The organism is Colwellia sp. KS18-150 (genome assembly GCF_057551365.1).
Genome location: NZ_BAAJMC010000023.1, coordinates 1 through 57,671, shown reverse-complemented (window position 1 = coordinate 57,671; position 57,671 = coordinate 1). Strand labels below are relative to the sequence as shown.

Genomic DNA, 57,671 nt, shown 5'->3' with positions numbered 1-57,671 from the left:
AAGTAACAGATTACGCTGAACTGTTAACGGCTTATGCCGACAAATACTTTTCTGTAGTCGATGCAGCTGTTGCTAAACATTTACCTAACCATATGTACATGGGAGCTCGTTTTCCTGATTGGGGTATGCCAATAGAAGTGGTTAAAGCATCAGCTAAATATGTCGACGTGGTAAGTTACAATGCCTATAAAGAAGGCTTACACAAAAAGAAATGGGGCTTCCTTGAAGAGATAGATATGCCAGCTATTATTGGTGAGTATCATGTGGGTGCTAAAGACAGTGGCCTATTTCACCCTGGTCTAATCCACGCATCAGACCAACAAGACAGAGCGAATATGTTTGAAGATTATATGAACTCAGTAATCGATAACCCGTATTTTGTTGGCGCTCACTGGTTCCAATATATAGATTCACCAATTACTGGCCGTGCCTACGATGGTGAAAACTATAATGTAGGTTTTGTTTCTGTTACCGATAGTCCATATCAGCCACTGATTGAGTCTTCCCGTAAGATCAACACTATGCTTTATGAACGACGTTATAAGTAACTCCTGCTAAGTACTTTAAATCATTAATCAGAAAGCCAAAGATTGTTAACAATCTTTGGCTTTCTTTGCTTATTTCCCCTTAACAATCATTATTTATCGCGATAAAAACACTAAGACCAAGAAAAGTAAGGAAGTTATTTTTTTCACCTTGTTTTTTGTAGACAATAATCTAATTGCAATCTTTGTCAAACCCGTTATTATTAGGCTAACATATTTAAAAGAGGAATCATTATGGTTGGAGCTAAAACTAAAATCCTTACCATAAAAGATCAAATCGCAAATGAATTGCGCTCTGATATTATTTCAGGTGCTTTACCCCCAGAGAGTAAGTTAAAAGAACAAGAATTGGCTGCGCGTTTTGGTTTATCACGGGGTCCTATTCGTGACGTTATCTTACAATTAACCAAAGAAGGCTTATTGGTTTCAAAAAATAATTGTGGGGCATCAGTCAACAGCGTTTTAGAGCCTAAAATGCAAAAGCTGATGATTAATTTGCGCCGTAACATTGAAGCATTCGCCATTGAGCAGCTTAAAGGTAGTTTAACAGAGCGTGACTTTGCTGAGCTAGAAGCTATTCTTGATGATTTGCAAGCAGCCTTTGAAGCTGAAGATTTTACCGAAGTGACTAATATAGATATTTCATTTCACAATTATCTAGTTCACAAAGCTGGTGGTGATGAGTTAACTAATATTTGGTATCCATACGTTATGCGAATGCGCTTGAATTACAAACGCATTCAATCAAGTGAAGCCTGTGTAGATGAACACAGAGAAATATTAATGGCGCTAAGAAATGGCGAAACAGCTAAAGCAATAAAAGCAGTAAAAGCTAATATTAAATAATACCGTTATTCAATATATTCTCTAAAACGCAATATATACCCTATATTGCGTTTTTTTATTCCAAACCACAAATTGTTAACAATTTAATATTTACAATTAAACTGGAGTTAGATAGATTAGGCATACAGTAAAAAAATAAAGTCATTATAATGCTAAAAAATAATACCAATAAAAAACTATTAGTTCCTCTTATCATACTAAGTCATATACTCACTGCTTGTGGTGGCAGTGACGGCGGTGAAGATAAAACGCCCCCTCCAGTTTTACAACCAGATACCACACCAGACAGTTTTAATTTTACCCATATAGACAACAGCGAAATCAATTCACTGATTGAATCAAACAGTATCACAGTCAAAGGTATAGATAGCCGCAGTACAATATCTATATCAAATGGTGAATATGCGATTAATAATGGCGTATTTACGTCAAACAGTGGTGAAATAAGTAATAACGATACAGTGATAGTTCGACTTTCTTCTTCACCTGATTATGAAGCCATCGTAGAGACAACTTTAACTATTGGTGGCGTAAGTGCTAGTTATTCTATTACCACCATGAAAGCACCTGAAGTTGGCGTAAACTTAGACTTTAATCTTAATATTAAACATCAAGTAGCTGGCTTAAGTGAGTTTGATCGACAAAAGTTCATCACTATTCATGCCTCCCATACTGAAAACGATTGGTATACCGTTGGCACTAACGAAAATGATAATTTAGTCACTGAATTTATTGAAGATAATGATGTATATTTCGGTCGAAGTACTGGAGGTATGGCTTGGCAATTAAGTCAATTGCCTGAGTCAGCCGGAAAAGTTGGCTGGGCTGATCCCATATCGGCAACAACTAACGGTAATGGCGCTCGCTGGAACTATTCCAATGATAATAGTCTTAATGGCGTAACTAAACGTCAACTTGAATACCGAAACACCCAAATGATTGTAGGAGCGCAACAAAGACCTTATTGGCCTGACGGAACATTAACAGGATTGGGGTGGGCTTTCTCACAGACAGATACCGCTATAGAGCCATTTGGTACCGCAACCGGTGACTATATGGGGCAATATATCCATAAATACTTTAATCAAAGTGAAAGCGATACACTTGGCCAGCCTAAACCTAAGTATGTAGAAGTCATGAATGAGCCTATTTGGGAGTTAGTCGAGCATGCAGAGAGCCCAACAAGCGTTGAACAAGTGTTTCACTTTCATAACGCCGTGGCTGATGCAATTCGCAATATAGAGATTGATGGAGTCAAACCTAATTCAGAGGTACTCATTGGTGGTTATACTGTCGCCTTTCCTGATTTCGATAAATATAATTTTCAGCAATGGTTGGATAGAGATAAAGCTTTTATTGATATTGCTGGCGATAACATGGACTTTATTTCTATTCATTTATATGACTTTCCAATTATCGGTGGTAAAAAGCAATTGCGATCTGGTAGTAACATGGAGGCAACACTTGATTTATTGATGTCTTATTCTCAAGATAAACTAGCCGAGCCACTACCACTTATAATCTCTGAATATGGTGGGCAAATTCATGATATGTTCAACCAAGCTTGGACACCAAAACGTGATTGGCATATTCTCACCGGCTTAAATAGTCAATTAACGGCATTTTTAGAACGCCCTGATCAAATAGAAATGGTAATCCCTTTCATTACGGTAAAAGCTGAATGGGGTCGCATCAGTGATACTGTACCTTATTATCATCGACTTATGCGTCAGAAAAAAGAAGGGGCTGGCGAAACGGGAGAGGAATGGGTATATACCGAACTTGTTAAATTTTATCAGTTATGGGCAAATGTCAATGGTACACGTGTTGAAAGCTATACCAGTGAGCAAGACATTCAAATTGATGCTTATGTTGATGATAATAAAGCCTACTTAATAGTAAACAACCTTGAATCACAAGCAACTGAAGTCAATCTTAATTTATTTGATATTAATGCAACCAATATTACTAGCGTCCTAACAAAGCATTTATATTTAAACGATGACCAACCTGTGCTCTCGGAATCAACAACCAACCTACTTCCTGAATTATTCGAGCTGGCTGCTGATAGCACAGCTATTTTTGAATTAACTTTTTCAAGTAATATCAAGGTAGACCAAACAGCAACAGAAACTAAATACTTTAATCAAAGTGACTTAATTGAAATAAGTGCTAATAACGCTATTAGTTTCGATATCAATAATGTTGAAACAACCGAACACGGTATGGCAATGCTTAGATTGGGAATCAGCCGAGCACATGGTTTATCACTCACCCCTGAAGTGACCATTAATGATCAAGTGATTATAGTACCAGAAGATTATCGTGGTTATGATCAATACCATAATGGTAAAGGTCGAGACAATTTCTATGGCGTTATTGAAATACCTATTGAGTTTAGTCATTTACAAGAGAACAACCAAATCAGTATTACTTTCCCTGACGATAGTGGCCACATTGCTAGTAAAGGTTTGCAGGTAATAACAAGTACAGCTGAGCTTAAGAGAAGTTTATAATGCAACGACGTCAATTCATAAAAGTCCTCAGTGGTGCCATTGGCTGTACATCACTTTCACCACTTTCTGTTTTAGCTGCGAGCAAACGCCAAAGCATAGTAAAAGTTAGTCAAATATCATCATTGCCAACTGACCAAACACGACACTGGTTAGGAAAAGACTATTGGGGAAATAGACTGCAAGACTGGCGGCTGCACCAAGGAGCACTAGAGTGTTTACAAGGTGACAAGTCATTTGAAATACGAACAGTTTCTCTTTTAACACGCTCATTAGTTGAAAACCACTTGCCTGGGCGCATACAAGCGACATTTCAAAACCTCACGCCAAATAAATCAGGTTACTGTGGTTTTTTATTAGGTGTTGGTCAAGGAAAGCTTGATTATCGAGGGGCTGCATTAGCACAACGGGCAGCGGGTGAAAATGGTGGCTTTATGGCCGTTATGAATCATCAAGGTGAATTAAGCTTTCGTGATTTTTCAAATCAATCTAAGCCACTTGGCTTTGATACGTTAATTTCAAAAAACAAAACAAATTTACAGAAACTACATTCAACCCCAATCCTACTTGATTGTCACTTTGATCCAACGGGAAAAGACACCTATGAAATAAGGTTATTTGCTGTTAATGCAGAAACAGGAAAACAACTAGGTTTTGCTGTGAGAACAGGCGTTAAAATCAGTGAATTACTGGGCAGTATTTCATTAATTTCCAGTCCAGATACAGGTAAGAATGGTGCAAAATGGCGCGTTAGTAAAGTAGCCACAGGCGGAGGTAAAATAGCTGAGCATCCAGAACGCCAACTTGGTCCAATTATGGGCTGTTTACATAGCGTTAATCAAACGGTATTAAAACTCACCGCTCAGTTTATGCCGATAGATACGTCACTATATCAAAACGCCAGGCTAGAGGTTAAAGCTGACAAAGAGACGAAGTGGCAACAAGTACAAACTAAACCAATTGATGATGGTTATGTCACACTATTTAGGATCACAAATTGGCAATCAAACAAGTCATTTGATTATCGAATAATATGCCCTGAAGTAAGCGAAGAAGTCTTGTATAGCGGCAGTATTTTAAAAGATCCAGGCAAGGCTAAACCTCTTAATATAGCGCTCTATTCTTGTATTATTCCTACAGCAAAAAGTTTAGATGTACTTAACTACAAAAAATTTATTCCACAAGAGCGTCATATAAACCGTTATGGAAAAGAGAATATTCTTTTTCCTCATAATCAATTGGTAAATCACTGCGACTCACACTTACCTGATTTATATGTTTTTTGTGGCGATCAATATTATGAAGCGCTACCAACTCGATTTGGCCGAGAAACTAAACACGCCAAACTAGACACTTTATACCGTTGGTATTTATGGTACTGGACCTTTAAAGAATCAGTTCGAAATAAACCCACAATAATTTTAGCTGACGATCATGATGTGCTACAAGGAAACTTGTGGGGTTATGAAGGTAAAAACTCAAGCAAGCCAAAAGAAGAAGATGGTGGATTTAAGTACGATAAAGACTTGGTTCGTATGGTTTATCGACTACAACATGGTCATAATCCCGACGCTTATGATCCAACACCAATAAAATATAATATTCCTGTTGCTTATGGTGAGTTTATTTACGGCGGAGTAAGCTTTGCTTTGGTTGAAGACCGTAAATTTAAATCACCGCCAAATAACAAAACCTCCCCTTCAAAAGCCAGAGGTGAATTATTAGGTAAGCGTCAAGAAGATTTCTTAAAAGCTTGGAGAGATTCAAATAAACACTTGCCTAAAGTTTGTTTAACCGCTTCAATCTGGGGATCTCCACAAACTTCCGCTGACTTTTCCCCCCTACTTGATTATGATTCAAATGGCTATCCAGCGGATGGCCGTGCTAGAGCAGTTAAAATAGTGAGTGAAGCCAAAGCCCTAGTGTTAGCAGGAGACCAACATCTTGGTTTGGTCGCTCAACAAGGGATTAATGACTATGACGATGGCGCAATATTTTTTGCTGGTCCAGCAGCAGCCGCTTTTTGGCAACGTTGGTTTGAAGGTAACAATCAACTCTCAAATCAATTCAAAGGCGATAAAAATACCGGTAACTTTGTTGATACTTTTGGCAACAAGATGCGAGTACTCGCGGTAGCAAACCCTAAGGTCTCTCACGCTGAATTCGAGCAAGGTAATAAGAGTTGGGGTAAGTTCTTATCAGACAACCAAATCAAAAGCGAAGGCTATGGTATTGTCAAAATTGATCATAATACAAGTCAATATACACTTGAATGTTGGCCTTGGGATGTAAACCCTAAAACTGGCGAGCAATTTAACGGCTGGCCAATCCATGTTAGCTTTTCAGGTAAAGCGAGTGAATAAAATGGTTTTGTGCTAAATTTTATTACTCGCAAAGGTACCCTATTACAATTTATTAGCTTTCAGTTGTTTATCGGCAAAATCTACCGCTCTTGCGGTAAATGCCATAAAAGTGATTGATGGATTAACGCATGATACCGATGAAAATGCTGCACCATCCGTTACAAATAAATTTGCCACTTTGTGACATTGATTCCACTTATTTAAATAGGATGTTGTTGGGTCTTCCCCCATACATGCTCCACCCATTTCATGAATAGCGCCCCCCGGTGGGGCTTCACCTTCAAAGCCTTTAATATTAGTTAAACCTGCCACCTCTAACATTTCAACAGCCGTTTCAGTCATATCTTTTATCATAACTTTCTCATTGGCTTTGATTTCGACATCTGTCACAAGTATGGGCATTCCCCATTGATCTTTTTTACTGTCATGTAAATAAACACGATTATCGTAATAAGGTAACGACTCACCAAACCCCCACAAGGTAAAATACCAATTCCCCGGCTTATTGACACGGTTTTTGAATGACTCACCAATGCCTTTGCCATTTTTTGCCCAATGCCACCCTGCTCTATTAGCACCACACTGAAAACCATATCCTCGTTCAAAGTCTTTTTCTTTAGTGTCGATATTCCTAAAACGCGGAATATACACGCCTCCAGGTCGGCGTCCTTTATAGTAATCCTCAAGGTAACCGGGAACCATACCCGATGCACCGCCACCACCACAATGGTCCATAATATAACGTCCTAAAATATCATTATCATTACCAATACCATGTGGGAATGAACGAGAGGTAGAGTTTAGCAATATTTGCACTGTGGCTAATGTTGACGCGCACATAAAGACAACCTTTGCAAAAACTTCTATCACTTCCCCTGTAGGCATATCTATATATCTTACACCTGTTGCTTTAGCTGTTTTGTCGTCGTATAGCACTTGCTGTACTTGAGCATTCGCCGTTAAGGTTAGATTTCCCGTTCGCTCTGCTGCAGGTAGTGCGGCAGAATTTGATGAATAATATCCACCAAAAGAACATCCCCTTGGACACTCACTTCGAGCCTGGCATTGTACTCGTCCCAACTCAAGGTGCTGCTTTTGTGGCTGTGTAAGGTGAGCTACGCGAGCCGGAATGAAATGGCGCTCTGGAAAAGCGGCTTCGATCTTTTTCTTCATGTCTCGCTCCACAACATTCATCGGTTGTGCAGGTAAAAACTTTCCATCAGGCAATTGTGGTAAATTTTCATAACTACCTGAAATACCAATAAAGGGTTCAACATGATCGTACCAAGGCTCAATATCATCATATCTAACAGGCCAATCAATGCCGTAACCATCTTTTTGATTTGATTCAAAGTCAAGAGGGCTCCAACGATAACTCTGCCTTCCCCATATTAATGACTTACCTCCAACAGTCGAACTTCTATACCAAATAAATGTTTTTTTCTGCTCGTACGGGTGTTCTTTATCATTAATTAAATGGTGGCGAGTATAATCATTATAAATATAAATATTTTTTTGAATTGATTGTGTTTCTTTAAATTCTTCTTTTACCTCACCACGAAAAGGCATTTGCCAAGGAGCTTTCCCCTCGGTTTTATACTCTTTATGTTTAACCATTTCACCGCGATCAAGCACAAGTGTTTTATAACCTTTCTCACAAAACTCTTTAGCGGCATAGCCACCAGACATACCTGAGCCTACGACAATAACATCAAATTTTTTAGTACTCTTCATAATATGTCCTTTACGCCCAAACTCGGCCAACATCTTTGAGTTTCATTTCTTTATATGGTCCAGGTATTGGGTCGTACTGAAGTGCTTGCGTAGTGCCAATTTCTGAGGTGTAGTAACCGATAACTACCAACTGTTTTAATTGCCTGTAAGTTGCATTTTCTTGTTCTGTGGCCAATTGATTATCTAGGCCCTTTATTAAATCTACCTGCTGCTTATCTGTTAAATTGAGCAAGTTTGCAGGTGATTGAAATAAAAGCGCGACCCCTTTTAGAAACTTCTCTTTGCTAGCAAGAGGTAAAAACTCATGTAAATAAAAATCAATATAGTTAACCACTCCCGCTTGACTAGCCGAAGGGGTTTCTGTTTCAGGAATAATAATATCTGCAACAACAGCAATCACTTGTTGCTGCGCCTTTGTTAGTTTACTTGTCACTTTACCTGAGTATGCAAGTGCGCTATCGACAGCTAAACTATCTAACGACAACAAATTCACGCCAAGTAATGTTGATATGTTGACTAAAAATTTTCTTCTATTCATAATTCAACTTGGTTAACAATAAACAGTCAACATAACAAATTTATTTATGTGATTCAAAAGTCTTTTTTCACAGGAAACTGACACTCAGGTGACAACAAAGGCATATATTTGATATTTTAATCATGAATCTTAGTATTCTATCAATATTTAGTGCAATAAAATGCTGTTATTGACTTTTTGTATGAGTAATTAAGATGAATAAAAGCACACTTGCCGACCCATTTAAATGTCCCAGAGAAAATGAAGGGGTTAGCCAAATTAACGATATCGACGAGCCTGTTACTATGGTGCTTGGTTTGAAAGATGTTAGAAAGTGCGCCCACAACTGGAAGACATATCAATCGGGTGCAACACCTGGTCGAATTGTTATTCCTTCAGAGGTTAACATTCGTACTACAAGACAAATCCCTTTTGAAGTTGATCCTCCTGAGCACAAGAGTTACCGCGACCTAATTGACCCTTGGTTTAAACGTCCACTGCAAGCAGACTATCAGGAAAAACTTAATGCTATTATTCAAGAGCTGATTGAAGAAGTCATAACCTTACCAACGGTGGAAGTTGTTGAAGAGTTTGCCCTGAAATTACAATCTCGTGCCTTAACATTACTACTTAACACCCCTTATGACGAATCAGATGTCTGGATTAACTGGGGTACTCATGTATTTAGAAGTGATGAGTCTGCGTTAGATGCTGATAAAGCCAATATTTTATATGACTACATTGACGCTGAAATTGACCGGGCAATAGCAAACCCCAGTGGTGATTTGTATTCAGTGTTATTAGCATCTGAAGTTAATGGCAAACTGATGACTAAAGAAGAAGTTAAAGGGGTCATGATTTTAACTTTTGCTGGTGGTCGAGATACTGTAATCAATGCCGTAACAAATACTATCGCTTATTTATCTGAGCACCCAGAATCGTTAGCACGCCTAAAAAACGAGCCTGAAATTAGAACCAAAGCCGTTGAGGAATTTGTTCGTTACTTCTCGCCATTAACACATATGGGGCGAGTAGCCACACAAGATAGCTCTGTGTGTGAGCATGCAGTTAAAGCCGACAGCAAAATTTCATTATGTTGGGCCTCTGCCAATCGAGATGCCAAGGTATTTGAAAACCCAGACGAAATAGTACTGGATAGAAAATTAAATCCACACGTAGGTTTTGGATTCAGTCATCACAACTGCATGGGCGCTACTCACGCCAGACAAGTATTAAACAGCTTAATCACAATATTGTCTGAAAAGGTCTCGTCTATTGAGATCACAGCAAGTGAAGATAACATTGAAGATTTACAACAATTCCAGCGAAAAATTGGTTATCACCAGTTACAAGTAACGTTTAACGGTTTTTCACAGGCGTAATAACAACATAATAACCGAATATCAACAAAGAGAGAGGAGCCATCATGGCCAAAATTACTTTTATTACTATAGATGATGAAAAAGTGACTTTAGAAGCAGACTCAGGTTCATTAATGGAGTTAGCGGTTGAAAATGGCATTAGCGGTATTGACGGCGATTGTGGTGGCGTATGTTCATGTGCCACCTGTCATGTACAAGTAGCCGCAGAGAATATGGCACAAGTAGGTCAAGCCAGCGAAATAGAACAAGATATGTTAGAGCTAGATGACAATGCCAACGAATTTAGTCGTCTATGTTGTCAAATTGACGTCTCTGATAATCTTGATGGTGTCACATTACACGTTGTTGGCTCATAAGGTAATTATTACTCATGTCACTAGCTACAGAGCAAAGATGTATTATTATTGGTGCCAGTCACGGCGGAGTAAATGCGGCTTTTTCACTACGAAAAGAAGGCTGGCTTGGTGAAATTATTCTAATTGATAGTGATCCTGCCCTTCCCTATCACAGGCCGCCACTTTCAAAAGCTTATTTAACAGCCGACAACGACACTCAGCCAGCCATGCTTAAATCACAAGCGAGTTATCAAAAAGCTAACATTGAGCTCAAACTGGGCGTTAAGGTTTGTAAAATTAATAACGATGGTCAAACTATTGGGCTAGAAAATAATGAGTCATATCACTATGACAAATTAATAATGGCAACAGGGGCTAGCGCATTTATTCCACCAATTTCAGGGGTTAATAACTGCGAAAAAGTATTTACATTACGTAACAGTGCTGATGTGACTGCGATAAAATTAGCTTTTTCACAAGCAAAAAACAAACGTGTTGTCATTATAGGCGGCGGTTATATTGGTTTAGAAACTGCTGCTTCCATTAGAAAGCTTGGTGGTGATGTCACCGTAATTGAACGAGAAGAAAGGTTATTAGCCAGAGTAACCACTGAGTCAATGTCTACCTTTTTCCAACAACTCCATACAGACAATGGCATCACAATTAAAACCGGTGAAACAGTACAAGCCATTACGGAAGAAGCTGGCGAAATTACCGTCATCTGTGATGATAAAAACCATTATCCTGCTGATATTGTCATTGTCGGTGTTGGCGTAAAAGTCAATCAAGCGCTAGCAGAACAAGCTAAACTAACAATCACCAATGGCATTGAAGTTAATGAGCAATGCTTAACCAGTGATAAAAACATATATGCTCTGGGTGACTGCGCTTATCACCATAATAAATATTATGATCGTTGGATTCGCCTTGAGTCAGTTCAAAACGCCGTTGATCAAGCTAAAGTTGCTGCCGCTTCAATTTGTGGTAAAACAGCTAAATATGATTCATTACCTTGGTTTTGGTCTGATCAATTTAATGTGAAACTGCAAATGATAGGGTTAAATACTGGTTTTGATAATGTGGTTGTACGTGAAGAGCAAGGAGAGGATATTAAGTTCTCTGTTTGGTATTTCCTACAAGATAAACTGCTTTGTGTAGATACGGTCAATCATGCTAAAGCATATGTATTGGCAACGAAAATGCTTAAACAACGCAGTTTAATCAATAAAGAAAAGCTTGCCGATAGTGATCACGACTTATCACTTGATATTCAAATAAACTGATACATTTACTTTAAAGCTATATTTAGATTATAGCTTTACAGTATAACCATCCCCAAAACTAACCTTTTCTCGCGCTATCACTTTTACTAAACAACGACTTTTGAAATTGTAATGGCGTATTACCGAACTGCCTTTTAAATTGAGAGATAAAGTGAGAAGGACTGGAAAAATGTAAATTATAGCTAATCTGTGTAATCGACTCTTTTCCTCTGCTAAGTAATCGCGCTGCTTGGTATAATTTATGACGCAACAGATATTCAGAAAAACTAACCCTAAACACTCTTTTAAATTGTCTTGAAAAATGTGACGGCGACATATGACAAAGCACAGCAGCTTCAACCATAGTCAACTCAACTTCTTCATTTTGTCTAAAGTAATCGATCACAGGCAATAACCTTTCATAACCTGCAGCCTGGTTTATTGTATTAATTTCAGATTTTTGTACTGCTTTAGCATGTTCTGATATCCAGAGTACTAATAACTTCAAAATAGTTAAACTTTTCTGACTATTGGGATTGTCTTTATAGCTTTCTAATAACCATTTAATCAATTGGTCAACATTTGATTTTTCTTCTGAAGGTATACGTAAATGCATGCCTTGTTTAAAAAAGTTCTCACAACATGCTAAGCCTGCACTATCGAAAAACTCTGGCAATATTTGAACTATGTGCCAAGACTTAGCGTGTGCACTTAACTTAAAATCATGTGCTTCAAGGGCTGGCGTAAAAACAATATCATTACTTTGTAGCTGTGTTTGACCTAGGTTATAAAAATAACTGCCATCTATTTCATCAAAAAATATAAATTCATGCACTTCGTGAAAGTGCATAAAGCAACTGTACTGTTCATTTTTCTGATAACTGACCTGATGAATTTCGAACTGATAGCCTCGTTCAATATTAAAAGGCTCACAATATACGTCTCTCATGGCATTCCTACAATATTCCACACATCAACATAATGATATTTATTTTACCAAATGTCTATATACACCAACAAATCGAGCATATATTTTATATTTATAACCTTAATTTTGACAGAAGTAGAAACACGCCCATGATTGAATTAGCCTAACTAAATTTGTAAAGAGTAAACTATGAAAAACGTAAAAGCTGTCATATCAAATGGTCAAGGAAGCTATCATTTATCATCCATTGAAGTTGGAGATCCACAAGAAAATGAGGTTAGAGTCAAAATTAAAGCCGCTGGTATTTGCCATACCGACTGGGATTCAATTAATAATTGGCATAAAAATTTCGTCGTTGGCCATGAAGGCGCCGGGATCATTGACGCTATTGGTAGTAATGTAAAAGGATTATCTATCGGCGATAAAGTAATTTTAAATTGGGCTATTCCTTGTGGAGAATGTCCTCAATGCCACGAAGGTAATCTACATATATGTGAAAGTAATTCGCCTGTTTGTGGTTGTGATTTAGCAGGTCATGCACACCTAGAAAGCAGTCTACATAATAACACACCCATTGAGCGTTCATTTCATTTAGGTACTATGTCTGAGTATGCGGTAGTTAAAAACCAAGCGGTAGTAAAAATTGATAGTGATATACCATTTACAGCTGCAGCGATTGTTGGTTGTGGTGTGATGACTGGCTGGGGATCTGTTGTGAATGCTGCCAAAGTCGATGTAGGAAGCAGTGTTTGCGTAATTGGTTGTGGTGGTGTTGGGTTAAATGCAATTCAAGCCGCTAAACAATCAGGTGCTACTAAAATTATCGCTATTGATATTAATCAACAACGTTTAGAGCAAGCAAAATCTTTTGGTGCAACTCACGGTATAGTAGTAGAAAAATCAGATAAAGACTTTGTGAAAGTACGCGCTGACGTAAAAGCACTAACTCATGGCCGAGGTGCAGACTATGCATTTGAGTGTACAGCTATTCCCGCACTAGGCTCAGCCCCTTTAGCACTAATAAGAAACGCTGGTACTGCAGTTCAAGTGAGTGGTATTGAACAACGCATAGATTTTGATTGTGAATTATTCGAATGGGATAAAATTTACATAAACCCGCTATATGGTATGTGTAATCCTGAACGTGACTTCAATAAGATTTTAAGTTTATATAACAACAAACAAATGAAGTTAGAAGAGCTCGTGACTAAAACATATACTTTAGAGACAATTGCTGAAGGGTTTGATGATATGCTAAATGGTCGAATCGCTAAAGGTGTTGTTATAATCGACAGTACTGAGTAAGAAAAGATGACTATCCTACGCGTTGAAAAATCAAACCCTAAATATAGTCAGGCTAATACAACCACATTAACGCTTCACAGTAGCTATATTAACGGCAGGCAAGATATCAATGTTTATAGTTACCCATCCAATAAACAGAATATTCCTATCGTTATTTTACTGCACGGTGTTTATGGCTCAAGTAACGTCTGGATGGATTTAGGGGGAGCACATCTTGTTTATGACAAGTTAAGAAAACAAGGTTTATCGGAATTTATTCTTGTTATGCCCTCTGATGGTGGGCTTTGGGATGGCTCTGGATATCTCCCCTTAGCGCAACACGGAAACTATGAAAAGTGGATCGTTGAAGATGTGGTTAATGGGGTACTGGATAATATTGACGGCGCAGGAAAACTAAGCAATGTCTACATTTCAGGCTTATCAATGGGGGGATACGGTGCGTTAAGATTAGGTGCAAAATATCCCGAAATATTTTCGGGGATCAGTGCTCATTCATCAGTAACATCCTTAGCCGATTTACAACAGTTTATTGATAACCCCATTAGTGATTATTATTGTGAAAACCAGCATGAATCTAATATCAGATACTGGTTTGAGAAAAACCGCTCAATAATCCCGCCACTGCGATTAGATTGCGGAAAAGATGATTCGCTATATGAGAGTAATTTAAGCTTGTGTAAAGCCTTAAATAATTTATCGATTGATTACCAATTTGACTCTTTTTCGGGTGGACATGAATGGGAATATTGGCACAAACATCTAGCAACTACGTTAACATTCTTTAATGAAATAGAGTCAGGGCTTTTATAATAAACCTGGCAGATAAAGTTAATATAGTTAGAAACTTGACGTTATCTTTTCAATATCAAGCCCTAATAACTGTTTTGAAATTTTATTCAATGCCGGTATTATTAACAACTATATTTCTGAAATAAATGAAAATGAGATAAGATTTGTTGTGCTCATAAACTTAGATAATTCGATTAACTTGTTTTTGCTTTTCAATAATAACGGCTATTGATTTAGAGGCTGGCGTATCACTTAAGTCACCTCTATTTGCTAAAGCGACTAATGGATTGGCTTCTGGAAAATAAGCGGCTATATTTCCTTTAGGAATATCGTAAGGTATGAGTTTAAAACCAAAGATTTTTCTTTCTATTTCATCTGGCCACAAACTTGTTACATCGACTGGTTGATGATCTTTAAAACCTAAATCAGCAATATCTTCAGGATGTATAAGGATAATATTTCGTTCTCCGCTAATCCCTCGATACCTGTCTTCAAAGCCATAAACTGTCGTATTATATTGATCATGAGAGCGTAATGTCTGTAGAACGAAAACTCTATTATTACTAAGTGCTCTAATGGAAGCCGGGACAATATCCTCAGGTAAAAGATTATTACTAATATTAGCTTTGTTGTTAGAAGTGTTCCATTGATGGTTTGCGGCGCTATTTCCTAAATAAAAACCACCGGGCTTATCTAATTTTTCATTCATATTCGAAAATTCAGGCAAGGTTTTAGCAATATAATTTCTTATTAAGTCGTAATCATTTGACAATGCTAACCAATCGACAGGGTTGTTTCCGAGTGTAGCCAGCGCTATTCCAGCGATAATGGCAGGCTCAGAGCGCATATCTTTAGTATCCGATGATACAGCCCCTTGAGAGCGATGAACCATTGAAAAAGAATCTTCAACCGTAACTGACTGTACTCCTGAATCCTGAATATCAATATCTGTACGCCCCAAACAAGGTAGTATTAAAGAGACTTCACCTGGAAATAAGTGCGTTTTATTAAGCTTCGTAGCTATATTTACCGTCAGTCGGCAAGTCGAGAGTGCTTGTTTCGTTATATTGGTATCAGGGCTTGCTGACAGAAAATTTCCTCCAAGAGCAATAAACACCTTACTTTTACCAGTTAACATAGCTTCAATGGCTTCGACCACATTGTGACCATGTGTTGAAGGGGGAGTAAACGAAAATACTTGCTCGAGTGATGATAAAAACTCTGTACTAGGTTTTTCGTTTATTCCCATAGTGCGATCGCCTTGCACATTAGAATGTCCCCTAATCGGACATAAACCAGCACCTGGTTTGCCTATTTGACCAAAGAGTAACTGCAAATTAATGATTTCTTGGATGGTAGCAACAGAATGTTTATGTTGGGTTATTCCCATTGCCCAAGTAACAATTACATTATTGGCTTGTTGGTATAATGTTGCTGCTTGGCTAATTTCTGCTTTTGATAGGCCAGATTGAGTTAGTATAAGATCCCATTCAGTCTCTTCAACGGTTTGTATATACTCCTCTAAACCGTGCGTATGTGCTTCGATGAAGGATAAATTAAAAACACTATTGCCTTGAAGCAGCGCGACTTTATGGCGTTCTATCAAAACTTTCACCATACCTCGAACACAAGCCATATCCCCGCCTAACTTAGGTGTAAAATATGTATGTGTTATTTTTGTGGCACTTCCGGTGAGCATCTCTACTGGCGATTGAGGGTTAGCAAACCGCTCCAGTCCCCGCTCTTTTAAAGTATTAAAGGTGACAATACAAGCTCCACCTTTTGCAGCATGGCTAAGTGAGTCAAGCATTCTTGGATGATTAGTTCCAGGATTTTGACCAAAGACAAAAATAGCATCTGATTTTTCAAAATCTTCTATTCTTATGGTACCTTTACCAATACCAATAGCTTGCTTTAACGCAATACCACTCGCTTCATGACACATATTAGAACAATCAGGAAAATTATTTGTGCCGTACGCCCGAACAAATAATTGATACAGAAACGCTGCTTCATTGCTCGCTCGTCCTGACGTATAAAACTCTGCTTGATTAGGATCTCCAAGAGCGTTTAATTCGTTAGCGATAAGAGTAAAAGCTTTTTCCCATGATATTGGTTCGTAATGACCACTTTCTTGATTATAAAATAAAGGTTCAGCCAAACGTCCTTGTTCCTCAAGAAAATAGCCAGTTTGCTTTTGTAACCAGCTCACACTGTATTTTTTAAAGAACTCACCGCCTATTCGTCGAGATGTAGCTTCCCAGTTAACTGCTTTTGCACCGTTTTCACAAAAGCGAAAACGACCAGCTTCTTCCTTTTCTCCCCAAGCACAGCCAGGACAGTCAAAGCCTTGGTCTTGGTTGGTATTCATCAAATTTTTAATGTTTCTTGCAATATTTTTACTTTTGATTAAATGCTTGGTGGTGCTTTTTAGAGCACCCCAGCCACCAGCGTGACCATTATATTTATTTGCTGTCATAATTAACCTTTCAGGGGGCGTTCACACAGAATTTATTCGTTATTCAAACGTATACGATCTTGTGCACTGTATACGTTAAATCGAGAGGGTTGAGTAAAACCAATGAGCGTAATATTAAACTGCTGAGCAGCTGAAATAGCGAGACTTGATGGAGCTCCCATTGCAATAACAACGGGTATTCCCGCCACAATTGCTTTTTGCATAAGCTCAAAACTTACGCGGCCACTTAGTATAAGGATTGACCTTGCTACAAAAGTGCTTTGCTTTAGTAGACTACCTAGAACCTTGTCTACAGCATTATGTCGCCCTACATCTTCATATACACACTGCCAATTATTATCTGAAATATAACCAGCCCCATGGACTCCTCCTGTTTGTTTAAATAAGGGTTGCATCGATGTTAATTCATCACCATATTTTGTAATGTCACTCTGATTTAGCCAATTGACACTATTGTCTATCGAAAAATTTGTCCTTAATGCCAGAGCTCGCAAAGAGTTTTTTCCGCAAATGCCACAACTCGATTGACTTGAAAAGTTTCGCGTCGCTTTTTTCTTATCAATCTTTACATGCTTAGCGAGTATTACTTCTATATGATTTTCAGAGCTCCCTTCCTTGCAATCAGTGTCTTCAAAGTAGGTAATTGAAGTAATATCGGCAGTGCTTCTAATAATTCTTTCACTGAATAACAGTCCATAAACTAATTCCTCGTCATGATCTGGTGTTCTCATCATTAAAGTTAAATCAAACGTTTGCCATAAATTTGAGTGAGAGGAATAATAAGTGAGACTTACCAATAAAGGCGCTTCTGTGATAACTACATCCTGAACGGCTTTGAGAATATTGTTATTTACAGTACTTTGTAATTTATTGATTTTTGCGACTGAGTGGTGGTTTAATATATTAATTGGGGCAGTATTTTTCATGATGAGATTATATAGTGTCCCCTTCGACAATTATCCCAAATAGAAATCATAAAATAACAAATTTTTGATATTAATTTACCCCAAAGTAGCCCCTAAAATGACTACTGATTTCAACTATGATTTTTTATAATAATTATTGAATACTGGTGACTTCAGGGCGATAAGCATCCATTCTAGTCATCGTCGCCAACTCACGTCATTTCCTGTTAAGCCGGTAATTTGGCTTAGAACAACTGGGTGCGCTTTCACCGGTATTTGAACCGCATTAAAAGAGGCAAAAGCAAATTAAACTATAATACAAACGATGAAAGTGATTACCGAATGTCATAAGTACCTCGTTCATTTGCCGCTTTTACTTGCTCTTTGTATAAATTATCAAAAAACTTTTTCTTAACAGCGTCATATTCATATTTTTGTAAATGTATACTATTTACATTTTTCTTATTCCACTCATTCCATAACTTAGCTAACTGAGCTTGTTTTTGTGGATATTGATCAATCAAGTTATTTTTCTCTGTTGGATCAACCGTCATGTCAAAAAAGCTTCTACCCACATTAGGTAAGGTTTGATTCATATATTTTAATTCAGGCGTTCGAACTGCCCAAAGGTGATCCGCTTCTTCTAGTCGCCAAAATAATGCTTGATGCGGGCTTCCTTGTTTTTTCTTAGTAATAAAGGGAATAAGGTTAACACCTTCAAGCTTGCCATCTGAGTCATCTGCAAGAGACAAAGCAACCGATGTGGCGGCAATATCAAGAGAAGACACTAAACCATCAAACTTTAAGCCTTTTGGAATTTGATTCGGCCAATGAGCAATAAAAGGTACATGAACACCGCCTTCTAATAAGGCAACTTTACCACGCCTAAAGGGTGAGTTATCTGCCCAATCGAAGGTTGGTAACCATGACTCAGGATATACGCCACCATTATCAGAAAGGAAGAATATCAAGGTATTATCAAGCTTTCCCCGTTGTTTTAATGCGTTAATAACTCGACCAATACCCTCATCCATGGCGTCAACCATCGCCGCATATATTCGACGTTCCTGATCTTTAATATGTGCATACTTTTCAATAAAATGTTGAGGCGCTTGTAAAGGGGCATGTGGCGCGTTATAGGCTAAATACATTAGAAACGGCGTGTCATTACTATCTGCTATATAATTTACCGCATCGTTACTTAGAGCGGTGGTTAAATATTCAGTAAATTCAGCGACACCGGTATTTCTCATGATAGGTAACGAGTAACCGTCGCCCCCTACTTCGACTTCTCCTGGCATATAATTATGCCCGCCATCTAAAAAACCATAGAAATAATCAAAGCCTCGGTTATTCGGCTGATATTTAGGTGCGCCGCCTAAATGCCATTTCCCAAACATAGCCGTTTTATAACCAGCTTTTTGTAATCGTGTAGGAAAAGTTACCTCTGTTAAAGGTAGGCCCATATGTGGGTCATCTGGCATATATGAAACATTATTTTCCATACCAAATCGAGCCTGCGCTCGTCCGGTTAATAACCCAGCTCGGGAGGGACCACAGTATGGATGTGTGACATATCCATTAGTAAAAACCACACCATTATTGGCTAAATCATCAAGATTAGGGGTTTGAATTTCAGTTTTACCGGTAAAACCAACATCGTTATAACCTAAATCATCCGCTAGGATAACCACTATATTAGGACGCTGATCTTTAGCACTTACTAACATAGGTACTAATGATACAACCAAGCTTAACAAGAGAGTACAGTGAATCACAACACGCATTACGGCTCAGCCTTTTTCGTTGTTGGAACAATATTAATGGGGTAGATTTCATGCTTTAACACTTCACCGTTACTATTGGAAAATGAAGCATTAAGATAATAAAAATGTCCTTTAGGGAGTTCAGCTGACGGGGTAAAATCAGCCAAAGAAAATGTCGCCGTTGCGCTTCCTGATTCACTATAAAGAGCGTCTGGTTCAATTAATATGGTATCTTTTGCTGGTATCCATTTATTTTTAAATTCACGTAACCAAAAGCGAATACCACCTTCATCTGAAGATATGACTTTATAACCTGATCCTGCATGATAATTAACTTTCACCGTTAAGCTATCACCGACAACAAAGTCATTGTGGCGATATTTTTCTTCGTCGATTATGTTGATATACGCATCAGTACAGTCTTTAGTACAAGGCGTATTCATAAACTGATAGTTTTTAGTGTGCTTTTTACTTTTGCTATCTAGCGTAGGCATTACTTCGCCAGCAAACAATAATTGGTTAGTTGCGGGGGCCTTTAATACAACCGTTTCACCATTGCGCCACTTCACGTCTATACGTTTAATGGAATCTTCTTTCCCAAGACCAAAATGAACGATATTAAGCAAACTTTGTGAAAACACTGCTCCTGCAGAGCCAACGCTTTGTTGGTACGTTTTTGAGGCTGTAGTGATGGTTACTTTTGCAGAAATAGCGTCAATATTATCTTTAGGTGAATAACCAACGCGAACTAACACATAGTTATTATTGTCATTAGGCTTTAAGATATTCTCATATAAATACCACTCGCCATCTTCACTACCATTTAATAGGTCTAAGTCGCCATCTAAATCAAAATCAAATGCTTGCCCCATATCACCATTACCCGGTCCGCCAACGTCATTAGCGCCATGCATCGTGGTTCGTTCAAAACTTTTATTACCAGTATTTAGCAACATAGTGTCTGATATTCTGCTTGCTATTTGTCCCCATCGATATACAAATAAATCTTGGTGGCTATCATTATTAAAGTCACCGACTGTCACTCCGAGTGAATTCCCACCTGCTGGCACATTCCACTTTCTGCTTACATCAGTGAATTTACCTTCATCATTACGAAGTAATACATCATTAATATTCCTATTTTCAGGCTCAAAACCAAGCGATACATCTTTCACACCAGAGAGGCTAAACCTAAATGACCAGAAGATATTGTCATTACGTACTAGCGCTGATTTCCAACGTCCTTTACCAAAATAACCAAAATATACGCCATTTTCGGAAATATCTTCAGGCCAACCTTGTGATGCATTTTGTGTTATTTCTAATTCTTCCCCTGATTTAAGAACCGTTACAGTTTTATTATTTCCTAAGAATATCGGGTAATCTTTGCCTCTAAAAGCGCCTTGCGTTAAGAAGTTATAGGTATGAAACTTTACTGAGCCATCAGCAATAAAATCGAACTCATCGACACCTTTATAGCCTCTAGGTTTGATAGAAAATTCTTGGCTAATGGGATCATGATCAACCGAAGGAGACTCACCAAATCCGTGCTCAAACGGTTTTCCTCTCGCAAGATATAAATCTTGGTCGCCATCATTATCGATATCAATACTAGACAACGCCATAACATCATTAAGCTGTGTTATGTTATCGGGAATTTGTGAACTAATATCGGTGAAAGTAAAATCACCATTCCCCTGCCATACAGATAATGGGCTATATAAAATAATGTCATCAATGTGGTCATTATTAATATCCACAATCAATGCTCTAGATGGCTCTTGATCTTCTATGCCTTTAACCGATTTATATGAAAACATGCCATTTCCTAAGTTTTCATAAAAAAAGTGTTGGGGCTTTGTTTGCGTTAAACTCGCTTCATTAATGAGCATTAAATCTAAATCGCCATCTAGATCCATATCAATAAATTTAGCACCTCGCCCTCTACCACCTCTATCTATGCCAACATCTCCCGTGCTAAGTACAAAAGTGCCATTATTGTTTTGATAAAAGTTAGCTTTCGATGGATTTTTCCCATTCCCGCCGCCCATAGTGACGACAAGATCTAAATCTCCATCATTATCATAATCTCCTGCAGCGGTGCCGTGTAAATCATGCATAAACCAACGGGAAAGATCTTTATGATGCTTTGATACTGTACTGTCGCCATTATTCCAATACAGTTTACTAGGCTCTTCATTATGATTATTAACAATAAAATCATAATCGCCATCGTTGTCAATATCCGCAATAGTCGGACCGCCATATTTAATAGAGCTAGCTTTATCTAAGCCAGCCTTGACAGAAATATCTTTATATTGAGCTAAGGTAATGTCCGAAATATCTTCAAAGACAAAGTCATTTATTACCAGTGAAGCTCCCTTAACCACAAACGTTAATGTTATTTGTTCAAGAGTATCAAACCTTACTACTGCATTAACGGTCTGAGCGCCCGAGGTGGGAATATTCAAATGATCAACCAATAACTTCCCATCGGCGAATACACTTAAACTCGCGTATTTTTCAGGGTTAGTTAGTTCGATAATCATTTTTTTCAACAAGCTACCTTTTACTTGGTAGTCAAATTTCATCGGATTAGCCGGCGTTATATTTATTGGTAAATCTATGGTGTTATTTTTATCACAACCAGCTAATTGCCAAGTCAATAAACCAAGCACTAGTGTTTTAACTAACACTCTACTTAATATATTTATCATATGAACCTTTAATAATGTTAATTGTCTACAATTTACATTAGTGGTAAATTGATTGTCCAGTAGTTTATTGAAATATGCATGTTTAAACGGCTGTATGGGTATTTCTATTGAGCAATACACCGTTTCGTATTGTGCATTTATAAAATAAATGATTTAAAACTATTGAATTGTGTGCAATTTGATATATATTAAGTGCAAATATGAGATTGAGTTTAACAAGCAATCAAGAAATAAACATGTTTATTGATTACGTTCAGACGATTGCAAAGGAAATACATGAAAATTACAGATATAAAGGCCTATGGTTTTTGGGCAGGTTTTAGGAATGTTTGTTTAGTCAAAGTGGAAACTGATGAGGGAGTTTACGGCTGGGGTGAATCAGGTTTATCTGGTCGTGAAAAAGCAGTTATTGGCGCTATTGAACACTTTAGAGAATTCTTAATTGGTAAGGATCCCGTTAACATAGGCGCACTTTGGCAAGAAATGTATCGTAGTCAGTACTTTGAAGGCGGACGTGTACTTTCAGCAGCAATAGCCGCCGTTGATATTGCATTACATGATTTAGTGGCAAAGAGTCTAAATATTCCCGTCCATCAATTACTTGGTGGCAAGCAACGTGACAAAATATCACTCTTTGCGACAACTACCGCTTCTATGGGACCTGAGCTTATTGAAGATGTTTTGCGTTTAAAAAATGAAGGTTGGAACGTAATAAGAACAACCACAGGACAGGTTGGTAATGCGAATAAACCCGAGATATTTGAACCTAGAAAATCTATTGCTAGTACATCAAAATGGTTAACCAAAGCACGTGAAGCATTAGGCCCCGATATCACTTTTGGCATTGATTACCATCACAGATTATCTGTACCTGAGGTGGTTTCATTTTTACAAAGAATGCCCGCGGGAACACTAGATTTTATTGAAGAGCCAATAAGAAACGAGTCAATTACCGCTTATCAAACGTTACGAACCATGTGTGATACCCCACTTGCTATTGGTGAAGAGCTAACCAGCAAATGGGACTTTGCGCCTTATACAGAAAGTGGCTTAACTAGCTTTGGACGTGTGGATATCTGTAATGCTGGCGGTTTTACTGAATCAATGAAAATAGCCGCGTTGTGTGAATTACATTACATCGATATGATGCCTCATAACCCGCTTAGCCCTATCTGTGCTGCTGCTTCTATTCATTATTGCGCAGCGATACCTAACTTTTCTTGGTTAGAGTTACCTCCGTACGATGGCGATATGGAGGACTATGATCGTTTCTTCGTTAATCGACCAGAGGTTAACGACAATTGCTTTGATGTCCTTAATTTACCTGGATTAGGTATCGACGTTAATGAAGCGCTAATAAAAGATTTACCTTTCAAATATTGGGAAGCACCACGATTACACAAAGAAGATGGCTCATACACAAACTGGTGATTCATTTTCGAATAAATAATGGGAGTAACTATGGAAAACATTCAACAGGCGATAATAGAAAAGCCGACCAGAAAGCGGTTTCACGTATTAACGTTAATTTTTCTCAGTGTCGTCATCAATTACATGGACAGAACTAACATTTCTGTCGCTGCCGCGGCATTAACTGAAGAGCTTAGCTTAACCTCTGTGCAAATGGGGTTGATATTCTCAGCCTTTGGTTGGACTTATTCAATATTACAAATACCTGGCGGCATCACTGTCGATTTAGTCAAAGCACGCATTTTATACCCGTTTATTCTTGTTGCGTGGTCAGTTGCAACACTCGTACAAGGCATGATCAGTTCATTTGCTGCCCTGATTGGCTGTCGAATGGCTATCGGGGCCTTTGAAGCGCCTTCTTACCCGTGTAATAACAAAATAATTACCACTTGGTTTCCTGAAAATGAACGGGCCTCAGCTATTGCAGTATACACTTCAGGACAATTCATTGGTTTGGCTTTTTTAATGCCGTTTTTAGCCATTATTCAAAACTACTTTGGCTGGCGCGGTTTATTTATCATCTCAGGGCTAATAGGCATTGTCTGGGCTGCTATCTGGTATATATTTTATCGTGATCCTCAAGACCACCCAAGTATCAATAAACAAGAGCTTGATTTAATTACTGATGAAACCACGCAAGAAACTAACAAAAAGAAAAAGTTTACTCGTGCAGAGTTCTTGCTCGCTTTTTCCAGTAAAAAATTATGGGGGATATATATTGGCCAATTTTGTTTAGGCGGCACATTAATATTCTTCTTAACTTGGTTCCCAACCTACTTAGTAGAATATAGAGGCTTAGATTTTATAAAATCAGGCTTTCTGGCCTCAGTGCCGTTTTTAGCTGCATTTTGTGGGGTTTTAGTCTCAGGGTTTAGCTCTGATTATTTAGTGAGAAAAGGCGTATCAAAAGAGTTTGCTCGTAAAGCCCCTATTATTACTGGTTTGATCTTAACCACCTTTATTATTGGTGCTAACTACACTGACGACACGTTTTGGGTCATCACTTTCCTGTCTATCGCTTTTTTTGGTAACGGCCTTTCATCCATTGCATGGGTTTTTGTGTCTTTACTTGCCCCTAAGCATTTAGTGGGCTTAATCGGCGGTTGTTTTAACTCAATTGGCGGTCTTTCAGCTGTCATTGTGCCTATTATCATTGGCTTTCTTGTTAAAGATGGCGACTTTAAACCTGCATTATTGTTTATCGCCGCATTGGCGGTGATTGGCTGTCTTTCCTATTTATTTCTCGTTGGAAAAATCCAGCGCATTGATGAGAAAACAGCTAATTAAAACTAATTTTCATATAAAACTAGGCTAAAAATAATGGAAGAAAATTTACAAACTCAACGTACACATAGCGTAAAAAAGATTGTCGAAAGTCAATTAGTGGCAATTATTCGACTTAATTTACAATCAGAAGTTGCATCCGTGGTTAGCTGTTTAGTTGAAGGAGGAGTAACAGCACTTGAAATCACTGCTAACACACCAGGATTTTGTGAAGAAATACATAATGCTAGATTAAAATACCCTACCGTATTAATCGGTGCTGGTACTATCATTAATACCAAAAGAGCTATGCTAGCCATAGAAGCAGGTGCTCAATTTCTTGTCACACCAAACACTGATAAATCAGTAGTAGAATTAGCTCATTCATATGGAATTCCCGTGCTAATGGGGGCATTAACACCAACAGATATTGCCAAAGCATTGGATTACGAGGCTGATTTGATTAAAGTATTCCCCGCTGGCTCTTTAGGGGTAAAATATTTCAAAGATCTGCAAGGGCCTTTTTCTGACGTTCCACTAATGCCTGTTGGTGGCGTTAATGTGGGCAATATTGAGGATTGGTTTGCTGCTGGAGCAATTGGGGTAGGTGTCGGCAATGATCTTACCAGCGCAGCATCAACACTAGAACAACAACAAAACCTTACCAAATTGGTTCGAAGTTATGTTTCTAAACTCCCGAAAAACAAGGCTTAAACAATGAATAAACTCACGTTAATACTCCTTAGCCTATTGGCTATCACCTCTTGCGCTCAAAGCAAAGAAAAGTCAGTTGCAAATCAGCATTCCGCAAATAATACAGTCACGCCATCAATTGAAATATTGTCCGATGACGCTTTAAACTTCTTGGATAAAGACACCAGCATTAATGCTTTAGCCACTGGTTTTAAATGGACTGAAGGTCCTTTATGGCTAAAAGAGGAAGGCTATCTAATTTTTTCAGATATCCCTAACAACAAGATCATGAAGTATCATCCAAAACAGGGCTTAAGTGTTTACCTTACAAATTCTGGTGCGACAGGATTACATCAAGACGACTACGGTCAAGGCTCTAATGGCCTATTGCTTGACCAACAAGGTAACTTAATATTGTTACAGCAAGGCGATAGACGCGTGGCAGTAATGAATGCTCCATTGGCAAATCCTAAAGCTAATTTTAAAACCTTAGCGGGTTATTATAAGCATGAACGTCTAAATAGTCCGAACGACGCAGTGATGCATTCTGACGGTAGTTTATACTTTACTGATCCACCATACGGTTTAAAGGCTATCATGAAAGACGAACGCAAAGAACTCGCGTTTCAAGGGATATACCGATTAACACCAGATGGGCATTTACAGCTACTTGATAAAGAAATTAGTTTTCCCAATGGCATTGCCATTTCTGCTGATGAGCAAACATTACTGGTTGCTGTTTCAGATGAAGCATTCCCACATTGGTTAGCATACGACTTATCTACAGAAGGAGTAGTGACGAATAAACGAGTTCTGATTGATGCCAGTGAATACGTTGGCGTAAAAGGTGAAGAAGGCATGCCTGATGGTATGGCTGTCCATTCTAATGGTAATATCTTTGCAACAGGTCCCGGTGGTGTTTGGTTACTTAACCCCGAAGGTAAAGTACTTGCTAAGATAAGAACGGGAAAATTCACTGCAAATTGCACCCTATCCGCTGATGAGAAAACACTATACATGACAGCTCATGACACACTAATGAGTGTGGCGTTAAATTAGCATATAACCACTTAGATAAATCCCCCTTAACAGACTTAAGAAAAGTCTGTTAAGGGTATAAATACTGTGTATTTATGAAATAAAAACTCTTCCTGCCAATAAATCCTTTAGTTCAAGTTCCGATTGCCTTCATATAGTAATTCACTAAACTCCTCCTCAGCAACATGAGGATAAAACACTGATAAAGATTCAGACCTAACATATTGATAAAAAGGTGAGTTTATTTAAAAGCGATAAACATATTTGCCGTTAACCGACCGCTGGCAGGACTTGGATCAATATCTGTATTTAGGTTAACTAAGGATGAATGTAATAGCTGTCCAGGGAAAATAATTAACCGGTTAGGTTTATAAGCAATTTTTTTGTAGCAGGTAAATTCAGTGTGATGCTCAGTGCAATAACCTGTTGATTTTTCCTTTAAAGTCATAAAATACTCATCAGCACATTGATAAAAGTACTCTTTGTTTTTCTTCTCAATACGTTCTAAAGCACTTTTTTTATGCCTAAAAAAACCAGTACCGCCAAACTCACCTTTACCTAGATAATGAATTACCGCTAACAAATTACTGTTAGGAGTATCAAAATGGGGCCAAGATTGAATTGCTGATAACTTATCGGGCTGAGTTGTAATTAGCGAAAAGTAGTTATCTTTGGGAAAAGGTTGCCATGTATCTGGAAAGTCATATATCCCATAAAGTCCATTTATCAAAGGCTTTAAGTAATTTACTACGATGTCTTTAGGTATAGGTGAGCGAATACCTGGATAGCTGGTGATTTCATCTGGTTTAAAGGCACTGTATTCAGCTACTTGCTCAATAACTTCTTGATGATTATCAATATAATCATCAATAATAATAATTGGCGTTTTTTCTTTACCAATCAATTCTACTTTTGGTACTGATTGACGGTTAATCTTAATCACAATCGTTAAACTACCGTAGATTCACAATAATTTTTGATGAATTCATTATGCTCAGGAAAGCTATTAACTCGTCGCTCTATTGTCACCTTAATATTATCCAAGAACCTTTTAAGCTCCGCATCAGACATCATATCCACAATAGCATGATAACGCTTAGGCATTAATCCTTGTCCCATCATCACTTGAATCCAAGACGTTTCACCAAATAATTCTCGCTCTGTTTTATAAGCATTGCCATTATCTAGAAATAAGTTAATGCGTTCCTGTAACGTTTCTGGTATTTCCATATCCTTACAATATCGCCAAAAGGGGCTATCAGTTCGTTGTGTAACATGGTAATGAAGAATAATAAAATCTCTTATATTATCAATCTCATAGCGCATTTTGTTATTAAAATCATCTTGGGTTTCTTGCTCCATTTTCATAGAAGGAAAATTCTGCAATAAGCGAATAATACTTTGTTGAATTAAATGAATACTTGTTGATTCGAGCGGCTCTATAAAACCACTTGATAAGCCAATAGCAACACAGTTTTTATGCCAATGTTTTCGGCGTGTTCCTGTTCTATATTTGATCACTCTAGGCTCATTGACTAAGTCCCCATCAATATTATTCAGTAGCGTTGTTTTAGCTTCTTCATCTGACATATGCTTGGAACAAAAGACTATGCCATTCCCCATTCTATTTTGTAATGGAATTTGCCACTGCCAACCAGCCGTATGCGCGATAGATCGCGTATACGGTACTGTAGCTTTTGTATGTTTAGTTTGTACTGCAATTGCACTATCGCAAGGTAGCCAGTGGCTCCAGTCTTCAAAACCAGTATGGAGTGTTTCTTCAATGAGCATACCTTTAAATCCGGTACAGTCGATAAATAGGTCACCTGCAACAATCTTACCGTTTTCTAAGCTAATTGATTCTATAAAGCCATTATCTTTATTTTGAGTGACCTTTGAAATTGTTCCCTCTACTCGCTTAACACCATTATTTTCAGCAATATTTCTTAAAAACTTTGCATATAAACCAGCATCTAAATGAAAAGCATGGTTTCGCTCTTGATTTGGTATTACGGCGAATTTACCTCGTCGGCTAGCAACATGTTCAGGACAATAATCACCAATTTCACTTACCAAACCTTTTTGTTGGCCTTTTAACCAAAAATGTTGAAAACCTGCAGCCCAACACCCCTGACCTAAGTAACCAAAAGAGTGAATATAGCTTTCATTCACCTCTTTCCAATTTTCAAACGAAATACCTAACTTAAATGTGGCATTTGTCGCTTTCATTACCTCAGATTCTTTAATTTTTAATAGATCATGAAAAATGTGTAACGTAGGTATTGTTGCTTCTCCAACCCCTACCGTAGGAATAAGATCTGACTCAACCAAGGTGATATTAAGATTTTTCCCTAGCAACTTACCAAAGGCTGCCGCAGCCATCCACCCTGCTGTTCCGCCGCCGGCAATCACGACATTTTTAATTGCTGAAACACTCATGACTTTATTCCTACTTGGTGGTTAATTGTATCGGTATTCATTAGCATTAACGCCTCAGTTTATTTTGTAAATTAGCTCTAAGCTTGCGAGCTTGTAACTCTGTTAAAGGCTTTTCCAGAATACCTTGAGCTTCACTGTTAATATGATTGAAATTTTCATCTTTATATTCAAATACATAATGATCAAATAAATTTTTCCACGCATTACGCTGATTTTTAGGTAAATCTCTAATACTTAGCATGGCGTGGTTCAGAGCATCATTTGGATTGCCCATATAAGCTGGTGTATTTCTCCACCAATGATTAAGCAAAACATTGACATCTTCAATGCCTTCGACATGATGCCACCACATACTCGGTAAAAAAATTGCATCGCCAGCATCTAATTCAGCTACTATCGCTGACGCTATCGCTGTTTTGAACTTAGGGTATTTGTTATAATCTGGCTGTTCAAAATCCACCATACTAATAACTTGACCACCAGGTGCTTTATCTAAAGGGCCACAGTACAAATTTTTAACTTGCTCTGGTGGAAATAATGTAAACCGCCTTTTACCAACTACACAACAAGCTAAGTTTTGTAAAAAATCAAAATGCGCGGCGACTTTTGTTCGATTTCCTACCCACATGTTATAGATAGTATTGACTAGTAAAGGTGAGGTTTCTGTTTCTTGGATAAGATCGGGTAACACCTGTTTAATACTCGTTGAACCAAGATAAATGGTTTCAGGGTTATCACAAACAGATTGCGCTAATATTTCAGAGAGAACCGTGCTGAGCGTTTGTTGTTTTGTTTGGAAATTAAAACCTGTCATATCTTCATTGTAGAAAATACGTCCTGCTTGTTCCTGTTTAAGGTAACAGGCATTAACGGTAATACCGTTATCCATTTCTTTTAGGTATTCAACCGCCTTTAAAGGTGATTGTTTACTTGCTTGAACAATCGGCCAATCATCAGCAAAGCCCTTTAATAAAAGAGGAATCTCAGATGACAATATTTCCTCATTAAGGTTTTTTGAGGTGACATTCAACAAGGTCTTTATTTTATTTTTAATATCCAACATTTGCTGACATCATTTATTTAGGCACTATCATGGCGTTTTTTCTAACGACTAAATCGTGGATATGTACTTGAGAAGCAATAACCATATATATTGGCTCTATAAAACCAGCTTGATGTAATCCTATAATTTTTTCATGAGGTAAACTATTTAGCCGGTCTTCGTTTAAAGTATAAAAACCAATCAGCTGGTTTTTACTACCATCATTTAGTTCAATATCTATCGTAACAGCTTCTAATAGCTCTAAACTAACTAGTGCGTCAATAAAGGTTTCATTTTGCGATAATCCGTTATGAAGACTCTCTAATATATTGGCAATATTTTCCAAGTAATCACTATTGCCACCATATTCTAAAAATAGCTCCGCGCCTTTGTCTTCATTAACCTTTGGAGAATCAAGATCAAGGGTTATAACACGTTGTTTCTCTGTTACACCATTATTTTCTTGCTCTTGATAGCCAATATAAAAAGGCATCCGTTGCACAGAAAAAGGAATGTAAGTTGCGTCCCAAAGACCGTCTTTCAAAAACAAATTTTCATCTTTATTAAAACCAAACAGAGTAATTGGCATTAGTTGCCCTGTATTACTATCTTTTTGAAATAAAATAGGATAATGCGCTTGCACGCTTCTAAATTCCATGAAAAATGTTTGTGCAAACCATATATTATCTCCCATTTCTTTAGTTCTTTCGGTATTAATTTTTAACGATTTATGTTCGATATTATTAAGTAGGACATGGTTTGCCATATAGCACCTCGTTCATTTATTATTAGCTTAAATTTTGGGTAAGCCGTATTGTTTTATTTTGTTTATAAGTGTTCTATTTGGCTCTAACACTTGGCTAAGTTTTTGTCGTTTATTTTGCACATCATTTAACAAGTGCTGCATTAATTTTTCTTTACTTCCACAGCCCCCTTGAAACTCAGTGATAAAATTCATACCGTACAAAATGTATTGATAACTCGCAGCAGGAAATAAGGGGTTAGCCTGAGTAACATCATACTTTGACGGAGCTTGATATTGCCATAGTGTCAGCATTTCTTGTAAAGAGTCAGGGACAGTTTTACTGTCTCTATTGTCAAGCCAATATTGAGAATCATCACGTTTAGATAAAACATAATGCAGCTTCAAAAATTCTATTATTTGCTGCCAATGGCTCTTGAGTTTTTTATTAAACCGCTTAGCAGTGATGGCCATTGCGTGCTTTGTTTTTGGTAACTGATCGCTTATCATCTGTGCGGATTGTTCTATCATCGCTAAAGCAGAGGCTTCAAGGGGCTCAATAAAGCCCGCAGACATTCCGACAGCTACGCAGTTTTGATGCCAAAACTTTTCATAAAATCCCGGATTAAACGAAAGTTTTTTAATTGATAATTCATTATTGCTCTTCAAATCAATTTGTTTAATATACTGTGTTAATGCTCTCTCGGCTGCCTCATCGGTTGTATATTCACTTGAGTATACATGCCCAATCCCACGACGTGATTGCAAACCTATATCCCAAATCCAACCACAAGTTTGAGCTGTCGAGTGAGTACATGATGCGATTTCCGCATTATCGTTAAGATACGGAGCTTGTACGGCTAGTGCAGTGTCATTGAACAAAATATCTTTTTTGCTACAAAATGGTATTTGATAATGCTTACCTAGCAATAGTGATTTAGCGCCTGAGCAATCTACAAATAAGTCTCCGTAAATGTCACCTTGGTTGTCTGTAGTAACATAGGCAATATCATTCAGTTCATTGTTTTTTATTGAAGTAATATGGGAGACAATATGCTTAACATTAAGTTTATTTATACAATGTTTTTTCAATAATGCGGAAAATTTATTCGCATCTAAGTGATAACCATAATTAGCGATATAATCATAAGCCTTATGGGTAATTTGTTTAGGTGCCAAGTTTTTTTCACACAAAACAGATTGATAACAAACTTGCTGGGCAAAGGAGCTTGAGTTATCAAATTGTGAAAAGTGATTACCAATGTAGCTGCCTAAATTTTCACTATTAATACTCAACGGCATGGAAAAAGGATGAAAATAAGCCCGGTTCTCTTCATTGCTTACCTTAGCTGGAACCTCCCAGTCAATAAACTTAGATGCTTGTTTAAAACTCGCATCACAATCTAAAAACAATTCGGTTTCATCTATCCCTATTTCTCTTAATGTTTCCCGCATTGAAGGCCATGTCCCCTCCCCAACACCAATAGAAGAAACATGAGGAGACTCGATTACTGTAACAGTGATTTCAGGAAAGTTATTTCTCTCTGAATCATTTTTATTGGTATGCTTAGCTGCGATTAATCCCGCGGTAATCCACCCCGCAGTACCGCCACCTACAATAACAATATTATTTATTTCTGACTGCATATTACCACTTAACGACTTGGAAATTTAGATGAACTTTCCTTTGATTTATCTTAACGCACAGCTTAATGTTAATTTGACTATAACAAGTAATTTTGCAAATTGCTATAGCCATAAAGAATAGTTTCCATGAAAATGTAAACAAAAAAGCCACTATAAAAGTGGCTTTATTCTATTTGATAAATTTAGTGTCAAAACACCTTAAAACTTATATCTTGCTCCTAATCCATATCGTGCACCGCCTTGAGTTATTCTGTACACAAGTCGATCATCTCGTCCAAATTCAGTAGAATATTCATCCGTAATATTTATACCTTCTAAGAACACAGTCAGGCCTTCAACAGCAGAAATTTCGTAGCTGATATTGAAATCAATTTGGTAGTACTCATCAGTATAAATTGGCGCAGTTAAATCACCATTTGTGCGTCGTTCATTCAAAAATTTATCACGCCAGTTATAAGCAATACGTGCTTGTAAACCATGCTTGTCATAGAATGCAACAAAGTTAGCAGTATCACTTAAACCGACTAATGCCGCGGTATCGTCAAGTGAATCATCATCATAGGCTAAATCAGTGTCTACCATGGTGTAATTGAATATGCCGCCAAAACCAGATTCACCAAATAAATGTTGAATGTTAAACTCTAAACCATCAATCGTGTACTCTTCTTCACCATTGACCGGCACATTTAAACGAAAGTTAACGGTATTATCGGTAGCAGAGTCACCCAAAATTGTACCGCCATCTAAATCGCCATTTTCATCAAAGTTAGGCTGAACATTTGGATCATCGGCGAAGTTTTCAAAGATATAAGTTCTAATATCTTGATTTGAAGCATTGGCACCTAATGCCGCAACAGCTGCATCAAATTTTTGACCATCCAACGGGTTAGGTAGATTAAATATTTGTGAATCGACCGTGCCTGTTGTTATCCAGTTGGTAACATCTTTTTTGAATAAACCTAATGAAACATAACTCCCTTCATCGTAATACCATTCTGCCGAGATGTCATAGTTAATAGATTCTAACGGCTCTAAACCTGGATTACCTGAGTTACCTGAGTAACCACTTAAGCTACCACTAGTATTAATCGTTGTGCCACCTTGCAAGCTGCCATAATCTGCTCTAGAAATTGTTTTACTAAATGCTGCTCTTAATACCACATCATCAGTCACTTCTAGGTTAAGGTTTAAGTTTGGTAAGAATTGGTCATAATCTGCTGACTGGCTAAGTGTTTCTATACCGGTCACACCCGTGACTGCAGTTGAAGTATCTTCAGTCCATTCTACGACACTATACCCTGGAGCAGAAGCTCTTGAATGTACGTCTGTAGTTTCATACCTAAGACCTAGGTATGCACTAAAGGGCATATCACCTAGCTCTGTTTCATAGTTAATTTGGAAGAAATATGCGGTGGTCTTTTCTTCTGTGTAGCGATTGGTATCAGCGTCCCAATTAGTAGAGGCACAGAAATGCCCTTCACCATTAGGGCCAGAAGGAGCTCCTTCTGGCGCTTTACAGTCACCCCATACACCATCTACATTCGCGACTGGGTCGGCAAACTCTGCTGCTCGTACTATTTCATCAAAATCAGCAAAATAGATAGTGTTGAACAAATCATAGTCAGCCTGTGTTGCCGTACCTTCAAAGTTCCCCGCTGTCGCTTCAAACTTATCTAAAATGGTATCTTCACGCCAATTAATATCAGCAAAATCTCCCTCTTCGCCTACACCACCCCAATCCGATCGTTGAACTTGAGTATGACGATAATGGTTATTGACTTTATTAACAGAAACACCAAAATCAATACTTAGCTCGTCATTAAGATAATATTCACCAGATACTTGAGTTTGATCAATATCTGAAGAATATTTGTCGTTCGCAAACCAACTTCCTGATAGTCGCATTGTTTGAGGAGTGAACGCTTCTATATTACCTAACGCTATTCCCGGTAAACTACCCGTTAAATCTAGACCGGTACGATCACGTGTATAAGAAGGTAATTGAACATTATTACGAGTACCGTGACGTGGGTCTGAAGCTTGCATTCCAGCAGAAGAGCTATGGTGATCAAATGTTAGATTAAAACTATCATTTACTTGCCAATCGATATTTAAACCGATGGAATCAGTTTTTTGTTCGTTCCCCCAAGAGCCAACAGTCAATGAAGTATCTTTATAATCTCCAGGGCTATTAATATCATAGATTTCAGAATAAATAAGTGGTACTGCATTAGGCTCACCTGCCCACACTGATTCACTACGATCACCGGCATAGTTGAACCAAACTGAAGCATCAGTATGTTGCTCTTCTATTTCATTACGTACCAAGGTGTAGTCTAAAGTCGCGGTAACGTTTTCAATCGGTTTGTATTGAAGAACCAACTGGCCATTCATACGTGTACGTTGACGCTCTTCAAAAACATAACGTGGTTGTTGTGGGTTTGAATAAATACCACTTGTTGGTCTATTTGTTCCGCCCTCTGCACCAGCAGGCACGCCACCCCAGCCTGTATTAGTATAGTCACTTGCTCGATAACCTTGGTCTTGTAAAAATTGCTGCATACCGCTTTCACGATCTTGATAACTACCGGCAATTGAAATACCAAACATTTCATCTGCAAAGGTTTGGGAATATAAACCACTAAGCTCAGGTGTCGTACTTCCCTCTTCAGTCGAGGTATCATTAATTAATTTTGCACCAAATGTTGCAACAGTACCTGGTGACTGCAAAGGTTTATGCGTTTGTAAGTCAATAGTTGCACCGATACCACCTGAGGCAACACTAGCATTAGAAGTTTTATAAACATTTACACTAGATACACTTTCAGAAGCAATATTAGCGAAATCAAATGTTCTATCCCCTGTTGTTGTAGGTAATTGACGACCATTTAAAGTAATCAAATTATTTGCAGGTCCGAAACCACGAACAGTGACTTTACTTCCTTCACCGCTTGCACGATCGATCGATACACCAGTAATGCGTTGTAACGACTCAGCTAGGTTGGTGTCTGGAAACTTCCCCATATCTTCTGCTGAAATAGCATCAACAATACCTTCTGAGCTACGCTTTACATCCATAGCACGCGCTAAACTACCACGTATCCCCGTTACGGTGATAACCTCTACATCCTTTGCTTCATTCTCTTCTGCGTAGGCTATTGTAGAAACAGCCATCGAGCTTAAAGCTGCGATTATAGAAGTTGATAAAATATTTTTATTGAACATTAAAATCCCCTGATTATTATATTTATGTTTTATTTCACTTAATTGTTCTTGTCAAAATGACAATAACATTTCTACCACATTATATTCATTATGACAATAAGTATTTTTTTTAAATTGATAACAAGAATTATATTTTTATAGTAATAATAGTTGATGTTATCGAAGTTATAGTGCAAAAATTTTGTTGCTGGAATTAATTGTCTTGCACCTTTTCACCCTTTCTGCTTATTGTGAAAAAGACCAAAACAAACAAAAAGAAAATTTTTACTTGTTTTCGTAAGCATCTATCGTTTCAATGTCGCCATTTTCATCATGAATTAATTCTGTCATTTTGACACAACGTAAATGGGTTTGGCCTCGAGATAGACTACTATCGTGATAAAACAAATACCATCTACCTTCAAACTGAGTAATAGAATGATGATTAGTCCACCCCAACACCGGATTTAAAATAACACCACGATAGGTAAAAGGCCCATAAGGTGAATGACTCGTAGCGTAGGCTATTTTATGAGTATCCCCTGTAGAATAAGAAAAATAATAGACGCCATTATGTTTATGTATCCATGGCCCCTCAAAGAAACGACGATGATTGTCCTCGACAGTTATTGAGTTTCCATGCTCATCAATGATAACAACATCTTTGACTTCCTCAGCTAGCTCTAACATATTGCTTGATAGCTTAGCGACTTTAGCTGGCAAAGATGCCTTACCTTTTGCAGGGTACCTATCCTCTACATTAAATTGACCATCATACCAATTTTGTAATTGCCCTCCCCATAAGCCACCAAAATAGAGGTAATAACTTCCGTCATCATCTTCAAAAACTGCGGGATCTATACTGTATGTACCTTGAATATAGTCAGGCTCAGCTGAAAATGGCCCTACAGGAGAAGTACCTGTTGCGACACCTATACGAAAAATCCCTTCTCTATCTCTTGCTGGAAAATAAAAATAATAGCTGCCATCTTTATGTGCGGCATCAGGTGCCCACATTTGTTTACTTGCCCATGGAACATCTTCAAGTGATAATGCGACACCATGATCGGTTGCAGTAAAGTTATCATTATCCAGTGACAATACGTGGTAGTCACTCATTGCAAAATGATCTCCATTGTCATTTATACTGTTATCTGTTTCTATATCATGAGAAGGATAAACATAAATTTTACCTTCAAATACATGAGCTGATGGGTCTGCTGTATAGATATGCTTAACAAGAGGCTCACTTTTCTCTTTTAATAAATTTGCACGTGCTAAATCTTTTTGCTGTATTTTTTCCGCATGACTTAATGATTCAACTGGCTCTAATTCAGCTATTTGTTTACTGGTCATATATTTTCCTATGCTCTACTACAAAGTAATTATCAGTCACTTAAGTAACTAATTAATTGTTAATTTAATATTTTGCTTATTTTTCAAGAGAATGCTGAATTCTAATGACTTCAACCTCTGTTAACTTATATTTTTTAACGAGTAGCAAACTCAACAACATACAAATTACGGGTATACCTGCAAATGCCAATAATATGCCCGTTAATGTTTCGGCTGACTGTGCTTGATTTGGTACATAACTGTAAGCCGCTAAAATCCAACCAGCTAAAGCGCCACCTATTGCAAAACCAAATTTAATCGCTAACAAATGGCCAGAGAATGTAATTGCCGTTAATCTTTTTCCTATTTTTAACACGCCATAATCTACAGTATCGGCTACCATTGAAAACATAATTGGTGTGATCATCATATGAGCAAAATTCGCTATGAAATAGAGAATAAATATCAGAGTAATATCTTCTGAATCAACAACATAAAATAGGCTATGAGAAATAATAACAATGACAATTGCAAGTTGAAAAAGCACCTTTTTCTCAACGTATTTTGTAAAGAAGTTCGTGGATATAGCACCCAATACCGAACCTATGGCTGCTGTTGTTAAAAAAGCAGAGATTAATGATTCTTCACCCACATAATATTTAATATAGTGAGGTGCGACTGCTGCTCGTATTCCTATTAGTGTCAGGGTTGCTAAACTAATAGCAGCTATAATCAACCACTGGTCATTTTTAAATAGTAGAAAGAATTCTGAAAAAACATTTTTTCGTTTATTTTCAACCGCAGGCAAAGGCTCTTCTTTAGTCATTTTAAAACAAAAGACAAAACAAATAGCAGCTAGCGTCCCCATAAATGCCATTGCTAAGGGGTAACCTAATTGCTCGTCCCCTTCGCCAAAAAGCGCTATTAATTTAGGTAGTGCCCACACAATAATAACTAAGGCTGCCATAGCCATTGCAAATCTATAAGATTGTAAAGATGCTCGCTCTTTAGGTGAACTCACCATCACCCCTCCTAACGCACCATAAGGAATATTAATAGCGGTATAACAAGTCATTAATAAGCCATAAGTAACGTAGGCATAGATAAGTTTTCCTGTGTAATCAAAATCTGGTGTAATAAAGGCCAAACAAGCTAATACCCCATATGGCACTGCTAAAAAGAGTAAATATGGGCGATATGCCCCCCACCTAGTTCTTGTTCTATCAGCAATGCTTCCCATAATAGGATCGGTGAAACCATCAAATAGTCTTACACTAAGTAATAAGGTACCGGCGGCTGCGGCACTCAAACCATAGACATCGGTATAGAAAATAAGCATGAAATTAGCAACCATCTGAAAAACGATGTTACTTGCGGTATCACCTAATCCATAGCCAAACTTTTCTTTAATAGTTAACTTACTTTGTTCGTTTTGCATTAAAACTCCACATACAAGAATAATATTTCTCACAAGATATAGTCCAAAATACTATATCTAAAATTATCAGAAGTAAAGGAGGTATTAAATAAACTATCGGTTAGGCATAAAAAAAGGCAACGAATGTTGCCTTTTAGGTAAGTCTCATAAGGTTAATTAAAATTCAAAAGTAAAACCAAACTCTCTCAGTTTTTCATACACATTTATGTCAAATCGATATAAGGTCGCTGCACGATGCGCTACTTTCTTTTGTTTTTCCTTGCAATTAATCAATAAATTCATTTTCTGAATTTTGCGACGAAAATTAGGTTTATCTAATGTTTTATTAAGTATTGCTTCATATATTTCTTGTAACTCTAGTAACGTGAATTTTTCAGGTAATAAATTAAAACCGATAGGCTCATGACGTACTTTATATTTTAAGAAATCTAAACCGGCACTTAAGATATCTGAATGGTCAAACATTAACTCAGGAAGATCATAAACATCAAACCATTCACATTCAATGGCATTTTCACCACTAATTAAATTAGTTTCTTCATGTCTTACTAAGGAATAATATACAATGGTAATAATTCTGCCGCCTGGATAACGATCTACATCACCAAATGCTCCCAGTTGGTCTAAATAGAGGTTATCAACGTTAGTAGTTTTTTTCACTACCCGTAATGCAGCATCTTGTAAATTTTCATCATCTCGTACCCAATGTCCAATTAAGCCCCATTTATTGGTTGCTAATCCTCTATTGTATTTAACTAAGAGTACTTTAAGCTTGCTCTCATGTAAGGTAAAAATCAGATTATCTACCGTTAGGTTACGAATACAGTTTTTTGGAATATTTTCTTCATCAAGCTCGATACTTGACGTATTAGTGTAACTGTTCGGCATAAATTTACTCTTAAAAGGTATAATAATTAAAGCTTGTTCGTTAACTATTCATATAGTTAATAAGACTATTTTATATGATAAAAGATAATACAATCTCCCTGAAAACAAAGCAAATTTTGCTAACTAAAATTTCTTGTTTTTATCAAAAAAATTTAAATAATTCATAAGTCTATTTAAAAAAACAATATATTTAATAAAAAATAGTTGAAACTAACTCTGATAAAAGACATAGTAATAGTCATAATTACAATTAGGTATTTCATAATGTTTAAAAACAATACAATTAGAGTTTGGTTACATATTCCTTTCATTACCATAGCATTATCAGCATGTATGGGTTCAAACCAAAGCACTAAAGATGCCCCCCCTATTGAAAATAGTCAAACAAGGCTTAACTCATCAGATTTTCTAGTGTTGAAAGATATGTTTTTAGATAAATATAAAATAGGTACAGCGCTAAGTCGCGATCAAATTATTGGCAGCGAAACCAATATCTTACCTTTTGTAAATACTCACTTTAATGCGATAACACCAGAAAATTCAATGAAATGGGAAAGAATCAACCCAAAGCCGGGTGTATACGATTTTGAAGCCGCTGATGCATTAGTGAATTTTGCAAATAATAATCAACAATTTATAACGGGCCACACACTTGTATGGCACTCCCAGGTTCCTGACTGGGTGTTTGAACACAAAGACGGAAGTACTTTAAACCGTAAAGAACTATTACAACGCATGGAAGCTCATATCAATGCTGTTGCAGGAAGATATAAAGGTAAAATAAACGCTTGGGATGTCGTTAATGAAGCATTCAATGAGGATGGCACACTTAGAGAGTCTAAATGGCTCGAAATAATTGGCGAAGACTTTATTGAACAAGCCTTTATGATGGCAGCTAAAGCCGCTCCTCATGCAAAACTCTATTACAACGATTACAATTTGTATAAGCCTGAAAAGCGTAATGGCGTTATCAAATTAGTAAAACGATTACAGAGTAAAGGTATAAAAATTGATGGCGTAGGCATGCAGGCGCATTACTCTTTAACAACGCCTCAATTGAGTGAAGTAGAAGACTCGATAAAAGCATATAGTGATTTAAATATTGATGTACTCATTACTGAATTAGATATTTCTGTCATACCATTTCCAGATGAGGAAAACATGGGGGCAGATGTTTCTCTTAATATTGAATTACAAGAATCATTTAACCCTTATCCTAATGGTTTACCCCAAAGCGTAATGGAAGAATTAGCAAGTCGATACCAAGCAATCTTTGCTATTTTTAATAAACACCATAAGGTCATTGAAAGAGTCACTTTTTGGGGTGTCAATGATGCTCAAACATGGCGAAATGATTGGCCGATGAAGGGACGTACCGATTACCCTTTGCTATTTGATCGCCAACTTAAAGCTAAACCTTTTGTCCATACACTTAACACTCAATAACATCACTTAGCTTCTCCCCCTAGGTAACCATAAGCTTTTTCAGTTGTGGTTACCTTTTTTCCAATAATAGCTTAATGAATGAAGCAAATAACTCATGATAAAAATTGTTAACCCTATTTTAAAAGGTTTTAATCCCGACCCTAGCATTATTAGAGTTGATGATGATTACTATATCGCTACATCCACTTTTGAATGGTTTCCTGGTGTGCAACTCCACCACTCTAAAGATTTAGTTAATTGGACACTATTACCTCCCCCCTTAAATAGCACTACACAACTAGAAATGAAAGGAGTCGCGGATTCATGCGGAGTATGGGCCCCCTGTTTAAGTTATAAGCACGGCACGTATTATTTAGTGTATACCAATGTTAAAAATTTTAATGGCGACTGGAAGGATACGCCTAACTATATAGTCACCGCTTCTAATATAAATGGCCCATGGTCTGAACCTAATTTTATCAACTCCAGTGGTTTTGACCCTTCACTCTTTCATGACAATGACGGTAAGTCATATATCATTAACATGATGGTTGACCATCGTAATAATAAATTTTTTGGTGGCATTATCATCCAAGAATTTGATGTAAAATTGAAACAACTTGTTGGTGATATACATCATATATTTTCAGGTACCGAGCATGGTTTTACAGAGGGCCCTCACCTGTATAAAAAAAATGGCTATTATTACTTATTAACAGCTGAAGGTGGAACAAGTTATGGGCACTGTGTATCCCTAGCACGGTCAAAATCATTATTTGGCCCGTACGAAATACACCCTAGAAACCCAATATTAACGGCTAAATACTCTCCTCAACACTACTTACAAAAAGCTGGACACGCAGATCTTGTAGAAACACAAGATGGTCAATGGTACATGGTATTCCTAACAAGCCGACCGCTGACGACACAAGGTCGGTGCATAACAGGTAGGGAGACAGCGATAGAAAAAATGAAATGGCATCAAGATAATTGGCTTTATCTCGATAAAGAGTCCTCAACGGAAAATGATGTAGCGCATCCCTCTTACAACCTGCCTCGCCAGTACGTGCCTTCACCAGGTTTACCCGAACATAAATTCAAAGGTGAACACGGTTTAATTACCTTTAATTCAGAAAACATTGATATTAATTTGCAAAGTTTACGTGTTCCCGTTGATAGCAACTGGGCAAATCAAACAGATAGACAAGGGTATTTACGTTTATACGGCAGAGAGTCACTAAGCTCATGCTTTGAACAAAGTATGCTGGCCAGAAGAGTACAATGCCAACATGCTATCGCCTCCACCTGTGTAGAATTTTCACCTGAAAACTTCCAACAAATGGCCGGATTAACTTGTTACTACAACACAACACACTATCACTATGTATTTATTTCTGGAGATGATATTGGCGCATATACAGGCAAAAAATTCATCAACATATTAACCTGCGACGATAATAAAACGACTTACCCATTGTCAGCACCTATTGACGTAACTCATGCCATGAAAATATACCTTAAGGCTGACTTTAACGGCGCTAAATTACAGTTTTATTTTTCAGTAAAGTTAATAGATAACGCACCTCAATGGCAGAAAATAGGCCCAGAGTTAGATGGAAGCATCTTATCTGATGATTACGTTGTACATAGCGAAAAAGGCTATTCACCTTGTTTTACCGGTGCATTCTTTGGTGTGGCTTGCCAAGGTTTATCGGGGCAAAAAATCCATGCGGATTTTGAATTTCTTAACTACCAAGAAAAGCTTAACGTTTAACTTAAATACCATAACTATAAGGAGTCTTCATGATAAATAGGCTAAAAAAAATAATATTTGCTGTGTCTATCTGTTTATCGCTTAACAGTTATAGCATCGAACATAAATTTGCTATTGATACTGACTTATTACTTTTACATTTTGACTTGAAAACGGATGTTGATGATGTGCATACCGTCGCAGCTTTAGATTTAATACTTAAATCTAGTCGTTTTAAAGCACTTAACTATTACGCTGTTAGCGGAACGTACGGCATACAATCAGGCCTATATGTACCGGCCAATAAGTTAATGGATAATGTTTTTAACGATCGTTGGGTAGATGCACATAATTACCGACAAGACGCTATTAACAGTACAGCTAAAAAAGTAGCTCATACATTATCAAACGGTGGAAAGATTTGGATAGCAGAGGCAGGCCAAAGTGACTTCACTCAAGCATTATTATTTGCGCTTAATCAGAGCAATATCACTTTTTCAAAAGATCAATTTATTGTCATTCAGCATAGTGATTGGAATGAAAAAGAAACGAGTAAAGGTGCGTTAAATTATATTAAAAACAGCACGACATATATAAAAATACCTGATGGGAATTTACTCGCTAATGGCTCTCCAGGCTTTAACGATGAAACATTTTTAGTTAAAAAACTTGAAAATACATCGCTTATCTCGTCTAAAACTTGGCAAATGGCAAATAAAATATCTAGTACATATAACGGAGTAGATGGTCGATACGATAACAAAGCCATCACTAATGGCGGTGCTGACTTTTCAGATTTAGTGGAGGTTATATACGCTTTAGATATTAAAAACCTTTCTAATGTCGCAGACTTCTTTGCCGCATTTAACCGAGAAGAATAAAATGAAAAATATCACTTTCATTACTTTCATCTTTATTATTTCTATTGAGCTTCTAACATCAGTACATAGTCAGGCTCAGACATGGGAAAACATAACTACTGATAAGTCATTTTCTGCTCGCCATGAAGCAGGATTTATTGAGTTAAATGGTAAAGGATACCTAATTGGTGGCAGAGGTATCAAAACCGTTGACTCGTTTGATCCTAACTTTTTAACTTGGCATTCATTCGCTAAGTCACCTATAGAATTGCATCACTTCCAACCTGCAGTCTGGAAAAATCGCATTGTAATAGCTGGTGCATTAACAGGGAATTATCCAAATGAACAACCTGTGAAGTACATATATTATTTTTATCCAAGTACTAATACCTGGGAAAAAGGCCCTGCTATTCCTAAAGACAGATTGAGAGGTAGCACTATAACAATCATTGACTCAAATTCACTGTATCTCATTGGCGGAATAACCAATGGTCACATTGATGGAAATGTTAATTGGGTTGATAAATATAACTTTATCACAAAGCAATGGAGTATCTTGCCTAACGCACCTAGAGCTAGAGATCATGCTCAAGGTGCCATGATAAATAGTAAAATATATGTGGCAGGAGGACGCAAGACATTTGGAAAAAACAACCAAGTATTTGAACTCGTTGAAAGTACTGTAGATGTATTTGATACTCATAACTCACAATGGATATCTCTAGACGAAAAACTACCTATTCCTAGAGCAGGTATATCAATATTCCCCTTCAAAAACAGTTTTATTATTGCTGGAGGAGAAAGCCAAAACCCAACAAAAGCACATGAAGAAGTGCACTTATTTAATACCGACTTAAGGACGTGGACACAAGCCCCATCTTTAATACAAGGTAGGCATGGCAGCGGCATAATAGAATTGAAAGGAAAGTTATGGATAGCATCAGGCTCAGGAATGCAAGGAGGCTCTCCGGAATTACATTCTGTTGAAGCAATAAGTATCGACAAAATATTTACTCAACACTAATTTATTTGAATCTAACCTTTCTAAAGCATCTTGCTGAGATTTTGGTCTGATAATTGGCAAATGGCTACAGTAAAACTTGGAGTAAATCATGACAAATACAGTAAAAAATATACTGAGCACTCTTGCATTAGTTACTGCTTGCGCTTTAACTTTTAGTGTTCAATCGACACAAGATTTAACCATAACAACAAAAGTTGTTAGCTTTAACAAGACTCACCAAACGACCTATGAAGGGAGTGTTTTTCATACCTATTTTTATGGTGAAAGTGCAGGTACTAAAGATGCCATTGTCGGTATTGCAATTATAGAGCCCAATAATGAAATACATCCACCACACAAGCATGCTGAAGAAGAGTATTTATATGTTGTTGAAGGGTCAGGCACTTGGACTATAAATGGCAAAAAATCTGAGGCTAAAGCAGGAGATGTTCTCTATGTATCCCCTTGGGATACGCATGGAATATACAATACAGGCGACACACCGATGAAGTTTTTTATTGTTAGAGCAAACAGTAAAAACAAAAAAGATCACTAAAAAGAGAGAATCTAACGCATGAAAACCATCTTAAATATAATGCTTGCTCTATCGTTAAGCTTGGCTTCATCATTAAGCTTATCACAACAATTTAGCGCCCTTCTATTTACTAAAACCACAGGATGGCACCATAAATCAATACCAGCAGGTGTAGAAAATATAACATCACTAGCCAAAGAGCATCATTTCAATGTTGTGTGGCATGAAGAGTCATCATACTTTAATGATGAATTCCTAGCAAAATTTGATGTTGTCATATTTATGATGACATCAGGGGATGTACTGAACAAAGATCAACAAGCTGCATTAAAACGCTTTATACAATCAGGAAAAGGGTTTGTTGGTATTCATAGCGCATCTGATACCGAAATTAATTGGCCTTGGTATCAAAAGTTAGTGGGTCGAACTTTTATAATTCATCCAAAAGTTCAGACAGCAAAATTACAGGTTATGGATCATGCTTTCCCTGGTATGGGTCAGCTAGCAACTAACTTTCTATGGACAGATGAATGGTATGATTTTGGCCCTGAAAACAGTAAAAATTTAAACTATTTATTAACAGTTGATGAAAATAGTTACAACACAAGCTCCGACTGGGGTAACAATAAAACAGGTAATGGCATGGGAGACTTTCATCCTATCGCTTGGTATCAGAAATATGATGGAGGTCGCTCTTTTTACACAGCATTAGGTCACCTCAACGCTGTTCATCATAATTATGTCTTTAAAACCCACCTATATGGAGGGATATTTTGGGCGGCCACAGGTAAAGGTCTTTAAGTAAATACAGGAGTATTTCATACACTAAGAAATACTCCCTTCTCACTTTAACGACCAAAAAAAACCACTAAAAATCAAAGACTTAAAAGCAACCCATTCAGAATTCGTCTATTTAACTATTATTTATATTGTCACCAACAACCAAATAGTCTATCTTACAATAAGCTAATTGTCTTTTTGACATTAAGTTAACATTAAAACAATAATATTTTAGGAAAACAAACAAAAGTACACGCAACCTTTTAGGAAAAAAAATGAGCATAATAAAGAATAAAATAATACGACTAAAAGCAACTTTATTAGTTACTCCTGCCATACTAATCATGTCTGGATGTTCAAATGAAGAACAAACAACACCAGAAGTACTACCACCAGTAATCGAAGAGCCAAAAACGATTGAGCCCCTAGTAACGAATTTAATTGAGGCGGCAAGCAAATCAAACAGAAGAATTGGTACAGCCTTAAACAATGGTGTTCTGAGTAATAATGAAGCCGCATATATAGAGGTAGTAAAAAAAGAATTTAACTATGCAACACCTGAAAATGTCGCGAAATGGGGTTCAATACAAACAGCGGGTTCTGATGAATGGGATTTTACGTCATTAGACAACATGATTGATTTTGTTGAAGAAAATGAAATAGCATTTAAAGGACATGCCTTTGTATGGCATAGACAAGCTCCTTCATTTATCAATGACACGCTTTCTGAAGAAGAGTTAATACAATTAATAGATAATCACATAAATACAACTGCGAGCCATTATAGCGGTCAAATTTATGCGTGGGATGTTGTTAATGAAGTCATAGGTGACGATGCAAACTATCGCGATTCAATCTTCTTTCAAAAATTAGGTAAGGACTATATTGCACAGTCTTTTGTAACAGCACATGAAGCTGAACCTTCAGCAAAACTTTTTTATAACGATTACAGCATTGCTAATATAAACGCTAAATCAGATGCCGTTTTTACTATGGTAAAAGAGCTCATTGAAAATGAAATTCCAATCCATGGTGTTGGTTTTCAAATGCACCTCGATGCTGCAAGTGCTCCAAGCACACAACAAATGACGGATAATTTAGCCCGCTTTGCAGACTTAGGACTTGATGTGAATATTAGTGAGATAGATGTACGACTATCAGCACTACCATGGGATCCAGTTACAAATATTGCTATTCAGCAGCAGGTTTACCACCGAGCAGTGAATGCATGTATGAACGTAGAGCGTTGTGACGCCATTACAGTTTGGGGATTTACGGATAAATATAGTTGGATCGATGGTGAATTTGGGCCAGATGATCCGTTACTATATACCGCAGACTATGAAAGAAAGCCTGCTTATTATGGTATTGCTGATGCATTGGTTGGCATTGAAGCTGACAGCACAGCTACCCTGCCTAATTTAATTGCTAATGGTAACTTTGAAATAGCAACCGATGGTTGGGAAACTTCAGATGAAACTCCAGTAAGAAGCACGGTTAATAAACACAATGGACATGCATCATTGTTAATTTCTGCCAATGAATCATCACTAAGCACTGCCTCTATAGATATCACTGAGTTAATCACTGGCAACAAAGTTTATGACGTTCAAGCTTGGGTAATGTCAACAAATACCGTCAGTACAGACAGTCGCTTAACAGTTACGCTACAATGTCTTGATGAAGAAAGTCAAACTTTGATCATTAATGAAGCTAGTTTAAGCAATAGTGAATTCACTCAACTTGTCGGCACGTTAACCACTCCTGATTGTGATATAGATTCAGGGCTCTTGACGATTGAAGGACCTGCCACTAATGAAGAAATCTACTTAGATGCAGTTAGCCTACGTCCGCAAATATTAACACCGAATACAGAAGGATTTGGCGAAAACATTCTCCCTAACAGTGATTTTGAAATTGATGCATCAGGTTGGAGTGGTTTTGACACATCAGAAATAGCCATCACAACAGATAAAGTATTCTCTGGTACACAAAGCCTTGTCAGCACTAACCGAACAGCCGAGTATCAAGGCCCGTCATACAATATATTTAGCCTTGTTGAATCAGGTGAAACATACCAACTATTTGCCAGAGCCAGTGTTAGTGAAGGCTCAGCGCAAGTTAAAGCGACAATCAGAGCAACGTGTGCAGATGGTGATAAATATTTAGGTACTGCAGCAGCACATGCTAACAGCAACGATTGGTCATTAATGGCAGGACAAGTCACATTACCTAGCTGCGCATTAAGTGATGCTGTACTTTATTTTGAGGGGCCGGCGATCACTACCGATATTTATATTGATGATGTAACATTGCATGCCAAAGAAAAAAGTATGGGTGAAAACCTAGTTGAAAATAGTGATTTTGAACAGAGTACCGATATTTGGTCTGTATGGGCAGGATCGCTTATTACTTCTACAAACTATGCCAATACTGGTAATAGCAGTGCCTTACATGCAGAAAGAACAGACACATGGCAAGGACCAGTATTCAATATTTTACCCTTTGCTGAGTCAGGTAAAAGCTTCGATATATCGGTATTTTCCCGTATAGAAAACTCCCCGTCAGAAACAATTAACATTACCTTAAAATCACAATGTGATGGTCAGGAAGCACAATATAGTGGTCATGGTTCAATCACCACAACAAATACAGAGTGGACAGAGCTTCGCGGTAGTTTAGTTTTACCAGATTGTGCATTAACTGACGCTGTAATCTATTTTGATGGCCCTGCTGCCGGTGTAGATATCTACATTGACACCGTGACTATCACAAGTGAAATTTCTGTTGATCCAGATAATTTATTTAGCAACTCAAATTTTGAGTCAGGTATCACTGGTTGGACGACTTGGAGTGCAAATATTGAAGAAACTACCGAATTCGCACATAGCGGAGAAAAATCAGCGTTAATCAACTCTCGTACCGAAAATTGGCAAGGGCCAGTTTATGACTTCTCAGGCTCAGCATCAGCAAACACAGACTATGAAGTAAGTGGCTGGATACGCATTGCCGGCTCAACAAGCGAAGAAGTTAGTATTACCGTCAAGCAAAAATGTGTAGGCGGAGCTGAGGAGTATATTGGCGCAGCTAACGCAACAACCGTTACTAATGATGATTGGACTGAAATACGTGGCAGTTTTACCACTCCGGCATGTGAACTGGAGGAGCTCTTTATTTATTTTGATAATGCAGCCGCCGGTATTGATATGTATTTAGACGACGCTGTTTTAAAAGCGGTTATTGCAGAATAAATCAGTAAAATACCTAGTTTAATCATTTGGAAGCTAAGTAATTGCATGCGTTATTTGCCTTTACTTAGCGTTAACGCCTTAATGAAAATATAAGAGCATCTTGATGATAAGTATTGTTTTTATCAGACTAGATTCATGACGAAACTATCAGTCGAAAGCTAGTTAGCAATACGACAAAGACTACACTGCTTCTGACGTACATATACCCTGCTATATCTTGTTTAAATCAGAGTATCATTAAAATATAGGATTCTGCTAAACTTAATGGATGAAGTTCTCTGGGTGGTGATTTATGGCTTTCAATAAGTTGAAGTTATTTGTTATCTTTTTATTTTGTAGCTTTTCAATATCAGCAGAACAAACTCTCGTTACTTTTATTGCACCTGCTCCTAAAGATACTCATAATGTTTTTTGGCAAGACTTTATTACCGTCATGTCAAAATCAGCTAAAGATTTAGAGTTAGAATTAGAAATATTATATGGAGATTCTAATCGATTTAGTACTCGTAGTATTATAAGTAACGTTCTAACTAGAAAAACCCCTCCTCACTTCCTTGTTACCATCGCTAATTTGGGTATGACCAAGGATATTCTTGAAATGGCTGAGAAAAAACATGTTTACACCCTTATAGTGAATAGCGGTGTTGAACAAAGTGACAGACTCAATCTAGGCTCCCCTAGAGAAAAGTACAAATATTGGCTTGGCAGTATTTCCCCTGACAATGCCCAAGGAGGCTTTTTATTAACGCAAGAGCTTTATAGAATTGCTCAACTTAAACTTATGCCTACGCCATACACACTACTCAGCTTTGCAGGGAGTCGGGATACAAGTGTTTCAAGTCAACGAATAGATGGACTTAACACTTTTATTCACCGACATGCGAACCAAGTAAGTATTCAGCAAACTATTCATGCTAAATGGAGTAGCCAATACGTTAAAAGTATATTACCCAATATATTATCAAGATATCCTGATAGTAACATCTACTGGAGTGCTGGCGGCGGTATGTCTTTAGGGATATTAGATAAGGTAAAAACAGACTCTATTGTTGGCGAAATAGAATGGTCAAACTTAATCTTAAAAGAAGTATTATCAGGTAGAATAGATGTCGCCGTTGGTGGTCATTTTATGGATGGTGCATGGGCTATGGTAATGATTAAAGATTACTCTCAAGGAATCGATTTTAAAGAGGACATAGGAGTTAATCACAAAACAAATTTTTACGCGATAACGAAAAAGGAACTATTAAACAAAAAAGATTATTTCTTCAATAAAAAATGGCAATTGCTCGATTATAAAGAATATTCCAAGTTTTACACACCTAGCCTAGAAAAGTATAACTTCAATCTTCAATTCTAAATAAGTATTTAAATGAGGGATGCTCATAAAAACAATTGCCAGTTTAAAGCTAGTTCTTCACGGCAACAAATCCTGGAATATCAACCTCAAGTGAGTACAACCCATGAGCTGTAGTAATTAAAATTGTCTTTAAATGCTTTCCACCAAAGGAAATATTCGTGACTTTAGGCCCTACATTAATTTTATCTAATTGGGAGCCATCACTTGAATAAACGTAAATATTTCCCTCATTGTGACTGGTGACATATATGTTACCTGCGCAATCTACCGCCATTCCATCAGGGGAATCAATAGTAATAAAGGCTTCTTTATGTGTAATCTCGCCAGAGGTACTAATTTGATATTTAAAAATTTTATTACTAAAACTCCCTACGTATAGCGTTGTTTGATCCGGAGATAAAGCAATCCCATTTGGTTTCACTAAAGACTGATCAATGAGTGTTACATTGCCATCAGGATTGACAGAGAATACTCCCGTATATGCCATTTCTTTAGTTCTATCACCAAGCTGCCAATCTGGGTCAGTAAAATATACCGTGCCATTTGTAGCCTTAACTAAATCGTTTGGCGAATTAAATGCTAGCCCTTGATACCGACTAGCAAGTATTTTACTTTGGCTCGTTGGAATGTATATTCGAGATAAACCACGTTTAGCATGGTTCATTGCATAGATATAATCTCCCGAAGTCAGTAAACCATTAGTGCCAGCACTTTTTTTATAGAGGCTAATATTATTGGGTAAATTTAATTGGTAAATGTTAGAAACAGGACCAAACTCTTGTGAGCCAGCGAAATTCATTTCTGAAAAATAAAAAACATTATGTTTAGCCGACCAAGTAGGACCTTCCAAAAACAAGAAGTCACCACTGAGTAGCTTTAAACTTGTTTGGCTGTCATTTACTGTATAGCCGGATTTACAATAGCTCTCTAGCTCCCCTGCTGCGCTTTTCTCAGTAACGATGAATAAGTTTGCGCACAATACACTGATACATAGTTGTTTAAATTTCATCAATCATCCCATCTCTACTTTGTCATGTTTATAACAACACATCATATTAAAACTTGAGTATTTGTCAAGTTGACTATAAGATGCATTACCCATTACTTTACATAAGATCCGAATATGAAATTTTTTATACTAGTTGTCATCAGTTATCTTTCGTTGATAAATAACCTAGTGATAGCAAATGAACAGACGTTAAAATCAGCTTATGCTTCATCATTTAAAATAGGAATGGCGGTTAATGATGACATTGTGTCTGGAAAATCGATAACTTTACAAAACATTGTTAAGCAACACTCCAACTCAATTACGTTAGAAAACTCAATGAAAGCTGAAATAATTAACCCTATTGAGGGACAATATAATTTCGATGCTGCGGATAAGTTTGTCGAGTTTGCCAACCAGCAAAACATGTTCGTATTAGGTCATACCCTTGTTTGGCATAATCAAACTCCTGACTGGTTCTTTTTAACTAAAGACGGTACTCCAAATTCATCTAAACAACAGCTTGAACGCATGCATCAATATATTAAAGTTGTAGCAACTCGATATGCAGACAAAATAGATGCCTGGGATGTTGTTAACGAGATTATTGGTGAAGACGGTAATTATCGTAATACCATCTGGGTAGAAAGAGTTGGCAATGGTGACGAAGTCGTTAAAGCAGCATTTAAATATGCACAAAAGTACTCCCCTAATACCGAACTATATTACAACGATTTTAATGCTTGGCGTCCGGAAAAAAGAGATGGCATTATTCGTATGGTTAAAATGCTTCAAAATAATGGCATTCGTATTGATGGCATAGGTATTCAGGCTCACTGGGGCTTAAATTTCCCTAAAACAGAATACATTGAGGCGGCGATAGATGCCTACGCTGCATTAGGGTTGAAAGTAATGATCAGTGAGCTAGATATTGATGTTCTACCAATTACCAAAAGAGGGCAAGTCATTGGTACCGGATTAATGCACCCACAATATGAATTGCCTGAATTTAAAGAGTTTTTAGACCCATATCAAGAAGGATTACCTGATGAAGTTGAAGCGTTACTAACCAAACGCTATCAAGATCTTTTTAAAATATTTTATAAACATAAAGATCAAATTGATAGAGTGACTTTTTGGGGAGTGGACGACAGCATGTCATGGAAAAACTATTATCCGATCCCCAATAGAACAAATTATCCTTTGTTATGGAATAGAAATTTACAACCTAAAAATGCCGTTAGCGCAATTATAAACATTCCCAAACAAGATTGATTTACTCCTTCAAGACGAATTTAATCCGTATAAATTAATAACTTTAAACTTATACGGATTAAATATTTATAAACGTTATGCCACTTTGTATCTATAAGGAGAAAAGTGTCATTTCAAGCTAGGGTTACTGCACCTTAATTGTTTCAATAGTGTTCTGTTTGAGGTTAAGTTAGATAAATATAAGCCCGTCTCTTTCTGTACTTGATTAAAATGAGCTACAGCTTTCGTCTGTTCTTCTAACGAAGGCCTTCCATAGAGTTTTGTCTTAAAGCCCATTCCACATAAAACATATTGATAACTGGCAGAAGGAAATACTTGTGACCGGTCAAAATCATAATGCCATGGTACTTGCTCTTGCCAAAGCTCAAGATGGGTAGATAAGCTTTCAGGAATACTGGAGTTTTGACGATTCTCTTGCCAAAATTTTCCATTTCGTTTACTCAAAACATAATGAAGCTTTAAAAAATCAACTGTCGCTTGCCAATGATGTAACATACGTTCATTAAATCGATTGGCAATTGCATCCAAAGTATTGCGAGTTTTAGGTAGCTGGTCAGCTAGCATATTGGCAGATATTTCTACCAAGGCTAAAGATGACGCTTCAAGCGGCTCAACAAAGCCAGCGGATAATCCAATGGCAACACAGTTATTTTGCCAAAATATTTCTCTATGCCCTGGCTCAAATTTTATTTTCTTAACTTTTACATCTTTTATATTTTTTACACCGCGAGTATTTTGCTCAATATAAGCAAATAATTGCTGCTCTGCTTTCTCATCACTAATAAAGTCACTGGCATAAACATGCCCTACTCCACGCCGACTAAACAAACCTATATCCCATATCCAACCGGCTTCTTGGGCTGTTGATATGGTAGCAGAGAAAATAGCACTGTCATCATTTTCATAAGGTATCTGTACGGCAAGTGCAGAATCAATAAATAGTGTCTGTTTTTGTGAGACAAAAGGTACTTGGTAATGTTTACTAATCAATAAAGCGTTACTTCCCGTGCAATCAACAAACAAATCACCTGATATCAACCCGTTAGTTTTGGTTTCTACGCCATCAATATCCTTGTTATTAGCTTGGGATTTAACTGATATCACGTCGTCGCGAATATAGTTAACGTTAAGTTTATCTAAACAGTGCTCTTTTAAAAATTGAGCAAAAAGACAAGCATCTAAATGATAGCCATAGTTGCATGTGTATGCATATTCTGGTGCTGATAACTGTTTAGGCGCTAATTTATTTTCACAAATGACCTGCTGTGGTGATACAAGCTCTGAGAATGGCATGTTGTAGTCCTTAGCCATCCAGTGCCACGCTAAATTAGTTTTCAAGAAACCTTGTGGCAATGAAAAAGGATGATAATAGCTATTATTAACAAGCCCTGAACATTTATCACTTTGCCATTGGCAAAACTTTGAGCCCTGCTTAAATGAGACATCACAATTTCGAATAAAGTCATGTTCACTAATTCCCATGCGTTGTAATGTATTACGCATAGTTGGCCAAGTTCCTTCGCCAACACCAACGGGTTCAATAGAGGGAGATTCAATTAAAGTTAAATTGACGCTGTGACTACCATACTTTTCTTTTGCTGTAGCAGCTAGCACCCCTGCAGTTAACCAACCTGCTGTGCCACCACCAACAATCACGATATTTTTGATTAACTTTGTAATGACTGCCTCCAATAATTCCTTTAACAAAAAGAGGCTGCCTCAATGAGGCAGCCTAAAATGCACATTTCCTAGGGGAGAACTATGCATAAAAACAATGGTTCACAGCTTTAAAAATTAGCTCTAACTCCAATGACATAGCGACTACCAAAATCTTCTGCCGCTAAAAATTGATTTTCAAAGCGTCCATGACGATGAGCTGTTTCTTCCAGTATGTTCAAACCTTCTAATACCACAGTGAAATGTTCATTAATGTCGTAACTAACATTAAAGTCTAACTGTCCGTATGCTTCAGTAAAAACAGGTTCGCTCGGGCTATGAAATTGATTAGTACTTAATAAAAATTCATCACGCCAGTTATAAGCGATACGCGCTTGAAAGCCATTTTTATCATAAAAAGCAACTAAGTTAGCTGAGTCACTCAGGCCGGTTAGAGAAACACTTTGTTCAAACGAAGCCGAATCATACTCCACATCACCATCAACTAAAGTAAAGTTTACCTGTCCACCAAAACCAGACTCACCAAACATATGCTGAACAGCAAACTCCCATCCATTTACTTCTGCATCTTCAAGGTTTTTAGGGGTAACTACAGTGAAATCGACTTCAGGATCTGAAGGTTGCGATAAACAAGCAGAATTGTAAGGGTCAGTTGAAGGATCCGGACATCCAGGCCTTGGATTAACTGATGGATCAGTAAGTGGTGTACCATCTGCACCATTGATGGTTCTACTCTCAACCGTTGTGCCGATAAAATTATCAACAAACTTATGGAAATAACCTATTGATGCATAACTACCTGCGTCGTAATACCACTCTAATGACAGATCAATATTATTCGACGTATAAGGTAATAAGTTAGGGTCACCTTGTGTCGCATCAAATGGACCGCCTGGGCGCATATTTGTAATCTTTGTTGCTGGTGCAATCGCGTTTACATCACTACGCGTTAATGTTCTGCTATAAGAAAAACGAGCCATCAAATCATCTTCTAACTCTAATGAAACATCAAGGTTAGGCAAAAATTCGGTGTATCCTCCTTCTAAAGTATCTAAACTAACTTCGCTACCTGCAGGGAAGTATCCTCTTATTTCTTCATCTGATATATAGTATAAACTTGTTGGTAGTGTTGCTGTAGATGAAGCTGTAACGCTAGTGTCTTCATAACGTAAACCAACATTAATATTTAATGGGAAGTTATTGAACTCGCTAATAAAATCAAATGACACATAAGCCGATATCGTATCTTCAATAATATTATCCATTGAGACTGGCTCTTCAGTGATATAGCCCCCATCAACAACAGCTTGGTTAACAACATCGGGATCTGCGTTAAATTGCATATCAAATAATTGCTCTGAACCACTAAAATTTTGACCTACCGTTGCAGGAGTGAATGACAACCCTAACGCATTCATATCCAGTACGTCATAAATAACACTAAAACCAAAGCGTTTATTGGTATCAAATTTATATTTAGTTCCACCGATCCCAAAATTTATATTAGCTAATGAACCATCACTTAAATTCTCCCATTCACCACTTAACTCCCATTGTTGAATGTTATTTTCAATTTCATGACCACGAACAACGACCACATCACCATCAATATTTTCTAATGAGTAAGGGTCATAATTATCAGGAATTGGAGCTGGTGCCACACCGTCTTCAGTAGTAGTTGTAGTTTGAGCGAACACCGCTGGTACTTCAGCGTCTGTGAAATCTAATCCAATATCAACATAACGTGCATTTGCTGGCGTACTTATTACGGTAGTAAACTCACTAATTTCGCCACCCGGTTGAGTTTGTGATGTTGAATCATGCGCATCAAAAGTAAGAGTTAAACTGTCTGAAGCTTGCCAAACAATATTTAACCCCACTGAATCATTTTCAGTTTCAACCACTTGATGGATAGCGGCATAGTTGAGACGGTGATTTTTATGGCGAGGGTTTATGACAGTGCCATTACTATCTACAGTACCTGTAGTGTTTTGGTCTGAGTCAAACCAAAAGCCAGTTTGAATGCGATCTATCGATTCATCGAATCGAGAGCCGGTATAATCTAATGTTACGGTTAGCTCTTCAGTAGGAGCATATTGTGCAACAAATTGCATATTGTCGCGTTTACGTTCATGATCACCATATTCAACGGCAAAATTACGAGGCACCCAAAATATGCCATCGGGATTCTCTGGGTTGGTAATACCTGAAGAATCAATTCCTGTATATACTGAGCCATCATCAGCTAACCAGCCATCGTTTATAACAGCCTCTTTTCGACTATCGCGCTCAGAATGTGAATAGGCTGCTAAAAATCCTAACTTACCATCTAAGAATACATTGCTGTATAAGCCAGAAAACTCTGGAGTAATATCGTCACCTTGCACATTACTAGTGTCCATTATCCCCTTCGCAGATAATGATACTTTTTGCTCGCCATAAGCAAGTGGCTTTGCTGTTTGCAAATCAATAGTCGCACCAATTCCGCCGCTAGTTATATGTGCTTTACCGGTTTTATATACATTCACTCCAGAGACAACTTCAGCAGCAATATGCTGAAAGTTAAATGCTCGATTTATGCTAGGGTCAGTAGAAAGCGTTGATGATGTTGGCATAGCTCTGCCATTTAAAGTAACCATGTTAAATGTTGGTCCGAACCCACGCACCGATACTTGGTTACCTTCATTATTTGAGCGATCTATAGAAACACCAGTAATTCGTTGCAATGATTCGGCTAAATTAGTATCAGGAAATTTACCAATATCTTCTGCGGTTATTGCATCAACAACACCACTTGATTCTCTTTTGATATTCGCAGAGCTGATTAATGAGCTTCGAATTCCCACTACTTCGATAACTTCCGTTTCTTTTTTTACCGCTTCCGCTGCTTCAAAAGCAAAAGAGTTCGGTGCAATACTTAACGTGACTAATGCGACTGCAGTCGCAATTTTAGTGCGTGTAAACATGTTGTTTAAATTCTTCATAACTATCCTTCAAATAGGCTTTATTATTTTCTGGTTTAATTGACTTTAAATGCCATTCTAATGATTAATTCTTATAAAATTTTTTGTTCATTAATTAATCCAACACCAATATTGCACACAATTTAAATTAGATCAACCACCAATAAGAACAAAAAGAACTACAAGATAAAAATATAATGTGTTATAAATAGTGAA

At 37.4% G+C, this 57,671-nt stretch carries 41 protein-coding genes (1 of these 41 running past the window's edge); 22 read left to right on the top strand and 19 right to left on the bottom strand.

What is annotated here, in order from left to right; genetic code table 11:
• The 4 genes from AC27IF_RS17980 to AC27IF_RS17965 all read left to right on the top strand — a co-directional run.
• Nucleotides 1–548, top strand: the 3' end of a protein-coding gene (locus tag AC27IF_RS17980; protein ID WP_487055728.1) for an agarase. The gene continues 1,786 nt to the left of window position 1, outside the view; 548 of the gene's 2,334 nt are visible here — the last part of the coding sequence; its start codon lies off the left edge, out of view; it ends in the stop codon at nucleotides 546–548.
• 231 nt (nucleotides 549–779) lie between these two features.
• A complete protein-coding gene (locus AC27IF_RS17975) occupies nucleotides 780–1,391 on the top strand; it encodes a GntR family transcriptional regulator (RefSeq protein WP_487055727.1) in 612 nt (203 codons plus the stop codon).
• A 149-nt stretch (nucleotides 1,392–1,540) separates the two neighbouring features.
• On the top strand, nucleotides 1,541–3,907 hold the full coding sequence (locus AC27IF_RS17970) for a hypothetical protein (RefSeq protein WP_487055726.1): 2,367 nt from the start codon (nucleotides 1,541–1,543) through the stop codon (nucleotides 3,905–3,907).
• On the top strand, nucleotides 3,907–6,267 hold the full coding sequence (locus tag AC27IF_RS17965; RefSeq protein WP_487055725.1) for an alkaline phosphatase D family protein: 2,361 nt from the start codon (nucleotides 3,907–3,909) through the stop codon (nucleotides 6,265–6,267). Before AC27IF_RS17970 ends, AC27IF_RS17965 begins: the two co-directional genes overlap by 1 nt.
• A gap of 42 nt (nucleotides 6,268–6,309) precedes the next feature.
• On the opposite strand, the gene AC27IF_RS17960 is transcribed toward AC27IF_RS17965, so the two are convergent.
• Both AC27IF_RS17960 and AC27IF_RS17955 read right to left on the bottom strand, forming a co-directional pair.
• Nucleotides 6,310–8,001 (bottom strand): GMC oxidoreductase, encoded by a 1,692-nt coding sequence (locus tag AC27IF_RS17960; protein WP_487055724.1) that lies wholly within the window; start codon nucleotides 7,999–8,001, stop codon nucleotides 6,310–6,312.
• A gap of 10 nt (nucleotides 8,002–8,011) precedes the next feature.
• On the bottom strand, nucleotides 8,012–8,539 hold the full coding sequence (locus tag AC27IF_RS17955) for a gluconate 2-dehydrogenase subunit 3 family protein (protein WP_487055723.1): 528 nt from the start codon (nucleotides 8,537–8,539) through the stop codon (nucleotides 8,012–8,014).
• A 194-nt stretch (nucleotides 8,540–8,733) separates the two neighbouring features.
• Between AC27IF_RS17955 and AC27IF_RS17950 the strand changes: the two genes are divergently transcribed.
• The 3 genes from AC27IF_RS17950 to AC27IF_RS17940 are packed head-to-tail and all read left to right on the top strand — an operon-like array spanning nucleotide 8,734 to nucleotide 11,518.
• Complete coding sequence (locus tag AC27IF_RS17950) at nucleotides 8,734–9,900, top strand: cytochrome P450 (protein ID WP_487055722.1); 1,167 nt, start codon at nucleotides 8,734–8,736, stop codon at nucleotides 9,898–9,900.
• 44 nt (nucleotides 9,901–9,944) lie between these two features.
• Nucleotides 9,945–10,256: a 2Fe-2S iron-sulfur cluster-binding protein gene (locus AC27IF_RS17945; protein WP_487055721.1), complete on the top strand. Its 312-nt coding sequence runs from the start codon at nucleotides 9,945–9,947 to the stop codon at nucleotides 10,254–10,256.
• A gap of 14 nt (nucleotides 10,257–10,270) precedes the next feature.
• Nucleotides 10,271–11,518, top strand: coding sequence for an NAD(P)/FAD-dependent oxidoreductase (locus AC27IF_RS17940; protein WP_487055720.1), 1,248 nt, complete (start codon nucleotides 10,271–10,273; stop codon nucleotides 11,516–11,518).
• A gap of 58 nt (nucleotides 11,519–11,576) precedes the next feature.
• On the opposite strand, the gene AC27IF_RS17935 is transcribed toward AC27IF_RS17940, so the two are convergent.
• Nucleotides 11,577–12,446 carry an AraC family transcriptional regulator gene (locus AC27IF_RS17935; RefSeq protein WP_487055719.1) on the bottom strand — a complete coding sequence of 290 codons (870 nt, stop codon included), beginning with the start codon at nucleotides 12,444–12,446 and terminating at the stop codon, nucleotides 11,577–11,579.
• Nucleotides 12,447–12,614: 168 nt separating this feature from the next.
• On the opposite strand from AC27IF_RS17935, the gene AC27IF_RS17930 reads away from it, so the two are divergent.
• Nucleotides 12,615–13,730, top strand: coding sequence for a Zn-dependent alcohol dehydrogenase (locus tag AC27IF_RS17930; RefSeq protein WP_487055718.1), 1,116 nt, complete (start codon nucleotides 12,615–12,617; stop codon nucleotides 13,728–13,730).
• A gap of 6 nt (nucleotides 13,731–13,736) precedes the next feature.
• Entirely contained in the window at nucleotides 13,737–14,540 is an 804-nt protein-coding gene (locus tag AC27IF_RS17925) for an alpha/beta hydrolase (protein ID WP_487055717.1), read from the top strand.
• A 160-nt stretch (nucleotides 14,541–14,700) separates the two neighbouring features.
• Here the strand turns inward: AC27IF_RS17925 and AC27IF_RS17920 are convergent, their stop codons facing one another.
• The 4 genes from AC27IF_RS17920 to AC27IF_RS17905 all read right to left on the bottom strand — a co-directional run bounded on the left by AC27IF_RS17920 (nucleotide 14,701) and on the right by AC27IF_RS17905 (nucleotide 22,386).
• A complete protein-coding gene (locus AC27IF_RS17920) occupies nucleotides 14,701–16,998 on the bottom strand; it encodes an FdhF/YdeP family oxidoreductase (protein WP_487055716.1) in 2,298 nt (765 codons plus the stop codon).
• 32 nt (nucleotides 16,999–17,030) lie between these two features.
• Complete coding sequence (gene fdhD, locus AC27IF_RS17915; protein ID WP_487055715.1) at nucleotides 17,031–17,924, bottom strand: formate dehydrogenase accessory sulfurtransferase FdhD; 894 nt, start codon at nucleotides 17,922–17,924, stop codon at nucleotides 17,031–17,033.
• Nucleotides 17,925–18,238: 314 nt separating this feature from the next.
• Nucleotides 18,239–19,690: a sulfatase family protein gene (locus AC27IF_RS17910; RefSeq protein ID WP_487055714.1), complete on the bottom strand. Its 1,452-nt coding sequence runs from the start codon at nucleotides 19,688–19,690 to the stop codon at nucleotides 18,239–18,241.
• Nucleotides 19,690–22,386, bottom strand: coding sequence for a CRTAC1 family protein (locus AC27IF_RS17905; RefSeq protein WP_487055713.1), 2,697 nt, complete (start codon nucleotides 22,384–22,386; stop codon nucleotides 19,690–19,692). The genes AC27IF_RS17910 and AC27IF_RS17905 overlap by 1 nt, the downstream gene beginning before the upstream one ends.
• Nucleotides 22,387–22,662: 276 nt before the next feature.
• Here AC27IF_RS17905 and AC27IF_RS17900 point away from each other — a divergent pair, with 276 nt between their 5' ends.
• Genes AC27IF_RS17900 through AC27IF_RS17885 form a run of 4 tightly spaced genes read left to right on the top strand, consistent with a single transcriptional unit; the run spans nucleotide 22,663 to nucleotide 26,871 of the window.
• Nucleotides 22,663–23,817 (top strand): mandelate racemase/muconate lactonizing enzyme family protein, encoded by a 1,155-nt coding sequence (locus tag AC27IF_RS17900; protein ID WP_487055712.1) that lies wholly within the window; start codon nucleotides 22,663–22,665, stop codon nucleotides 23,815–23,817.
• A 30-nt stretch (nucleotides 23,818–23,847) separates the two neighbouring features.
• Entirely contained in the window at nucleotides 23,848–25,143 is a 1,296-nt protein-coding gene (locus AC27IF_RS17895) for an MFS transporter (RefSeq protein WP_487055711.1), read from the top strand.
• Between the two features lie 33 nt (nucleotides 25,144–25,176).
• Complete coding sequence (locus AC27IF_RS17890) at nucleotides 25,177–25,833, top strand: bifunctional 4-hydroxy-2-oxoglutarate aldolase/2-dehydro-3-deoxy-phosphogluconate aldolase (protein WP_487055710.1); 657 nt, start codon at nucleotides 25,177–25,179, stop codon at nucleotides 25,831–25,833.
• A gap of 3 nt (nucleotides 25,834–25,836) precedes the next feature.
• Nucleotides 25,837–26,871: an SMP-30/gluconolactonase/LRE family protein gene (locus AC27IF_RS17885; protein WP_487055709.1), complete on the top strand. Its 1,035-nt coding sequence runs from the start codon at nucleotides 25,837–25,839 to the stop codon at nucleotides 26,869–26,871.
• A 220-nt stretch (nucleotides 26,872–27,091) separates the two neighbouring features.
• On the opposite strand, the gene AC27IF_RS17880 is transcribed toward AC27IF_RS17885, so the two are convergent.
• The 9 genes from AC27IF_RS17880 to AC27IF_RS17840 form a co-directional block, all read right to left on the bottom strand.
• A complete protein-coding gene (locus tag AC27IF_RS17880) occupies nucleotides 27,092–27,793 on the bottom strand; it encodes a DUF6445 family protein (RefSeq protein WP_487055708.1) in 702 nt (233 codons plus the stop codon).
• Between the two features lie 5 nt (nucleotides 27,794–27,798).
• Complete coding sequence (locus AC27IF_RS17875) at nucleotides 27,799–29,289, bottom strand: tryptophan halogenase family protein (RefSeq protein ID WP_487055707.1); 1,491 nt, start codon at nucleotides 29,287–29,289, stop codon at nucleotides 27,799–27,801.
• A 46-nt stretch (nucleotides 29,290–29,335) separates the two neighbouring features.
• On the bottom strand, nucleotides 29,336–30,352 hold the full coding sequence (locus AC27IF_RS17870) for a cupin-like domain-containing protein (RefSeq protein WP_487055706.1): 1,017 nt from the start codon (nucleotides 30,350–30,352) through the stop codon (nucleotides 29,336–29,338).
• A 13-nt stretch (nucleotides 30,353–30,365) separates the two neighbouring features.
• The gene (locus AC27IF_RS17865) at nucleotides 30,366–31,097 is read right to left on the bottom strand and encodes a SapC family protein (RefSeq protein ID WP_487055705.1); all 732 of its coding nucleotides are present in this window, start codon (nucleotides 31,095–31,097) and stop codon (nucleotides 30,366–30,368) included.
• 27 nt (nucleotides 31,098–31,124) lie between these two features.
• On the bottom strand, nucleotides 31,125–32,720 hold the full coding sequence (locus AC27IF_RS17860) for a tryptophan 7-halogenase (RefSeq protein WP_487055704.1): 1,596 nt from the start codon (nucleotides 32,718–32,720) through the stop codon (nucleotides 31,125–31,127).
• Between the two features lie 198 nt (nucleotides 32,721–32,918).
• Complete coding sequence (locus AC27IF_RS17855; RefSeq protein WP_487055703.1) at nucleotides 32,919–35,945, bottom strand: TonB-dependent receptor; 3,027 nt, start codon at nucleotides 35,943–35,945, stop codon at nucleotides 32,919–32,921.
• 264 nt (nucleotides 35,946–36,209) lie between these two features.
• The gene (locus AC27IF_RS17850; RefSeq protein WP_487055702.1) at nucleotides 36,210–37,280 is read right to left on the bottom strand and encodes a glycoside hydrolase family 43 protein; all 1,071 of its coding nucleotides are present in this window, start codon (nucleotides 37,278–37,280) and stop codon (nucleotides 36,210–36,212) included.
• Nucleotides 37,281–37,356: 76 nt separating this feature from the next.
• Complete coding sequence (locus AC27IF_RS17845; protein WP_487055701.1) at nucleotides 37,357–38,697, bottom strand: glycoside-pentoside-hexuronide (GPH):cation symporter; 1,341 nt, start codon at nucleotides 38,695–38,697, stop codon at nucleotides 37,357–37,359.
• Between the two features lie 156 nt (nucleotides 38,698–38,853).
• Nucleotides 38,854–39,585 (bottom strand): NUDIX hydrolase, encoded by a 732-nt coding sequence (locus AC27IF_RS17840; RefSeq protein WP_487055700.1) that lies wholly within the window; start codon nucleotides 39,583–39,585, stop codon nucleotides 38,854–38,856.
• Between the two features lie 264 nt (nucleotides 39,586–39,849).
• Here AC27IF_RS17840 and AC27IF_RS17835 point away from each other — a divergent pair, with 264 nt between their 5' ends.
• The 8 genes from AC27IF_RS17835 (at nucleotide 39,850) to AC27IF_RS17800 (ending at nucleotide 50,552) form a co-directional block, all read left to right on the top strand.
• Entirely contained in the window at nucleotides 39,850–41,031 is a 1,182-nt protein-coding gene (locus tag AC27IF_RS17835) for an endo-1,4-beta-xylanase (RefSeq protein ID WP_487055699.1), read from the top strand.
• Between the two features lie 94 nt (nucleotides 41,032–41,125).
• The gene (locus AC27IF_RS17830; protein WP_487055698.1) at nucleotides 41,126–42,784 is read left to right on the top strand and encodes a glycoside hydrolase family 43 protein; all 1,659 of its coding nucleotides are present in this window, start codon (nucleotides 41,126–41,128) and stop codon (nucleotides 42,782–42,784) included.
• A 29-nt stretch (nucleotides 42,785–42,813) separates the two neighbouring features.
• Nucleotides 42,814–43,644: a hypothetical protein gene (locus AC27IF_RS17825; RefSeq protein ID WP_487055697.1), complete on the top strand. Its 831-nt coding sequence runs from the start codon at nucleotides 42,814–42,816 to the stop codon at nucleotides 43,642–43,644.
• A gap of 1 nt (nucleotide 43,645) precedes the next feature.
• Entirely contained in the window at nucleotides 43,646–44,647 is a 1,002-nt protein-coding gene (locus tag AC27IF_RS17820; RefSeq protein WP_487055696.1) for a Kelch repeat-containing protein, read from the top strand.
• A gap of 88 nt (nucleotides 44,648–44,735) precedes the next feature.
• Nucleotides 44,736–45,182: a cupin domain-containing protein gene (locus AC27IF_RS17815; RefSeq protein ID WP_487055695.1), complete on the top strand. Its 447-nt coding sequence runs from the start codon at nucleotides 44,736–44,738 to the stop codon at nucleotides 45,180–45,182.
• Between the two features lie 18 nt (nucleotides 45,183–45,200).
• A complete protein-coding gene (locus tag AC27IF_RS17810; protein ID WP_487055694.1) occupies nucleotides 45,201–45,962 on the top strand; it encodes a ThuA domain-containing protein in 762 nt (253 codons plus the stop codon).
• 254 nt (nucleotides 45,963–46,216) lie between these two features.
• Entirely contained in the window at nucleotides 46,217–49,192 is a 2,976-nt protein-coding gene (locus AC27IF_RS17805) for an endo-1,4-beta-xylanase (RefSeq protein ID WP_487055693.1), read from the top strand.
• Nucleotides 49,193–49,484: 292 nt separating this feature from the next.
• Complete coding sequence (locus tag AC27IF_RS17800; protein ID WP_487055692.1) at nucleotides 49,485–50,552, top strand: ABC transporter substrate-binding protein; 1,068 nt, start codon at nucleotides 49,485–49,487, stop codon at nucleotides 50,550–50,552.
• A 49-nt stretch (nucleotides 50,553–50,601) separates the two neighbouring features.
• Here AC27IF_RS17800 and AC27IF_RS17795 read toward each other — a convergent pair whose 3' ends face one another.
• On the bottom strand, nucleotides 50,602–51,561 hold the full coding sequence (locus tag AC27IF_RS17795; RefSeq protein WP_487055691.1) for an SMP-30/gluconolactonase/LRE family protein: 960 nt from the start codon (nucleotides 51,559–51,561) through the stop codon (nucleotides 50,602–50,604).
• A gap of 114 nt (nucleotides 51,562–51,675) precedes the next feature.
• Between AC27IF_RS17795 and AC27IF_RS17790 the strand changes: the two genes are divergently transcribed.
• A complete protein-coding gene (locus AC27IF_RS17790) occupies nucleotides 51,676–52,815 on the top strand; it encodes an endo-1,4-beta-xylanase (protein WP_487055690.1) in 1,140 nt (379 codons plus the stop codon).
• A gap of 108 nt (nucleotides 52,816–52,923) precedes the next feature.
• Here the strand turns inward: AC27IF_RS17790 and AC27IF_RS17785 are convergent, their stop codons facing one another.
• On the bottom strand, nucleotides 52,924–54,495 hold the full coding sequence (locus AC27IF_RS17785; RefSeq protein ID WP_487055729.1) for a tryptophan halogenase family protein: 1,572 nt from the start codon (nucleotides 54,493–54,495) through the stop codon (nucleotides 52,924–52,926).
• A 107-nt stretch (nucleotides 54,496–54,602) separates the two neighbouring features.
• Nucleotides 54,603–57,476, bottom strand: a complete 2,874-nt coding sequence (locus AC27IF_RS17780) for a TonB-dependent receptor (RefSeq protein WP_487055689.1) — start codon at nucleotides 57,474–57,476, stop codon at nucleotides 54,603–54,605.
• Nucleotides 57,477–57,671 lie beyond the last annotated feature (195 nt).

What these genes read in the sequence shown, in the direction of transcription:
- AC27IF_RS17975 (WP_487055727.1), top strand. Translation starts at nt 780, where the DNA reads ATGGTTGGAGCTAAAACTAAAATCCTTACCATAAAAGATCAAATCGCA.
- AC27IF_RS17970 (WP_487055726.1), top strand. Translation starts at nt 1,541, where the DNA reads ATGCTAAAAAATAATACCAATAAAAAACTATTAGTTCCTCTTATCATA.
- AC27IF_RS17965 (WP_487055725.1), top strand. Translation starts at nt 3,907, where the DNA reads ATGCAACGACGTCAATTCATAAAAGTCCTCAGTGGTGCCATTGGCTGT.
- AC27IF_RS17960 (WP_487055724.1), bottom strand. Translation starts at nt 8,001, where the DNA reads ATGAAGAGTACTAAAAAATTTGATGTTATTGTCGTAGGCTCAGGTATG.
- AC27IF_RS17955 (WP_487055723.1), bottom strand. Translation starts at nt 8,539, where the DNA reads ATGAATAGAAGAAAATTTTTAGTCAACATATCAACATTACTTGGCGTG.
- AC27IF_RS17950 (WP_487055722.1), top strand. Translation starts at nt 8,734, where the DNA reads ATGAATAAAAGCACACTTGCCGACCCATTTAAATGTCCCAGAGAAAAT.
- AC27IF_RS17945 (WP_487055721.1), top strand. Translation starts at nt 9,945, where the DNA reads ATGGCCAAAATTACTTTTATTACTATAGATGATGAAAAAGTGACTTTA.
- AC27IF_RS17940 (WP_487055720.1), top strand. Translation starts at nt 10,271, where the DNA reads ATGTCACTAGCTACAGAGCAAAGATGTATTATTATTGGTGCCAGTCAC.
- AC27IF_RS17935 (WP_487055719.1), bottom strand. Translation starts at nt 12,446, where the DNA reads ATGAGAGACGTATATTGTGAGCCTTTTAATATTGAACGAGGCTATCAG.
- AC27IF_RS17930 (WP_487055718.1), top strand. Translation starts at nt 12,615, where the DNA reads ATGAAAAACGTAAAAGCTGTCATATCAAATGGTCAAGGAAGCTATCAT.
- AC27IF_RS17925 (WP_487055717.1), top strand. Translation starts at nt 13,737, where the DNA reads ATGACTATCCTACGCGTTGAAAAATCAAACCCTAAATATAGTCAGGCT.
- AC27IF_RS17920 (WP_487055716.1), bottom strand. Translation starts at nt 16,998, where the DNA reads ATGACAGCAAATAAATATAATGGTCACGCTGGTGGCTGGGGTGCTCTA.
- fdhD (WP_487055715.1), bottom strand. Translation starts at nt 17,924, where the DNA reads ATGAAAAATACTGCCCCAATTAATATATTAAACCACCACTCAGTCGCA.
- AC27IF_RS17910 (WP_487055714.1), bottom strand. Translation starts at nt 19,690, where the DNA reads ATGCGTGTTGTGATTCACTGTACTCTCTTGTTAAGCTTGGTTGTATCA.
- AC27IF_RS17905 (WP_487055713.1), bottom strand. Translation starts at nt 22,386, where the DNA reads ATGATAAATATATTAAGTAGAGTGTTAGTTAAAACACTAGTGCTTGGT.
- AC27IF_RS17900 (WP_487055712.1), top strand. Translation starts at nt 22,663, where the DNA reads ATGAAAATTACAGATATAAAGGCCTATGGTTTTTGGGCAGGTTTTAGG.
- AC27IF_RS17895 (WP_487055711.1), top strand. Translation starts at nt 23,848, where the DNA reads ATGGAAAACATTCAACAGGCGATAATAGAAAAGCCGACCAGAAAGCGG.
- AC27IF_RS17890 (WP_487055710.1), top strand. Translation starts at nt 25,177, where the DNA reads ATGGAAGAAAATTTACAAACTCAACGTACACATAGCGTAAAAAAGATT.
- AC27IF_RS17885 (WP_487055709.1), top strand. Translation starts at nt 25,837, where the DNA reads ATGAATAAACTCACGTTAATACTCCTTAGCCTATTGGCTATCACCTCT.
- AC27IF_RS17875 (WP_487055707.1), bottom strand. Translation starts at nt 29,289, where the DNA reads ATGAGTGTTTCAGCAATTAAAAATGTCGTGATTGCCGGCGGCGGAACA.
- AC27IF_RS17870 (WP_487055706.1), bottom strand. Translation starts at nt 30,352, where the DNA reads ATGTTGGATATTAAAAATAAAATAAAGACCTTGTTGAATGTCACCTCA.
- AC27IF_RS17865 (WP_487055705.1), bottom strand. Translation starts at nt 31,097, where the DNA reads ATGGCAAACCATGTCCTACTTAATAATATCGAACATAAATCGTTAAAA.
- AC27IF_RS17860 (WP_487055704.1), bottom strand. Translation starts at nt 32,720, where the DNA reads ATGCAGTCAGAAATAAATAATATTGTTATTGTAGGTGGCGGTACTGCG.
- AC27IF_RS17855 (WP_487055703.1), bottom strand. Translation starts at nt 35,945, where the DNA reads ATGTTCAATAAAAATATTTTATCAACTTCTATAATCGCAGCTTTAAGC.
- AC27IF_RS17850 (WP_487055702.1), bottom strand. Translation starts at nt 37,280, where the DNA reads ATGACCAGTAAACAAATAGCTGAATTAGAGCCAGTTGAATCATTAAGT.
- AC27IF_RS17845 (WP_487055701.1), bottom strand. Translation starts at nt 38,697, where the DNA reads ATGCAAAACGAACAAAGTAAGTTAACTATTAAAGAAAAGTTTGGCTAT.
- AC27IF_RS17840 (WP_487055700.1), bottom strand. Translation starts at nt 39,585, where the DNA reads ATGCCGAACAGTTACACTAATACGTCAAGTATCGAGCTTGATGAAGAA.
- AC27IF_RS17835 (WP_487055699.1), top strand. Translation starts at nt 39,850, where the DNA reads ATGTTTAAAAACAATACAATTAGAGTTTGGTTACATATTCCTTTCATT.
- AC27IF_RS17830 (WP_487055698.1), top strand. Translation starts at nt 41,126, where the DNA reads ATGATAAAAATTGTTAACCCTATTTTAAAAGGTTTTAATCCCGACCCT.
- AC27IF_RS17825 (WP_487055697.1), top strand. Translation starts at nt 42,814, where the DNA reads ATGATAAATAGGCTAAAAAAAATAATATTTGCTGTGTCTATCTGTTTA.
- AC27IF_RS17820 (WP_487055696.1), top strand. Translation starts at nt 43,646, where the DNA reads ATGAAAAATATCACTTTCATTACTTTCATCTTTATTATTTCTATTGAG.
- AC27IF_RS17815 (WP_487055695.1), top strand. Translation starts at nt 44,736, where the DNA reads ATGACAAATACAGTAAAAAATATACTGAGCACTCTTGCATTAGTTACT.
- AC27IF_RS17810 (WP_487055694.1), top strand. Translation starts at nt 45,201, where the DNA reads ATGAAAACCATCTTAAATATAATGCTTGCTCTATCGTTAAGCTTGGCT.
- AC27IF_RS17805 (WP_487055693.1), top strand. Translation starts at nt 46,217, where the DNA reads ATGAGCATAATAAAGAATAAAATAATACGACTAAAAGCAACTTTATTA.
- AC27IF_RS17800 (WP_487055692.1), top strand. Translation starts at nt 49,485, where the DNA reads ATGGCTTTCAATAAGTTGAAGTTATTTGTTATCTTTTTATTTTGTAGC.
- AC27IF_RS17795 (WP_487055691.1), bottom strand. Translation starts at nt 51,561, where the DNA reads ATGAAATTTAAACAACTATGTATCAGTGTATTGTGCGCAAACTTATTC.
- AC27IF_RS17790 (WP_487055690.1), top strand. Translation starts at nt 51,676, where the DNA reads ATGAAATTTTTTATACTAGTTGTCATCAGTTATCTTTCGTTGATAAAT.
- AC27IF_RS17780 (WP_487055689.1), bottom strand. Translation starts at nt 57,476, where the DNA reads ATGAAGAATTTAAACAACATGTTTACACGCACTAAAATTGCGACTGCA.